The sequence below is a fragment of the Sulfitobacter dubius genome (assembly GCF_027214245.1).
Lineage (GTDB): Bacteria > Pseudomonadota > Alphaproteobacteria > Rhodobacterales > Rhodobacteraceae > Sulfitobacter > Sulfitobacter dubius_A.
Genome location: NZ_JAPWHM010000002.1, coordinates 396,236 through 451,270, shown reverse-complemented (window position 1 = coordinate 451,270; position 55,035 = coordinate 396,236). Strand labels below are relative to the sequence as shown.

The following is a 55,035-nucleotide window of genomic DNA, read 5'->3' as shown; positions in this document are numbered from 1 at the left end:
GTGCTGGGGGGCCTGAACATGACCACACGCGACTACGCCCGCTTCGGACAGATGTATGCCCAAGGCGGTGAATGGAACGGCAAGCAGGTCGTACCCGCAGACTGGGTGACAGCATCAACCAGCCCCACCGCCCCGACAGCGGCGGGCCAGATCGGATATGGCTACCAATGGTGGATCCCCGTAGGCGCCGCAGAAGGGGAATATATGGCGCGCGGCATCTATGGGCAGTACATCTATGTCGACACCGCCCGTGATGTGGTCATCGCCACCAATGCCGCCGACCGCAAATTCCGTGAGGCCGGAGTTTCGGACCAAAACATCAAGATTTTCCGCCAGATCGCGGCATCGGTCTCAGGCGGGACCTGAGGCAGAAAGGCAAGTTATGACACCCGACAGCAGCATCAACGTCCTGAACCAGCCCCTCGTGATCTGCGGGACCGACCCGGTGACGGGGTTCTTTCGCGACGGGCATTGCAACACCTGCGCGCAGGATCAGGGCAGCCATACGGTCTGCGCGGTGATGACGGCCGAGTTTCTGGCCTATTCGAAATATGTCGGTAATGATCTCAGCACCCCGCGCCCCGAATTCGGCTTTGCCGGGCTCAAGCCGGGCGATCCTTGGTGTCTTTGTGCCGCGCGTTTCCTGCAAGCCGCGGACGAGGGCTGCGCGCCGCGGGTCCACTTGGCCGCCACACATCTGCGCGCGCTCGATATTGTGCCGCTGGACGTGCTGCGCAACCATGCCATCGACGAAAGCGAGGGATAATCATGCGCCTGCGCCTCCTGCCCCTTTTGCTGCTGTTGCCTGTCTCAGCATGGGCGGAAACCACGCTCCGCCCCGCCGATAGCGCCCGACTGGACAATTTTGACGCTGCCTTTGGCGATGCCGTGATGCAGGGCTTAGCGGGGGGCGAAGCGGGGGACGTGGCCGCCCTGACACGCGCGCTCTCCGGGGAACCGCAGGTCGCCTTTTCCGCCGATTTGCAGGGCGATTGGTCCTGCCGCACGATAAAACTTGGCGGGATCAGCCCGCTGGTGGCCTATTCCCCATTCAAATGCCGCTTCACCGCAAGCGACCGCGGGTTCACCTTTGAAAAGCTTACCGGATCGCAACTGACGCGGGGGGAGATCACCCTGCGCGCGGGCCGCGCGATCTATGCTGGGGTGGGCTATGTCCGGGGCGAAACACCCCCCGATTATGCCGACCTGCCCGAAGATTTCACGTCCGGCGGCAAGGTGCAAAGCGACGTGGCGGTCTTTCAGCGGGTCAGCCCCACGCGGGCGCGGCTGTTGTTTCCATCACCGGCCATTGAGAGCGATTTCGATATTCTGGAACTGACGCGCTAAGGCGCCACGCCGCCCTTAGGCCGCGTGGCAAAGCTGCAGTTTCGACTTCGGACGCGGCATCAGCGCATCGTCCATCAGGTCTTCGATAAAGGTGCTTAGAAGCTGGGTCCGTCCGGTCACGCCAGCCTTGCGGTAAATCGCGTTGGTCTGCGCTTTCACGGTGCCTTCGGAAGTGCCGCGCATCTCAGCGATGTCGCGTGTGTTCAGCCCCTTAGTCAGGAAAATCGCCACGTCCCGCTCTGCCGGGGTGAGGTGCCATTCGCGAAAGTGTTCTTCGAGCACATCAGCGAATTCCACCGTGCAATGACGCAGCGCTGTCTCTGCCCGTTCGGCGCGCTGGAGGCTCATCCGCAGGGCCATCCAGCCCAGAACGACCCCAAGGATCAGACCCAAAACCTGGATCCCTTTGTTCGGCCCGATGTCAGCCAGAGGGGTGCCAAAAAGTGTTACGCCCCGACCCTCCAGTGCAAAAACGAGCACGAAATAGACAGTGGCGTTAAACTGTAGAGCGGCGATAACCCACAGTGCGATCTTTTTCTTATTATTCATGGTGAAGCCTTGCCTTGGTATCCGCCGTATTTAACCGCGGCACACCGAAGTGCAAGGGATGGCGGCCATGCGCCATGATCAACCCTTAGTGATTTGGCACCCGCCCTGAAGGGCGAGTGCATTGTCTTGAGGCCAGTTTGAGGGAGACTTCGCTGGCCGGAAGATTGTTTTAGCGCAATGCCTTAGCTGGCATCAGCCCGCATTTAGCGCGGGAAGCTGTTCACTTTTGCAGCGTCTTGCGCAGCGGGAAAGACGGTGACGGTGACGTCGGATGTGTCTTCGGCGCGGAAGGTGCCGCTGTTGAAGATGTCCAGTTTCACATTGTCGACCGCTTCATTGCGGCTGGAGTAGGAAACGCCTGCATCCGCTTTGTCGTTATAGCCGATTTGCTGGCCTTCCATGCCTTGGGCGAAAGCAGCGGAACCTGCTGTGGCAAGGATCAGGGCGGGTGTTGCGAGTGTCTTTTTCATGTCGTGTCCTTTCGGGGGGAAGTTGGGGTCGCGCCGTGATCAGCGCGGGAAACGGTTGACCGAAGCGTCGCTCTGCGCGGTCGGGAAAACGGTGATGGTCACGTCGGACAGGTCTTCGGCGCGCAGGATACCGTCTTTGAAGATTTCCAGTTTGGTCTCATCCACAGCTTCGCTGCGGCTGGAGTAGGAAACGCCATTGTCGGTCTTGTCGTTGTAGCCAATGCGCTGGCCTTCCATGCCTTGAGCAAAAGCAGCGGTGCTTGCTGTGGCGAGGATCAGGGCGGTTGTTGCGAGTGTCTTTTTCATAGTCTTAGCCTTTCGGGGAGGAAAGTTGGGGGGAGGAGCCGTCGTTCGCGATTAGCGGACGAAGCGGCCGTCTTTTTGTGCGTCTTGGGTTGTGACGAATACTGTTGCGGTAGCTTCGGCAGGTGTCTCGGCGCGCAGATCGTCAAAGCTCAGAGCGTCGGATGTGACGTTACGTGTGGAATAGGCGGCGTCTGCGTTATCTGCGGTATAACCGACCTGTTGGCCTTCCATGCCCTGTGCGAAGGCGGCTGTGCCTGCTGTGGCAAGGATCAGTGCGGCGGTTGCGAATGCGTTTTTCATATCGTGTTCCTTTTCAGTCCCGGGGTGGGTTGCGAGCCGATCATCAGTGACGCGGCGTCGTTGGGATGACAGGGAAAAGGGCATTCGAGGGGGGATTGGCTATCTGCCTCGGGTTTAAATCATCCGATCTAAACCCCTGTAAGAGCGTCATAAACTTTGGTTTACGGCGCCATGGCAGAGCGAGAAACGAGGGAAAGATGCCTTAGCGTCAAGCCTGCATGGGCGAAACAGAGTTTCGCTAGCAGGCGCGCGGGCCGTAGGCGAAGGCTAGCGGGTCTTTTCTCAATGTGAAAGTTTTTTCGCTCTTTTTCTGCAAAGAACTTCGCCCCCTGCGCAAAGTTTATGCGAAAATCGCGCGATTGGCTTCGGCCCACAAAAAACGGGCCCGCGTTTTCACGCAGACCCGTCAAATTCCACTCAGATTCGGAAGCGGATTTAGGCGAATTCGCCCATGTCGAAGTCCAATGCCCGGGCGACGGTGAAGATATCTTTGTCGCCGCGACCACACATGTTCATCACCAGCAGGTGGTCTTTCGGCAGTTCCGGCGCGATCTTCATCACATGGGCCAGCGCGTGGCTGGGCTCCAGCGCCGGGATGATGCCTTCGAGGGAACAGCACAGCTGGAACGCCTCCAGCGCCTCACGGTCGGTGATCGAGACATATTTGGCGCGGCCAATATCGTGCAGCCACGAATGCTCTGGCCCGATGCCCGGATAGTCCAGCCCCGCTGAGATCGAGAAGCCTTCGAGGATTTGCCCATCGTCGTCCTGCAACAGATAGGTGCGGTTGCCATGCAGCACGCCGGGGCGGCCCCCGGTGAGGGAGGCGCAATGCTCCATCTTTTCGTTCACGCCTTTGCCGCCTGCTTCGACGCCGATGATGTTCACCGACTTGTCGTCAAGGAAGGGGTAGAAGAGGCCCATAGCGTTCGACCCACCACCGATGGCGGCGATCAGCGTGTCGGGCAGACGGCCCTCGGCCTCTTCCATCTGAGTGCGGACTTCCTTGCCGATGATGCTCTGGAAATCACGCACCATCGCCGGATAGGGGTGCGGCCCGGCCACGGTGCCGATGCAGTAGAACGTGTCGCGCACATTGGTCACCCAGTCGCGCAGCGCGTCGTTCATCGCATCCTTCAGCGTGCCGCGACCAGAGGTCACCGGCACCACCTCGGCACCCAACAGGCGCATACGGAAGACATTGGGGGCCTGACGCTCCACATCATGCGCCCCCATGTAGACCACGCATTTCAGCCCGAACTTGGCACAGACCGTCGCGGTGGCGACCCCGTGCTGCCCTGCCCCGGTTTCCGCAATGATGCGCTTCTTTCCCATGCGCCGCGCCAGAATGATTTGGCCCAGCACATTATTGATCTTGTGCGCGCCGGTATGGTTCAACTCGTCGCGCTTCATATAGACTTTCGCACCGCCCAAATGCTCGGTCAGCCGTTCGGCGTGATAAAGCGGGCTGGGGCGACCGACGTAGTGGGTCCACAGATCATGCATCTCGGCCCAGAAACTGTCGTCGGTCTTGGCCTTCTCATATTGCTCTTCCAGTTCAAGAATGAGCGGCATCAGCGTTTCCGAGACAAAGCGCCCGCCGAAATCGCCGAAACGGCCCTGTTCGTCGGGGCCGGTCATGAAGCTGTTGAAAAGATCGTTGGCCATTGCGCCTCTCCTAGAATGTCGCGTCAGCCTTACCGCAGCCTGCCTCCATGCGCCACCATGAGTTTCGCCAAGCGGCTGCGGTCGGCGGCTAGTCGAAGAGTTTGAACAGCTCGCGTTTCAACGCATTCTCCAACTCATCCTTCACGATATCCTCGGTTGAGCGGCTGTCATCCGGTGCGATGTTCAACTCTTCCTGTATCTTTTCGCGCACTTTATCTTCGGCCTGCTGCTTTTCTTCGGCAAAGTTCAGATCAATCGCGGCACGCAGGTCGGGCTTGATCTGCGGATCGGCCCATGGCCCCGTGATCCGCACCGGCACCGCCAGCCCGCCGCGCGACGCATTGACGCGCAGTGCCTTGGGCGTGAACGTATAATCTAGCGTCCGTGCGCCCAGATTGACCTGCCCTGCCCCGGTCGCGTTAAAGTTTGGCAGCAGCATTAGCAGGTCATCATTGCGCAGAACCCCTTGGGCGATGTCGAATGTCGCTTCCATGGAATCGAAAACCGTGCTGCCGCCCTCAGCGTCTACCGACCCCAAGAGCGCATCCAGATCGATCCCGGCAATCGTGCCCCGCCCCATGCTCAGCGTCCCATTGCCACTGAGCGAGCGCATGATCGCGTCCAGCGATTGCCCGGAGCCGAGGAAAGACAGCGCCGCAGTCCCATCCCCGGTAAAGCGCGTCACCCCGGCGGTATCCTCCAGCAGGTCGCGCATCTGCACGCTTTGCGCCGTCAGCTTACCGCCCACCGACAGGCCGCTGCGGTTGTTCATCACGAACTCGCCCGCGACCTTGCCGCCATAGACGTTCATATCCTGCAGATCGAACACCATTCGTGCGCGGTCATTGCGCAGCACGGCGCGGGTGGCGCCGAGGTCAAGTTGCCCCAGATCGATGCTTTCCGCGCTCAGGGCGATGTTCCCGTCAAAGGCAGCGAGCCAATCCGCGTTGATTTCTTGTCGGGACCAGCCCTCCAACGCGTCACCCTGCGTTTGGCTGCTGGAGCCATTCGTTTCGGCCCCGCCCTCCGACAGTGCGGATAGGTCCAGCGCCCCGGTGCGCAAGTTTGCGGTGATGCGCGGCGTGCCGTTCAGCGCCAGATCGGCCTGCCCGGTCAGGCTGTTGCTGCCCAAGTCCACCGCGATATTGCGCAGCGCCAAACGCCGATCCGCCGTCAATGTCAGCCCACTGCGCAGATCGACCGACTGGCCCAACCCCCGTGGCAGCGTGACACCGCCCGTACCGAAAGACGCAAGAAACCGCGCCGTATCGGGGCTATCGACCCGCAGTTCCCCCGCCAGCGCACCATTGAGTGATCCGCGCCCATCGAAAGAGACTTCGCCCCCGCGCGTCGCAACATCCGCGCGCAGCGGCTGCACGCCGCCCTCCAGAAAATCCGCAAAGCCTTCGATCCGCGCGGCAAGCCGAACCACTTCCCCCGCCGGGGCCATGCTGGCGGTGATATCCGCCGCCCCGCCCCGCTCTGGCCAATCGAGCGCCAGATCGACACCTTCATAGCGCAGCAGATCTGCCCCTTCGGCGTCATAGATCAGCGTGGCATCGATCACCGTCAGCTTCTGAATGCTCAGGGGGCGGCGGCTGGCGGTCGGTTCGCTCTGCGTCTCAATCCGCGCGCCGCTGCTGCTGTCGGTGAACTGCCAACTCGCCCGTCCGTCGCGGCGCTGCTCCAACCGGATCACCGGGCTTTGCGCCGCGATATTGGTGATGCGTATCTCACCGCGCAAAAGCGCGCCCGCATCCACCCCAATCGCCGCATTCGCCGCCGTCAGCATCGCGCCCTTGTCGGTCCAGTCAGCATTGCCAACCTCAAGCCCGCCCGCTGTCACCCCCAGCACCGGCCAGAGCGTTACACCCACATCACCGGTGATCGACACCGCGCGCCCGGTCATCCGGCTGAGTTGGTCACTGGCGATCCGCGCGATCCGGTCACCCGGCAGCAAGAACAGTGACCCCAGCATGACCACAATGATCAGCAACAGCGCGCCGATGCCGCGTATAATCCATCTCATGGCTCTCTCCTCCTGCCCGGCGGCTCTTTCCCCGCTGACTTGCATGCCTTATAGCGCAATGCATGAGCACAAACCCACCCAATCTGCGCCCCGACCTCGCCCCACAGGCGAAGATCAGCAACCCCGCCCGCCCCGGCCAGCCGACAATCGGCATGGTCAGCCTTGGCTGCCCCAAGGCGCTGGTGGATTCTGAACGCATCCTGACGCGGCTGCGCGCCGAGGGCTATGGCGTATCGCCTGATTACGCGGGCGCGGATGCGGTGATCGTGAACACCTGCGGGTTTCTTGACAGCGCCAAGGCCGAAAGCCTCGAAGCCATTGGCGAGGCGCTGACCGAAAACGGCAAGGTGATCGTCACCGGCTGTCTCGGAGCCGAGCCCGACTACATCCGCGAACACCATCCCAAGATCCTCGCCGTGACCGGCCCGCATCAATACGAACAGGTGCTCGACGCGGTGCATGGCGCGGTGCCGCCCAGCCCGGATCCATTCATTGACCTGCTGCCTGCGCAGCAGGTCTCGCTCACCCCGCGCCACTACAGCTATCTCAAGATTTCTGAGGGCTGTAACCACAAGTGCAAGTTCTGCATCATCCCCGACATGCGTGGCCGTCTGCAATCGCGCCCCGCCCATGCGGTGATGCGCGAGGCCGAGCGGCTCGTCGACAATGGCGTCAAGGAACTGCTGGTCATCAGCCAAGACACCTCCGCCTACGGGGTCGACATCAAACACGCCGAAGACCGTGGCCACCGCGCGCATATCACCGATCTGGCGCGCGACCTCGGCAGCTTGGGCGCATGGGTGCGGCTACACTACGTCTACCCCTACCCCCATGTGCGCAAACTGATCCCGCTCATGGCCGAAGGGCTGGTGCTGCCCTACCTCGATATCCCGTTCCAGCACGCGCACCCGGACGTGCTGAAACGCATGGCCCGGCCCGCGGCGGCGTCCAAGACGCTGGATGAGATCGCCGCGTGGCGCGATACCTGCCCCGACATCACCCTGCGCTCGACCTTCATCGTCGGCTACCCGGGCGAGACTGAGGCTGAGTTCCAGACCCTGCTCGATTGGCTGGACGACGCGCAGCTCGACCGGGTCGGTTGCTTCCAATACGAAAACGTTGAAGGGGCGCGATCGAACACGCTGCCCGACCATGTCGCACCAGAGGTCAAACAAGACCGCTGGGACCGCTTCATGGAAAAGGCACAGGCCATTTCCGAGGCCAAGCTCGCCGCCAAGGTCGGCAAACGCCTCGACGTGATCGTCGATGAGATCGACGAAGACGCGGCCACCTGCCGCACCAAGGCCGACGCACCCGAGATCGACGGCAACCTTTTCATCGACGAGGATTTTCAGAACCTCAAGGTAGGTGACATTGTCACCGTCGAAGTCGAAGAGGCCGGCGAATACGACCTTTGGGGACGTCAGATCACCTGACGCCCCCGGTGGCCGATCAGGCGTAGGCACCTGCCGAATAGGTCAGCTCATAGCTGTGGCTGTAAAGCTCGAAGACGATGCCAAAGGGGTCTTCGACATAGACCATGCGGTAGGGTTTCTCGCCCGGGAAATACTCCCGCACCGGCATCCGCTGCTTGCCACCCGCCGCGACGATCCGCTCCAACAACCCTTCAACATCCGGGTCTTGGATAGCAAAATGGAACGTGCCGTGGCGCTTGTGCTCCAGCTTTTCCTCTGGGGCGTAATTGCCGGGGAATTCGAAGATTTCGATGCCGATACCATCCGCTGTCGCAAGATGTGCAATGCGCAGCGAACCCCAACCGGGGCCGAAGACATCGGTGCACATGACGCCGATGGCGGTGTCTTCTTCCACCGCTTCAGTGGGCTGCATCACGACGTAAAAGCCCAACACTTCGGAATAGAATTTCACCGCAGCGTCAAGGTCCGGCACGGATAGGCCGATGTGGGAAAAGGTACGGGGGGTGGTCATGGGGTTTCTCCTGTTTGCGTTGAGCTTGAGATAGACAGGCACGCCCCACATGTGAAATTATCAAACCTCATCCAAATCATAACGAAACGTTTGATATGCTGAATGCCACTTGGCTTGAGACCTTCACCACCCTTTGCGAAACGGGACATTTCACCCGCACGGCCGAGCGGCTCAACATGACGCAGCCCGGCGTGTCGCAGCATCTGCGCAAGCTGGAGGACCAGTTGGGCCAGCCGCTGATCGCGCGCGACGGGAAAAGTTTCACCCTGACCCCGGCGGGCGAAGCGCTGTTCGAAACCGGCCTTGCCCGCCGCCGCGAAGAGCAGCGACTGCGCGAACGGATCGCCACCGATCTGCCCGACCGCGGCGTGGTGCATATCGCCTGCTCCGGCAGTTTCGCCATATTGCTCCAACCCCTACTGCTGGAGTGGATGGCCAACGCGCCGGACCTCTCCCTGCACCTTGAAGCCGCACCCCAAGCCACGATCCGCGCCGGGTTGCTGGATGGGCGGTTCGATCTGGGTGTGCTGGCCGATGATCCCGCCCATGCCAGACTGGAGGCCCAGCATCTGGGGCGTGAGGAACTTTGCCTTGTTCTGCCGGTTAATGCATTGGAACAGATAGAAAGTTTCTCCGATCTTGAAACCCGCGGCTTCATCGCACATCCCGATGGCTTTGCCTATGCCGACGATCTGTTGCAGTTGAATTTTCCGGGCAGCTATCCGGGGGCCGACCGGATCCGCCTTCGGGGATATGTGAACCAAATCGGCCAGATTCCGGCGGCGGTGGCGCGGGGGGTGGGCTACACGCTTTTGCCCCGCAGCGGGGTCGAGACTTTTGCCGCGAAGGACCAGCTTCGGCTGCTGCCTCTGCCCAAACGACGCTGGCATGATCTTTGGCTCGCTTCGCGTCGCGGACGGCCCATGCCTGCGCGAATGCGCAGAGCGGCGGAACTTATCGCTGAGGCCGCAGCGTCCCTGCGCTAAGCCTACATTTCGCCGATATTGTGGAACCAAACCACCTCGCTACTAGATATACCCTTAAGGAAGGGCGAGAATACGGAGAGACTTGAACATGTTCCCTTTCTGTTCTATATGTAGAACGCAGTAGCAGAGGAATGACCACATGTCTTTTCAACCTCAGTTTCCCGGCATCTTCGATCCTGACCAACAGGGTCGCCCGCCGCGCGGCAGCGACAGTGCACAGCCCAAACAGGCCGACCGCCGCATGCCCGCGACCGAAAAACAGATGCAATACGCCCGGACCCTTGCCAAGAGAACGGGCAGTACGTTGCCCGAAGGGATCGAGGGTGACCGCACAGCGGTGTCCGAATGGATCGACGCCCATAAACCGCAGGCGTTAGAGGGGCCTTTCGCCGCCTACCCGTCTGCCAAGCAGGTCGCCTTTGCCGAACGCATCGCGCGCCTAAAACGCCGCGATGTGCCGCAGGAGTGTTTTCGCGACAAAACCCTGATGTCGCGCTGGATCGACGGCAACAAACCGCGCTGATCCGTCGGGTCGCCCGACTGACGCGGCGTCATCTATGGCATGGCAGAACGACGCTGCTACCTTTTCGGAATGGCTTATCCGACCTCCATTTCTGAAACCTTGGCTGATGGCACAGTGCATCTGCTCAGCCTCGGCTTCGCTATCCCGGCCAGTATCTTTTTGATGATGCATGCCGCAGGTCAGGAGGGCACGCTGACCGCCACGGTGATCTATGCGGCGTGTATCCTTGCCTCCTTCACCGCCTCTGCCGTCTACCACCTGCTGCCCTTCGACCGCAGCCGCGCTTTTCTCGGCCGTGTCGACCACGCGGCGATCTACTTCAAGATCGCGGGCACCTATACACCGCTGGTGATGGTGATCGGCTCAGGCTTTGCCTATGGCATTCTCGGCGTGGTCTGGGCGCTCGCGGTGATCGGCGCGGTGGCCAAGCTCTGGTTCTGGCGTACCGATGCGCGGGGGTCACTGGCGCTCTACCTCGGGATGGGCTGGCTTTCGGTCCTGTTGATCTACCCGATGTGGCACAATTTGCCCGGTGCCGCCTTGGCGCTGGTGGCCGCGGGCGGGCTAACCTATTCGGCGGGCACGTTGATCTATGCCCACCCTGGCATGCGCTATCAGAACGCCATCTGGCATGTCTTCGTGTTGATCGCCACGGCCTGTTTCTTTGCCGCGATTGCACTGAGCCTTTAGGCTGCGACCGTGTCCAGATATTCCCGCACGCAGGTCTGGACATGGCGAAACCGATCTCCGCCCAGATGTTTGCCGCCGTACCAACGGGTGACGACGATGAGGTGATCCTCCAGCCCTTCCCGTTCCAGCATGCGCAGGATCACCATCCCGGCACCGGATTCGCCATCATCCCCTTTCAGCGGGCCGGAGTCTGATAGCAGCACGGCCCATGTGTTATGCGTGGCCTTGGCATAGGCTTTCTCGCGCATAAGGTCTTTCAGCGCGGCGTCGACCTCGGCACGGTTGCGCGCGGGGCAGCCCGACACCGCATATTTCGACCCGCGGTCGTTCAGTACCTGCCCCAGTTTGCGCAAACCGTCACAGCCCCGCCATGGTGCGCCGCACAATATCAATGCGCGAACTGTTGGGCGGGTGCGTGCCAAGGAAACGATCACCCGGATCAGGGATGCGGGTAAAGAATTCCGCCCCGCGCAGCGGATTATAGCCCGCCCGCGCGGTGATGATCGTTCCAAGAGCATCGGCCTCAAGCTCGAAGTCCTTGGAGTACCGCCGCGCGCCGACCTCAGCACCCAGTTCCTGCGCCGTGCGCACAGCGGTCGCGTCGCCGCCGCTGAGCGTGGCGATCCCCGCAAAAATCACCGCGCCCGCCATGGCGTTTTGCTGCTGGCGGCCAATATGGCCCGCTATGTGATGCGCGGTCTCATGCCCCAGCACAAAGGCCAGCTCGTCTTCGTTGCGGGCATCGGCAATCAGCGCCAAGGTAAAGGCCACGATCGGGCGGCCGTTTTTATCTAGCGTTTGAAAGGCGTTGGCAGGCTGGCCGGGGCGATCATCGACAACGATGTTAAAGTCGCAATTCATCCCCGTGGTGCGGTTGCGGCACTCCCGCTCGGCCACAGGCTCAAGCGTGCGAACCACCTGCACAAAGCTCCGCGCGGCGGCGTTCGCGCTTAGCCGTGGGCCCGACTGCCCAGTGGTCTGCTGCCCGGTGGTTTGCTGCCCCGTGGTCTGCGGCCGGTCGACCGGGATCGGCCCTGTCTGAACCGGTGTTACCTCACAGGCCGAAAGCAGGGCGATGACGGCAAATGCGCCAAGGGCATCCAACAATTTCACGGCAAGTCCTCGCTCGGTTTTTCCTCGCCCACCTGTCTATCATGACGCCCCGGCGCTGCCACCCCCGTTCACAGAGCTTTGACGTCCCAACGGCGGTCTTGCGCTTGCCCGCACAAAGCCTAATGTGCCCTCATGTTTACCATCGAGCACGAATTCGACGCCACCGTCATCACCCTGATCGACGAATCCGACGCCCCCCTGCGCGAGGACGTGACCGTCTCTGCCTTTGCGGGGCAGATCACGATCGAGCAATGGGACGCGCGCACTGACCGTGTGGTCAAGATCACCCTGTCCCCCGCGCAGCTGAGCGATCTGACAGCGGCATTGAACCTGCCCGAGGGCATCTACCGAAGCAATTCCTAAGGATCGTCACATGGCCACCGGCACAGACATCAAGACCTATTTCAACGGCGCATGGCACGACGGCGATCTGCCCACCATCAAGGCCGCCGATCACGGCGCATGGCTCGGCACCACCGTTTTTGACGGGGCGCGGCTGTTTGACGGGCTGGCCCCCGATCTTGAGGCGCATTGCGCGCGGATCAACCGCTCGGCCCGTGCCCTGATGATCACACCAACGGTCGAGACCGAGGATATGATCGAAATGTGCCGCGAAGGGCTGAAGAGCTATTCGCACGATCAGGCGGTCTATATCCGCCCGATGTATTGGGCGTTGGCCGGCGATGAGCTGGGCATCGTGCCGCGCGAAGGCGCCACCGGTTTCGCCATCAGCTTGGAGGCCATCCCCATGGCCCCGCCAGAGGCCGCAACCACCCTCACCCGCACCCGCTTCCGCCGCCCGGTGTTGGAGGACAACGTGGTCAACGCCAAGGCGGGCTGCCTCTATCCCAACAATGCCCGGATGATGGTCGAGGCGCGTTCCAAAGGCTTCGGCAACGCACTGGTGGCCGATGCCATGGGAAATGTGGCCGAAAGCGCCAGTGCGAACGTCTTTATGGTCAAAGATGGCGAGGTCTTTACCCCCATCCCCAACGGCACCTTCCTTGCCGGGATCACCCGCGCGCGGCATATGTCGAACATGCGCGACGCGGGCATGAAGGTGCATGAGACCGTCCTCAGCTTTGACGATTTCCATGCCGCCGATGAAGTGTTCCTGTCGGGCAATATGATGAAGGTCACCCCCGTCCGCGCCTTTGACGACACGCAATATGGCACCGGGGACAACCAAAACCCGGTCACCCGCCGCGTGCGCGAAATGTATTGGGATTGGGCCGCAAGTCAGCGCGGCTGAAGGTCCGGGCGGCAGCGGCGCGCAAAAGCAATTGCCAGCGCCGCCCGCCCGCGCCATGATCGTACCGCACCGGGAGGAGGTGCGGAGAGAGGGTTTGATGCGGAAATTCCTAGTGGTGCTGGACGATAGCACCGAATGTCTGAATGCCATGCGCTTTGCCGCCCTGCGCGCGGCGCGCACCGGGGGCGGCGTGGCTGTCCTGTCGGTGATCCCGCCGGAAGAGTTCAACCATTGGATCGGTGTCGGTGACCTGATGCGCGAAGAGGCCCGCGAACGGATCGAAGTGCATTTCGAGGTTTTCGCCAAATGGATGCGCGACAAACAGGGCGTCGATCCTGAGTTGATCATCCGCGAAGGCGAGCCAACGGATGAGATCATCCAACAGCTTTCAGACGACCCAGACATCGGCGTGCTGGTGCTCGGCGCCAGCGGCGACCGCAAGAAAGGCCCGGGCCCGCTTGTTACGCAATTGTCGCGCTCTGCCGGGGCACTGCCTGTGCCGATCACCATCGTGCCCGGCGATCTCAGCAAGGAACGGCTCGAAGCGATCACTTGACCGCAGCCTGTGCCTGACCCAGCCCTGCATCCCGCCCCTCCGTGTGGGCCACACACAATTTAGAACGGTTCTAAACCTTGACTTGCCGCCCGCGCGGGCGCATATCAGAACCCACGCCGAAAGCGAGGTACACCCCATGTTCATCCAGACCGAATCCACTCCGAACCCCGCAACGCTCAAGTTCCTGCCGGGTCAGACCGTGCTGGAAATGGGCACCGCCGATTTCCCGACCCCCGACGCCGGTGCGACATCGCCGCTGGCCCAACGGCTTTTTGCTGTTGAGGGTGTGACGGGCGTGTTCTTCGGCACCGATTTCGTCACCGTGACCAAGCAAGACGCGGTGGAATGGGACCATGTGAAACCCGCCCTGCTGGGCGCAATCATGGAGCATTTTCAATCCGGTGAGCCGGTCATGGCCTCTGACCACCAGCCCACATCGGGCCACGCCGCCCATGATGGCGAAGACGGTGAAATCGTCGGTCAGATCAAAGAGTTGCTCGACAGCCGTGTGCGCCCCGCCGTGGCCCAAGATGGTGGCGACATCACCTTCCACGGCTTTGAGCGCGGCGTTGTCTATCTGCACATGCAAGGTGCCTGCGCGGGCTGCCCCTCGTCCACGTTGACACTGAAAATGGGCATCGAAAACCTGCTGCGCCACTACATCCCCGAGGTGACAGAGGTTCGTCCGGTTGCCTGAGCATAGCGCAAGCGGGCCGCTGATTCTGGCCTTCGACACATCGGCCGCGCATTGCGCGGCCGCTTTGCTGTCGGGCGACCGGGTGTTGGCGGCGCGTATCGAGCCGATGACCAAGGGCCAAGCTGAACGGCTGTTGGTGCTCTGCGAGGAACTGCTGAGTGACGCGGGGGTGGCCTACGCCGACCTCACGGCGCTCGGCGTCGGCATCGGTCCGGGCAATTTCACCGGCATCCGCATTGCCGTCTCCGCCGCGCGTGGGTTGGCACTCGGCCTTGGCATTCCGGCGGTTGGGGTCAATGCCTTTGACGCATTGCGCGAGGGTCACAATGGCCCCTCCGCCTGCGCCGTGGATGCACGCCGCGATCAGGTCTTCCTCCAAGGCTATGAGAACGCAGGCATTTCCACTCCCGCCCTTTACGACGCATCCGCTCTTCCGGCCTTCACCGGCCCCCTCATCGGCGCGGGCGGAGAGCCTCCCGCGATGCCCGTTGCCGAAGCCATCGCCCGCATCACGGCCCGCCGTTTCGCTAACAGTCCAGCCCGCCCCGCGCCACTTTACCTGCGCCCCGCCGATGCCGCCCCGGCGCGCGACGCGGCTCCGGTGCTGCTGCCGTGACACCGGGCGCGCTTGCGGCCCTCCATGCCGCCGCCTTTACCCAAGACAGGCCGTGGCAGGAGGCGGAGTTCGCAAGCCTGCTCGACAGCCCCTTCGTGCAGCTTTTTACCCGCCCCGGCGGCTTTGCCCTGACCCGCACCATCGCGGGCGAATCTGAGTTACTGACCCTCGCGGTCGATCCCAGCTGCCAACGCCAAGGCATTGGCCGCGCGTTGCTGCGCGATTGGCTGGCCGCCCTGCCTGCAGACTGCGCCAGCGCCTTTCTAGAGGTCGCAGCCGATAACCAACCTGCCCGCGCCCTCTATACCGGTGAAAACTTCGCCCACATCGCAACCCGCCGTGCCTATTACGCACGCATTGATGCCCCAGCCGTCGATGCCTGCATTCTGCGGCGCGACTTGACCCATGGTCACTGTGGCGATCCCGCAGCGTTGACCACAAAAAGCGGTTGACCCTACCCCCCGCCTGCGCCCTAAATTACACCTGATCGAATGATCCACCAACGCCGTGGCGGCAGCCTTTGCCAGACCGCCCGGCACCACAACCGGGAGACGATAAATGACCCTCATGACGAAATTCCTCGGCGCAGCCGCAGGCATGGCCCTGACATCGGGCGCCGCGCTGGCCGAACCCGCGCTGATCTTTGACCTTGGCGGCAAATTCGACAAAAGCTTTAACGAAGCGGCCTTCAATGGCGCGACCCGCTGGGCCGAAGAAACCGGCGGCAAATTCGCTGAGATCGAGATGCAGTCCGAAGCGCAACGTGAGCAGGCCCTGCGCCGCTTTGCCGAATCCGGCGCCAACCCGATCATCACCATGGGTTTCGCCATGGCCGATCCGCTCTCGACTGTCGCGCCTGACTACCCCGACACGAAATTCGCCGTGGTCGACGTGAACTGGCTCGACCTGCCCAACGTCCGTCAGGTCAGCTTTGCTGAGCATGAGGGCTCCTACCTCGTCGGCGTGATGGCCGCGATGGCCTCCAAGTCGAACACCGTCGGCTTTGTCGGTGGCATGGACGTGCCGCTGATCCGCCACTTTGGCTGCGGCTATGCCCAAGGCGTCATGGCGACCAACCCTGATGCCAAAGTCATCGCCAACATGACGGGCACCACCCCCGCCGCGTGGAACGACCCGGTAAAGGGTTCCGAAATCACCAAAGCCCAGATTAACCAAGGCGCTGACGTGGTTTACGCCGCAGCAGGCGGCACCGGCGTGGGCGTGCTGCAAACCGCCGCTGACGAAGGCATCCTGTCGATCGGCGTGGACAGCAACCAAAACCACCTGCACCCGGGCAAAGTCCTGACCTCGATGCTGAAACGTGTCGATGTCGCGGTCTATGACGCGATGATGGCGGGCGAAGACCTCGAAGTTGGCGAAGTCGTGACCCTTGGCCTTGCCGAAGAAGGTGTCGGCGTCGCCATGGACGAGCACAACGCCGATCTCGTGACCGAAGAGATGAAGGCCGCCGTAGACGAAGCGCGCCAGAAGATCATCGACGGTGAGATCAATGTGGTTTCCTACTACGAGAATGACAGCTGCCCGGCGCTGGACTTCTGAACTTAGATTAATCAAAATGACCACAAGGGCCGCGCCGTTCCACCGGCGCGGCCCTTTCCGAACATGACAGCGTGACACGGACAAAGATGGCTCATTTCCAGATCAAGGGCCGCCACGCCCGCAGGACCTTTTGATATGACCGATACCGCCCCCGCTACCGGCACTGCCCCCGCTACCGGCACTGCCCCCGCTACCGGCACCGCGCCAGCGATCGAACTCAAAGGCATCTCCAAAGCCTTTGGCCCTGTGCAGGCTAACAAAGACATCTCGATCCGCGTGATGCCGGGTACGATCCACGGGATTATCGGCGAAAACGGCGCGGGCAAGTCAACGCTGATGTCGATCCTCTATGGGTTTTACAAAGCCGACGCGGGTGAGATTTTCATCAGTGGCAAAAAGACCGACATTCCCGACAGCCAAGCCGCCATCGCGGCAGGCATCGGCATGGTTTTCCAGCATTTTAAGCTGGTTGAAAACTTCACCGTGCTGGAAAACATCATTCTGGGCGCCGAAGATGGCCGACTGCTGAAGCCCTCGCTCTCCAAAGCCCGCAAAACGCTGATCAGCCTGTCCGAGGACTACGGCCTCAACGTCGATCCCGACGCGCTGGTGCAGGACATCGGCGTCGGCATGCAGCAGCGCGTGGAAATCCTCAAGGCGCTCTACCGGCAGGCCGATATTCTGATTTTGGACGAGCCAACCGGCGTGCTGACCCCTGCCGAGGCCGACCAGCTATTCCGCATCCTCGGGCGTCTGCGTTCTGAGGGCAAAACCATCATCCTCATCACCCACAAACTGCGTGAGATCATGGAGATCACCGACACCGTGTCGGTCATGCGCCGGGGCAAGATGACTGCGACCGTGAAAACCGCCGAAACCTCGCCGCCGGAACTGGCCGAGCTGATGGTCGGGCGCAAGGTGCTGTTGCGTGTGAACAAGGAGCCCGCCACCCCGGGCGAGGTGATCCTCGACATCAAGGGCCTGCGCGTTGTCGACGACAAGGGCGTCGAACGCTTGCGCGGCATCGACCTGCAGATCCGCGCGGGCGAAGTGCTGGGTCTTGCGGGTGTTGCGGGCAACGGCCAATCCGAACTTCTCGAAGTGCTGGGCGGCTATGCCGATGGCACCGGGAGCGTTACGTTGAACGGCACGCCGCTGGACCTTTCGGGCAAGAAATCCGACGGCCAATCGCGCCGCGCCCGCGGCGTGGCCCATGTGCCCGAAGACCGCCAGCGCGAAGGTCTGATCATGGATTTTCAGGCGTGGGAAAACAACGTCTTCGGCTACCACCACGACGACCGCTTCAACAGCGGGTTGCTGATGGACCACGCCGCGATCCGCGCCGATGCCGAAGACAAGATGGAACGCTTTGACGTGCGCCCGCCTGACCCGACGCTGGCGGCCAAGAACTTCTCGGGCGGGAACCAGCAAAAGATCGTTCTGGCCCGGGAGATCGAGCGCAACCCTGACCTATTGCTCATCGGCCAGCCCACCCGCGGCGTCGACATTGGCGCGATTGAGTTCATCCACGAGCAGATCATCGCCCTGCGCGATCAAGGCAAGGCGATCCTGCTGGTCTCGGTCGAGCTTGAAGAAATCCTCGCCCTGTCGGACCGCATCGCGGTGATGTTCGACGGGCAGATCATGGGCGAACGCGCCGCCGACCAGACCGACGAGAAAGAACTGGGTCTTTTGATGGCTGGCATCACCGACACCGAAAACGAACACAGCGTGGCCGAGGTCGAAGCCAATCTCGCCCGCGCCGGCGGCGACGCCAGCAAGGAGGTCTGAGATGGACGTGATGCCAAAATGGGCCGAGGTGATCCTCGTGCCGCTGATCTCTCTGTTGCTGGCGGCCCTGCTCTCGGCGCTGGTGATCCTCGCCATCGGTGAAGACCCGATTGCCGCCGTGACATTGATGGTGAAAGGCGCGCTCGGTTCGACCTATGGCTGGGGCTACACGCTTTATTACGCGACCAACTTTATTTTCACCGGGCTAGCCGTTGCCGTGGCCTTCCACGCGCGCCTGTTCAACATCGGGGGCGAAGGTCAGGCGATGCTGGGCGGTTTGGGCGTCGCCATTGCCGCGCTCTATATCCCATGGCCGCATTGGACGCTGGCGCTGATCGGCTGCGGTGTGATGGCCGGGCTTTTGGGCGCGATCTGGGCCGCGATCCCCGGCTGGTTGCAAGCCAAACGCGGCAGCCACGTCGTGATCACCACGATCATGTTCAACTTCATCGCCGCGGCGCTGCTGAACTACGTTCTGGTCAACGTCATGCGCCCGCCGGGCAGCATGGACCCGGCCAGCGCCCGCTTTCCCGAGGCCGTGCATCTGCCCACGCTGCATGAATTGCTGGCCCCGCTTGGCATCGCCTTTTCCAAGTCCGCCCCCGCCAACGTCTCACTGCTCGTCGCCACGGCGGCCTGTATCGTGGTCTGGCTGCTGATCTGGCGCACGCGCCTTGGCTATGAAATCCGCGCCTATGGGCATTCGCAACCTGCCGCCAAATACGCGGGCATCTCGCCCGTGCGCATTACAATGGTCACGATGATCATCTCGGGCGCGCTGGCGGGGCTGATGGCGATCAACAACGTCATGGGCGAAAGCGAGCGTCTGGTGCTAAACGCGACCGAAGGCGCAGGCTTTATCGGCATCGCTGTGGCGCTGATGGGCCGCAGCCACCCGGTTGGCGTCTTCTTTGCCGCCCTGCTCTTCGGTTTCCTCTACCAAGGCGGCGCGGAACTGGCGCTCTGGACCTCAATCCCGCGCGAATTGATCGTCGTGATCCAAGCGCTGGTGATTCTCTTTACCGGCGCGCTCGATAATATGGTGCGGATGCCGCTGGAGCGTCTTTTCCTGATGTTCCGCCGCCCCGGCCCCCCTGCCAATTCCGCTGACAGCGAGCCCAAACCCGGCCCCCGCAGCGCCCAGTCGGAGGGCGCGGAATGACCCAGAACACCCCCCTGAGAAAGCGGGTCTGACCTATGGACTATATCACGCTCATCCAATTGCTCGACAGCACTGTGCGGCTGGCCACGCCGCTGCTTCTGGCCTGTCTTGCCGGTCTCTTCTCCGAACGCGCGGGCGTCTTTGATATCGGGCTTGAGGGCAAGATGCTGGCGGCGGCGTTCTTTTCCGCCGCGGTGGCATCGCTCACCGGGTCGGTCTGGCTTGGCCTTGCGGCGGGCATCGCCTCTTCGCTGGCACTCAGCGCTGTGCACGGCCTCGCCTCGATCACCTTCCGCGGCAACCAACTTATCTCTGGCGTGGCGATCAACTTCCTCGCTGCCGGCATGACCGTGCTGATCGCGCAGGACTGGTTTGCCCAGGGCGGCCGCACCCCCTCGCTCTTCGGCGGCGCGCGGTTCGAGCCGATCACCCTGCCCTTCGCCGAGGCGATGGAGAACGTGCCGATCATTGGCCCACTTTACGAAGAGCTGATCTCGGGCCATTCGATCCTCGTCTATGCCGCCTTCCTCGCCGTGCCGCTGACATGGTGGATCCTGTTCCGCACCCGCTTCGGCCTGCGCCTGCGCGCCGTGGGCGAGAACCCTGCCGCCGTCGACACCGCTGGCGTCTCGGTCGTGGGTCTGCGCTACGCCGCCGTGGCCATCGCCGGTCTGCTCTGCGGCGTGGCGGGAGCGTACCTCAGCACCGCGCTGCAGGCGGGCTTTGTCAAAGACATGTCGGCGGGCCGTGGTTTCATCGCGCTGGCCGCGCTGATCTTTGCCAAGTGGCGCCCTTGGTACGCACTCTGGGCCACGCTGCTCTTCGGCCTTTTCGGCGCGCTAGAGACGCGGCCTGATGTGATCCAGTCGGTCATCGGCATCAAGGTGCAGGGCCAGCTTCTGGGCGCGCTGCCCTATCTGATGACAGTGGTGATCCTCGCGGGCTTCGTCGGCAAGGCGATCCCGCCCCGCGCGGGCGGCGAACCCTATGTAAAAGAACGCTGACATCCCCCTCCGGCCCTTGCACCCAAGGGCCGGATCGGCGCAACCTATCTCAGTGGTCGCCTTATCGCGACAAGCTATGTTGAACTGCGCGGCCGTTAGAGGCTAGGAAACGTCATGCAAATCTACCTGCCCATCGCCGAGGTATCGGTTAACGCCTTCCTCCTTCTGGGACTGGGCGGAATTGTGGGCATCTTATCGGGCATGTTCGGCGTCGGCGGCGGGTTTCTAATCACGCCGCTGTTGTTCTTTGTCGGCATCCCCCCTGCCGTGGCCGTGGCGACTTCGACCAACCAGATCGTCGCGTCGTCGTTTTCGGCCCTGCTGGCGCACCTCAAACGGCGCACGGTGGATTTCCGAATGGGCTGGGTCCTGCTGGCCGGAGGTCTTGTCGGGTCGGGCATCGGCATGTTCATCTTTAACTACCTGAAATCGCTGGGTCAGGTCGATCTGCTGGTGACCCTTTGCTATGTGATCTTTCTGGGCATCATCGGCGGGCTGATGTTCTTTGAATCGCTCCGCGCGATCCGCCGCACCCGCAAGGGCGGGCGCGTGCAGCGCAAGAAACACTACTGGGTCCACGGCCTGCCAATCAAAATGCGGTTTCGGGTATCGGGGCTTTATATCTCGGTGATCCCCCCGGTGCTTGTTGGCGCGGCGGTTGGGATGCTGTCGGCCATCATGGGCGTCGGCGGCGGGTTCATCATGGTGCCCGCAATGATCTATCTGCTTGGCATGCCGACCAAAGTGGTGATCGGCACCTCGCTATTGCAGATCATTTTCGTGACCGGTTTCACCACCATGCTGCACGCCACCACCAACCAGACGGTCGACATCGTGCTGGCGGTGCTCTTGCTGGTCGGCGGGGTGCTGGGTGCACAGGTCGGTACGCGCATCGGCGTGCGGATGCAGGCCGAACAGCTGCGCATCTTGCTGGCGGTGCTGGTCCTCGCCGTCTGCGGCAAGTTGGCGCTTGATCTGCTGCTGGAGCCGTCCGAGCTTTACTCCCTCAGCCCGGTGGCGGCAGAATGATCCGCGCAGCCCTCGCATTCGCTGGCCTGATATTCACGGCCCTCACCGCCGCGGCGGAAGAGGAGATCGTGCTGGGCCTCAGCCAAGCCGAAGTCTCCATCACCACCAATTTCGACGGGTCCGAAATCCTCGTTTACGGCGCTGTCAAACGTGAAACGCCAATCCCCGAGGGCGCGCCGCTCGAAGTAGTCGTGACCGTCTCTGGCCCGTCGACCCCAATCATGGTGCGGCGCAAGGAACGGCGCTTTGGCATCTGGGTCAACACCGACGCGGTTGAGGTCGACCGCGCGCCCAGCTTCTATGCCGTGGTCACCTCTGGCCCGCTGTCCGAAGTGCTCAAACGTATTGAAGACCTGCGCCACCGCATCTCCATCCCTCGCGCCATCCGCTCTGTCGGTGCCCCGATGGAGATCGCAGACCCCACCCAATTCACCGATGCGCTGATCCGCGTGCGCAAGGATGCGAACCTCTACCAAGCCATCGAAGACGGCGTGAAGGTCGACGAACAGACCCTCTTCCGCGCCGCCGTCGCCCTGCCCGCCTCGCTCACTGAGGGTGCTTATGACACGCGGATTTTCCTGACCCGTGGCGGCGATGTGGTGGCGCAATATGAGACTGTGATCGACGTGCGCAAGGTCGGGATGGAGCGGTGGCTATTCAACCTCGCCCATGAGCAGGCGTTTATCTACGGGCTGCTGTCGCTCTTTATTGCCATTACCGCGGGCTGGGGCGCCTCTGCCGTCTTTGGGTTGCTGCGCCGCTAAGCCGCGCCATCCTCGGTCGCCTCAAGTGTCAGCGCCGCTGCAGGGGCGGCGCGCAGGTCATCCACGCGCAGCGGCCCAGATGGTTTGCTAAGCCGATTTCGCACCACCCAAATCAACCGCTCCTGCGCGCGGGTGATGGCGACATAGGCCAGCCGTTTCCACAGCGGTTGCCCGGCCTCAGAACGCCCCATCCGCGCGGCGGCGTATAGATCGGGCGCAAAGACCTGCACGTTCTCCCACTGGCTGCCTTGCGCCTTGTGGATCGTCACAGCGGCGCCGTGCAAGAACGTCGCCCCCATACGCGCGGCGAAGGGGATAAAAGGTTCTTCCTCATCCGGCTTTTCGATTTTAACGATCGACGCGGCACTTACCTGCGGGTCTTCGGCACCGATGACGTGCAACCGGCTGAACCCCGGCTTGCGCCCCTCGCCCAGATAGACCACCTGCGCGCCTTTGATCAGGCCGCGCGCTTCTAGGTCGAGGCGTTTCTTGCGGTGCTTCAGCGGCAGTTCGATCCCGTCGCAGATCAGCGGCTCGCCTGCCAGCAGCGCATCTTCGGGGGCGCCATGGACGGCGCGAAAGGCGTTGATCAGCCGAATGCGCGTGGCATTCCGCCAGACCAGCACGGGGCTGCGCGCCATCAGATCGACCTCAACCCGCTGGCCCCAGACCACGCGGTCATCCTTGCGCGCCGCGTCTTCGATCATCCGCTCAAAGTCATGAAACTCCAACTGCGGGTCGGCCAGCGCATGGGCCAGATCAAGGATCGGGTTGTCGGCCTCTTGCCGGTGAATGCGGTTGAGGTTCAACACCCGCTTTTCGGGCAGCTTTTCAAACACCATCGTGCCGGATTGCCCCACCGGGGCCAACTGCGCCGGATCGCCGAACAGCAGCAGCGTCGGAAAAATCTCTTTCAGGTCTTCGAACTGCTTGTCATCCAGCATCGAGCTTTCGTCGACAAAGCCGATGTCGAGCGGCTCTTCCCGGCGTTTCCAGCCGGTGATGAAATCACTGCCCCGCAGCCCCGCCGCCGCCAGCGCACCGGGGACCGATTTGTTGTTCGCGAAAAACGCCGCTGCCCGGTCCAGCGCGACCTCGCTCAGGCCTTCGATGTCGGGCTTTTCGCCATTTCCGGTCAGCCACTCTGCGATGCGCTCGTATTCGGGGTGGTAAACCGGCGTGTAGAGGATGCGGTGGATCGTCGTCGCGGGCACGCCGCGCAGACGCAAGACGCTCGCCGCTTTGTTGGTCGGCGCGAGGATTGCCAGCGTGCGTTTCTCACGTTTCTTGCGCGATTCGTAATCACCCGAGACGATGTCGACGCCCGCCGCTTCCAAGGCACGATAAAGCTCGGCCAGCAGCAGTGTTTTGCCCGATCCGGCCTTGCCGGTCACAGCCATCACCTGATCCGGCCCGCCCGCAGGCGGCATCAGCAATGAGTCGTCCAGATCAATGCCCGCAGAGCGTAGCATTTCGGCCACCTTATCATGGGCGGCGGCTTGGTCTTCGGAATAGGTGAGCGCGGTAGATGTCATTGGGCGACCCTAATTGAGCCCCGCGCCGGGGGCCAGATCGCTTTGCCCTGACCGCCCGCGATTCACGTGAATTATCCGGCTCAAACGACGATCAGCCCCCGGCTGAGCGCGCGTGCGACGGCATGGATCGTGTTCGATGCGCCCAGTTTGAACCGCGCGCTTTCCACATAGGCCCGCAGCGTGTGTTCAGAGATCGACAACCGGTCGGCCACCTGCGCGCGGCTATAGCCCACCGCCAGCAGCGTCATGGCATCCACCTCCCGCGGGGAGAGCGCCTGCACCGCCCCCGGTGCACGATCCGGGGCCAGCGCCAGCGCTTTTTCGTTGAAACAATGCGCCGCCCAGATCAGATCGCGCCGGTGCCGTGCGGTGAATGCGGCCCAGACCGCGTCGGTGCAGCTATGATTGGTGGTAAACAGCGCAAACTGCCCATGTGGCCCCCGAATAGGCACCGAAAACCCCTGATCGCCCACCCCATGATCCAGCGCGTCCCGCCGGAATTTCCGCGCCGCGCGGGAGGACCAATCGAGGTCTTTCCAGTCCACCGGCTCAAACCGGCGATAACAGCCCGCGACAACCGGATCGATGCGGAGGTAGTTGTGCGCCTGATAGCGTTCGGACCAGAGCGGCCCATAGGTGCCGCAGCCATATTGCACGCCCGCCGTGTCGACCCAGTGATAGACCACATGCAAGATGCCGTAGTGATCGCGCAGGTCTTCGCAGGCTTGGCCAAGTTCGGGCTCGCCGTCAGCCTGTGCCAGCCTTTCCCAAATGCGTTCCAGATGCGGCTCTATCCTCATGCGTCCGGCCTATGGCCCTTTCGCGTTGCAAGGACATCTCGGCCAGAGCGATCAACGCCGCGTCGTCCAACTGTTCCGCCGTGCGCGGCAGTTGGTTCGCCATGGCAAAAGCCCTGAGATCGGCCAATACGTCCAATATCCAATCATCTCGCATGAGAGTCGCCCAGCTTTGGTTAATGGCAGATTAATACAACCATAGCATGTGCGTGAATTCGTACCATCCGCGCTTTTCGCCCCCCCTTAAATGGTGGGGCAGGCTGCACTAAGTCACTGTTCCGGTTACAGCCAAACGAAAAACCCCCGCAGCCGAGGCCACGGGGGTTCTGGTTTTAATCTATCAGTCAGGTTCAGTCGCGCGCCATAACCGTATCTTCCAGCGTGCGCAGTCCGGTGCGCGGTGCCTGCACCAGCACCGACATATTGCCCGGCTTATGCTCGTTGCGCATCATCTTCATATGCGCCTCGGGCAGATCGGCCCAGCTAAAGACCTCGGACATGCATGGATCGAGACGGCGTTCCATCATCAACTTATTCGCCGCGCTCGCCTGTTTCAGATGGGCAAAGTGGCTGCCCTGCAAACGCTTCTGGTGCATCCACATATAGCGCACATCGAAGGTCAGGTTGAAGCCGCTCGTCCCGGCACAGATCACCACCATGCCGCCCTTTTTGACAACGAAGGTAGAGACCGGGAAGGTCGCCTCACCGGGGTGTTCGAACACCATATCGACGTTCACGCCCTTGCCGGTGATGTCCCAGATCGCCTTGCCGAACTTGCGGGCCTCTTTGAACCACTCGTTATATTCCGGCGTGTTCACTGTGGGCAGTTGGCCCCAGCAGTTGAAGTCCTTGCGGTTCAACACGCCCTTGGCGCCCAGATCCATCACGAACTGGCGCTTGCTCTCGTCCGAGATCACGCCGATCGCATTGGCGCCTGCGGTGTTAATAAGCTGGATCGCATAGGAGCCAAGGCCACCCGACGCACCCCAGACCAGCACGTTCTGGCCCGGCTTCAGGTCATGCGGCTCATGACCGAAGAGCATACGGTAGGCGGTGGCCAGCGTCAGCGTGTAGCAGGCACTCTCTTCCCATGTCAGGTGTTTGGGACGCGGCATAAGCTGCTGGCTCTGCACGCGGGTGAACTGCGCAAAGGAGCCGTCCGGCGTCTCATAGCCCCAGATCCGCTGGCTGGGGGAATACATCGGATCGCCGCCGTTGCATTCCTCGTCGTCGCCATCGTCTTGGTTGCAGTGGATCACCACCTCGTCGCCGACCTTCCAGCGCGTGACCTTATCGCCTACCGCCCAGACGATGCCCGAGGCATCAGAGCCCGCGATGTGATAAGGTTCGCCGTGGCCGTCAAAGGGGCTGATCGGCACGCCGCGCGCGGCCCAGACACCGTTGTAGTTGATGCCTGCCGCCATGACCAAGACCAGCACGTCTTGACTGTCGAGCTCTGGCACATCGACCACTTCTTGCAGCATTGCGCTGTCCGGATCGCCATGCCGTTCGCGACGGATGGCCCAAGCATACATCTGTTTCGGAACGTGACCCATCGGGGGCATCTCGCCCACTTCATAAAGGTCTTTTTGCGGGGCGTCATAGTCGGCGTGTTTCGTATCCAGTGCCATGTGGGCCTCCTGCCGGTGTTCGGTGTCTACAAGGTCTGTGCCGCACTGCAGAATCGCGGCGGCTCCCCTTTGGGATATGATCCACTGCGCAACATTGCAACCCCCACAAGTCTACTTTTGTAATTTTATGACCCAGCAGGCGCAGCAATTTCCGCCGCAGGTGCAGCATCCTCGCTGGGGAAATGCGCAATGGAATTCGCATAGAAGGCCAAAACAGGCTCCTGCCCCGCCGCGATTTGCAGCCCCTGCGCATCTTCGGAAATGACGCCACGTTTCTTAAGGCGGGCCGTCGCGCGGGCGACGCGGTCCGGCAGAATGTCGGGCTTGGGCACGCGGTTGCGCAGCGGCATCTGTTCAAGCGTGGCGGCCACTTTCGCCAGCAATTCCGCCTCGCTCAGCGGCCCTTTCGCCTGCAGCAGCACCCGCGCGATCAGCGGTACGGTCAACACAGGCATGGCCTGCGCGATCCGGTCCATCAGCATCTCCGACAGATCCGAGACCGGCACATCCGTCCCCGTGCGGCGCAGGGAAAGCGGGTCACCAAAGGTCACAGCCGCCGTGCCAAAGCGCGTGTCCCGCCCGCGCATCCGCCGCCAAATCTTGCGCAGCACAAAGCCCACCACCACCGTGATCCGCGCGCCAAAGCGCCGGTCGCCGCGCTCTCCGGCAGCGATCAACACCCGATCCTCCAAGATCCGGTCATAGTTAATCGCCACGGGCACAAAGATGATGTCACGCTCTCCTTCGGGGTCGAACCCCTCCACCACATAAGACAGCAAGCCCACCTTTGGCGGCTGCAAAGCCCCGGTGAGGCTCAGCCCCCCCTCGGGATAGAACGCCTGCGTCACCCCGCCCGTCGTGGCCATCTGCACGTAACGCGCCAAGACCTTGCGATAGAGCGCCCCGCGCGAACGGCGCCGGATAAAGTAGGCGCCCATGGAGCGGATCAGCGTGCTCAGCGGCCAAACCCGCGCCCATTCGCCCACCGCATAGCTCAGCGCCGAAGACCGCGCCGCAAGGTAGGTCACCAGCATGTAATCCATGTTCGACCGGTGGTTCATGATGAAAACCACCGTCGCATCACGCGGCAGCGCGGCGAATGTCGACTCGTTGCTCGAGGCCGTCTCTACCCGGTAGACCGTGTTGGTCAACAACCGCGCCAGACGGATGCCAAAGCTGAAATAGGCAAAGGCGGAAAACCGCGGCACGATCTCGCGCGCATATTCGCGGGCCTTTTGAAAGGCGACGTTCTCTGGCACGCCATTGCTGCGGGCGTAGTTCACGATCTCTTGGCTGACCTCCGGATCATAGATGAGGCGCTGAATCATGTCGTGCCGCCGGGCCAGTTTGAAGGGCTCGATGGGCCGGGTCAGCCGCTTGTTCAGCCGCTCCACCGCCCGTTCCAGCCGTCGGCGAAAGAACCAACGCACCGAAGGCAGCAGAAAATGGCTCAGCGCCGTGACGGCTGCGAAAACCACGATGAGGATGAACAGCCAAAGGGGCAATTGCACAGTCTGCGTCATGGCTTAACCCTTACAGCGCGGGGCTGAGAGGACAATAATTATCTGTTTTCCGCCCACCGGCCGGGCGGGCGTAATGCCGCAACGCAGCGAATTGACAGAGGCATATTATTTCCCCTATCAACGTCATGACGCAACTTTATTGCCATTCAGATTCAAGAGGCCAAGATGACCCAACCGCAGAAAGACCGCCCCTGGCTCATTCGCACCTATGCGGGCCATTCCACCGCCGCCGCGTCCAACGCACTCTACCGGTCGAACTTGGAGCGCGGGCAAACCGGGCTTTCCGTGGCTTTCGACCTGCCCACCCAGACCGGCTATGACAGCGACCATGTGCTCAGCCGTGGCGAGGTTGGCAAGGTCGGCGTGCCGGTGAATCACCTCGGTGACATGCGCGCGCTTTTCGATGGCATCCCGCTTGAACAGATGAACACCTCTATGACGATCAACGCGACGGCCCCTTGGCTGCTGTCGCTCTATATCGCCGTGGCCGAAGAACAGGGCGCGGATATTTCCGCCCTGCAAGGCACGGTGCAAAACGATCTGATCAAGGAATACCTCAGCCGCGGCACCTATATCTGCCCGCCTGCGCCCTCGCTTAAGATGATCGCGGATGTGGCCGAATACTGCTATACCAACGCGCCGAAATGGAACCCGATGAACGTCTGTTCCTACCACTTGCAAGAAGCAGGTGCGACGCCGGAACAGGAATTGGCCTTTGCACTTGCCACTGCCACCGCCGTGCTCGACGCGCTGAAACCGCGCGTCCCGGCAGAGGATTTTCCGAAATTGGTGGGTCGCATTTCCTTCTTCGTGAACGCGGGCATCCGTTTCGTCACCGAGATGTGCAAAATGCGCGCCTTTGTAGACCTTTGGGATGAGATTTGCCGCGACCGTTATGGGGTCGAAGACCCCAAATTCCGTCGTTTCCGCTATGGGGTTCAGGTCAATTCATTGGGTCTGACCGAACAACAGCCCGAGAATAACGTCTACCGTATCCTCATCGAAATGCTGGCGGTAACCCTGTCGAAAAAGGCCCGCGCCCGCGCCGTGCAATTGCCCGCGTGGAACGAAGCCCTCGGCCTGCCCCGCCCGTGGGACCAACAATGGTCGATGCGGATGCAGCAGATCATGGCCCATGAAACCGACCTTCTGGAATTCGACGATCTTTTCGACGGCAATCCGGCGGTGGATGCCAAGGTCGAATTACTCAAAGAAGGCGCGCGCGCTGAATTGGCAAATCTCGATGGTATGGGCGGCGCGATTTCCGCGATCGATTACATGAAGGGCCGCTTGGTCGAAAGCAACGCCGACCGGCTGCGCCGCATCGAAAGCGGCGAAACAGTCGTCGTCGGTGTGAACAAATGGCAACAAGGCGCGCCCTCGCCGCTGATGACCGGCGCGGGCGATATCATGCAATCAGACCCCGGTGCCGAAGCCGACCAACTCACCCGGCTCGACGCATGGCGCAGCGCGCGCGACGACGCCGCCGTCAAACAAGCATTGGCCGACCTACGTGCCGCCGCCAGCGCGGGCGACAATATCATGCCCGCCTCCATCGCTGCCGCCAAGGCGGGCGTCACAACCGGCGAATGGGCCGCGCAGATGCGTGCCGTTCACGGGGAATATCGTGGCCCGACAGGGGTTTCCGCGGGCCAGTCCAACAAGACCGAAGGCTTGGACGATCTGCGCGACGCGGTGGATGCGGTCAGCGATAAACTGGGCCGCAGGCTGAAATTCCTCGTCGGCAAACCGGGGCTCGACGGCCACTCGAACGGGGCTGAGCAGATCGCCGTCCGCGCCCGCGATTGCGGCATGGACATCAGCTATGAAGGCATCCGCCTGACGCCCGCGGAAATCGTCGAAGCTGCGCAAACGGAAGCCGCCCATGTGGTCGGCTTGTCGATCCTCTCGGGCTCGCATGTGCCATTGGTCGAAGACCTGATGCAGCGCATGGCCGAGGCAGGGTTGACCCATATCCCGGTCATTGTCGGCGGTATCATTCCCGAGGCTGACGCAACCCGTTTGCGCGCTGCCGGAGTGGCGCGGGTCTATACCCCGAAAGATTTCGAATTGAACGTGATCATGGAAGATATCATTGCGCTTGCCGACCCCAAAGCGGTGGCCGCAGAATAGGCTGACACAAAATACAACGTGCAATTAATCAATTGGCTCTATAATTCCCCGTACCAGCACAATCTGGAAAGGAAATATCAGATATGGAAAAAGACCTGAAATCCATGAGCCGCAAGGAATTGGAGAAACTTCTGTCGGATGTCAAAAAGGCATTGCAGGCCGCGCAGGCCCGCGAACGCCGGGCGGCACGTAAGGCGGCCGAGAAGGCAGCGGCGGAATATGGCTTTTCCCTGAATGAGTTAGCTGATGAACAACCCGCGCCCAAAAAGGCAAAGAAACCGCGCAAAGCGGCTGCGGGCCCGAAATCGAAACCGCAGTTTTCCAACCCCGAAGACCCGTCCCAGACTTGGACCGGAAAAGGCCGTCAGCCGAATTGGTTTCGCGCCCAAGTAGAGAATGGTGCCGATCCGGAAACGATGCGGATTTAACCATTTCCCGAATTACGGGAATTTGGCGCCGCGTGAATGGAAATTCACCGGCGCCTTTTTTATTTCTGACGAAAATGTGAATTAGGCAACCGTCCCAATTGCAGCGCCCCTGTCCGCTTTACGTCACGCCCCCTTCCCCATCGCGGCCCTTGTGAAGCCCGCTTCGGGCAGGCAAAATGCGGCAAACATCAGGAGACAGAAATGACCGTCCATATTGGCGCGAAACCCGGCGATATCGCCGAAACCGTATTGATGCCCGGCGACCCATACCGCGCGAAATGGGCGGCGGAGACTTTCTTGGAAGGGGCCGAACTGGTTAACGAGGTACGCGGCATGTTGGGCTTTACCGGCACATGGCGCGGCAACCGCGTCACAATCCAAGGCTCCGGCATGGGCATGCCCTCGCTGTCGATCTACGCCAATGAGTTGATGACGGAATACGGTGCGCAGACTCTGATCCGCATCGGCTCTTGTGGGGGGATGCAGAGCCATGTCGGCATTCGCGATGTTATCATCGCGATGACCGCCAGCACCATCACCTCGCCCTCCTCCGGTATTTTCCGCGAATTGAACTATGCCCCCTGCGCCGATTGGGGCCTGCTGCGTGCCGCCGTGCAAGCGGCCGAGAAGCTGGAGGCGAAAACCCATGTCGGCGGGATCTATTCTTCGGACGTTTTTTATGCCGAACGCCCCGATCTGGACGAGCAGATGGTGCGCCACGGTATTTTGGGTGTCGAGATGGAAGCGGCGGAGCTTTACACGCTGGCCGCGCGGCACAAGCGCCGGGCACTGGCGGTCTTGACCGTGAGTGACCATTTGCAGACCGGTGAGGCGCTGCCGTCGGAAGACCGGGAGAAAAGCTTTGGTGATATGGTTGAGATTGCGCTGGAAGCGGCTTTTGCCTGACCGTCGCGTCCGCTGAGAGTGCGGACGGTATTTGAAAAAGGATGAAGAGGCGCGGCGGGGGGTCGCGCCTTTTGCTTTTGTGGGGGCTGGTATCAGGCGTTTTGACCGGCGAGGCGCCCGGAGTAGAGGCAGCCGCCCAGAAAGGTGCCTTCGAGGGCGTTGTAGCCATGGTAGCCGCCACCGCCAAAGCCGCAGACCTCCCCGGCGGCGTAGAGGCCGGGGAGGACCGTGCCTTCGGGGGTGAGCACGCGACCTTGGAGGTCACTGTGCAGCCCGCCGAGAGATTTCCGGGTGAGGATGTTGAGGCGCACGGCGATCAGCGGGCCGTTGGCGGGGTCGAGGATAGCGTGTGGTTTGGCGGTGCGGATCAGCCGGTCGCCGCGGTAGGCACGGGCCCCGCGGATTGCGGTGATCTGGGCATCTTTTCCAAAGGGGTTGTCCAGTTGACCGTCGCGGGCTTCGATCTGGGCGCGGATGTGGTCAGGGCGGACGGGCGCCTCGGGGGTGAGCGCGTTCATTCGGGTGACAAGGGTGTCGAGGTCGTCAGCGACGGTGAAGTCTGCGCCCTTGTCCTTGAACGCCTCTACTGCGGCGGTGGCGCCTTTGCCGAGGCGGGCTTTGAGCACCTCGCGCCAGCTGCCAGAGGTGAGGTCGGGGTTCTGTTCAGAGCCCGAGAGGGCAATTTCTTTTTCGATGATCTTTTGTGTGAGGATAAACCAGCTGTGCTCGCCCGCTTGCAGGATGCGGCGCAGGGTTGAGAGCGTGTCGAAACCGGGCAGGCAGGGGGCCTCCATCCGGTTGCCCGCGGCGTCGAACCACATCGACGAGGGGCCGGGCAGGATGCGGATGCCGTGGTTTGGCCAGATCGGGTCCCAGTTCTGGACGCCTTCGCAATAGTGCCACATGCGGTCTTCGTTGATCAGCCCTGCTCCGGCTTTTGCGGCGATGGCGTGCATCTTGCCGTCGACGTAGTCGGGCACGCCGCTGACCATCTGGCGCGGGGCGGGGCCGAGGCGGTCGGTTGGCCAATGTTTTCGCACCAAATCATGGTTCGCGCCGATGCCGCCGGTGGTGAGGATCACCGCTTCGGCGCTGTGTTCGAAATCGGCCTTAATGGAGCGCGAGGTGCTGTGGCCGCGTGGGGCGCTGCTGTCGTCGAGGACATCCCCCGCGACGCCCGTCACGGCGCCGTCGATGGTGATCAGACGGGTCACCCGGTGGCGGAAGCCCAAGCGTAGTTGGCCTGTGGCGACATGTTCTTTCATCGCCTGCGCAAAGGGGGCGACGACGCCGGTACCGGTGCCCCATGTGATGTGGAAGCGCGGGACGGAGTTGCCGTGGCCCTCGGCCCCTGCCCCGCCGCGTTCGGCCCAGCCGACGACCGGGAACCAGCGCATGCCGAAACCTTGAAGCCAGTCGCGCATGTCGCCCGCGGCCCATTCGAGGAAACCCGCTGCCAGCGCACGGGGATTGGCGTCTTCGGGTCGGTCGAATTGCGCGGACCCCATCCAGTCGCGATAGGCCAGTTCCGCGCTGTCGCGGATGCCCATGCGGCGCTGCTCGGGCGTGTCGACCATGAAGAGCCCACCAAGCGACCAGAACGCCTGTCCGCCAAGGCTTTGCGGCCCTTCCTGATCCAGCAGCAGAACCCGGCGCCCGCGCAGCACCGCTTCGTGAGCGGCCACCATGCCAGCCAAGCCCGCACCGACCACGATCACATCTGCTTTGAAAGTCTCACTGCCCATCGCACCTCTCCCCTTTTGAAAGAAGTGTGCGGCGAGTTCACGGCAAAGGCAATGTCACAGGCGCGGCGTGTCGAGCCCTTTGAGGCAGCGATCCGGCGGGCCTTCGCTGCGGTAGGCTTCGGCCCCGCAGGCCACGCAGTGGTATTTGCGCAGGGCGCCCTTGTCCCCCGCCCGGTCTTCGCGCCAGCGGCAGTCGCGTGTGGGCGCATTGCGGCGGGCAAAGATCAGCACGATCACAAAGACGATAACGATGATGAAGGGCAGGATCATAAGATAACCAAAGGCCCGGCGCTTGGCCGGGCCCTGTTGTCTTTAGACGGTCCGTTCGACCATCAGTTTCTTGATATTGGCAATCGCCGCTGCCGGGTTCAGCCCCTTGGGGCAGGTCTTGGCGCAGTTCATGATCGTGTGGCAGCGGTAGAGCTTGAACGGGTCTTCGAGGTCGTCCAGACGCTCGCCCGTGGCCTCATCCCGGCTGTCGATGATCCAGCGGTAGGCGTGCAGCAAGGCGGCTGGCCCAAGGTAGCGGTCGCCGTTCCACCAGTAGCTGGGGCAGGAGGTCGAGCAGCAGGCGCACATGATGCACTCATAAAGACCGTCGAGCTTGGCGCGGTCGTCGATCGACTGTTTCCACTCTTTGCGCGGCTCAGGCGTCTCGGTTTCCAGCCAAGGCTGGATCGAGGCGTGCTGCGCGTAGAAGTGGGTCAGATCGGGGATCAGGTCTTTGACCACCGGCATATGCGGCAGCGGGTAGATTTTGACCACGCCGTTGATCTCTTCCATGCCGTAGGTGCAGGCCAGCGTGTTGATCCCGTCGATATTCATCGCGCAGGAGCCACAGATGCCCTCGCGGCAGGAGCGGCGGAAGGTCAGCGTGGGGTCAATTTCGTTTTTGATCTTGATCAGCGCATCAAGGATCATCGGCCCGCAATCGTCCATGTCGACGAAATAGGTGTCGAGCGCCGGGTTTTTCCCGTCGTCGGGGTTCCACCGATAGATGTGGAACTCGCGCAGGTTGGTCGCGCCTTGCGGCTTGGGCCATGTCTTACCGCTGGTCATGCGGGAGTTTTTGGGAAGCGTCAGTTGAACCATTGTGCGTCTCCTAAAGCGTCATGCCAGCTGCGGGCGCGGCGGCCAGCAGGCAGGTACGGGTCTCGGGGCGCGACAGGATCGTGCGCACGGTGCCCGCTGTTGTGTCATCCACGCCGACCACGGCGGCGCGGGCCAATTCGCGCAGCTCAAGCGCGTCGGCATTGTCGATGATGCAATCGGTGAAGGGGGTGATTAGCTCTTTCGGCACCTGCGGGAAACGGGTGGCCAGAACTTCGGTCACCACCCCTTTGGAGCCTTGGCGGGCGGTGTCATCCACCGCCTGCTGTACTTCGACACATCCCGAGAGAGCTGCAAACGTGGCCGCGATGAGTGCTGTGCGAACCATCAATACACCCGTGCCTTGGGGGCGATCTTCTTCATGTCGATGCCGCCCTCGTCTTCTTTCGTCAGCGGATCGAGGTGCACGGCGCGGTAGGTGAGTTTCGCGTCATTGCCATCGAACCACGCCAGCGAGTGCTTGCGCCACTCGTCGTCGTTCCGATCCGGGTAGTCCTCATGGGCGTGTGCACCACGGCTCTCTTTGCGGGCAGCGGCGGCGGTGATCGTGGCGGTGGCGTTGGGCATGAGGTTGGTCAGCTCCAGCGTCTCCATCAGGTCCGAGTTCCACACGAGGCTGCGGTCGGTGACATGCAGGTCGTTCAGCTTGTCAGCGACTTCGATCATCTTCTCGCGGCCCTCTTCCAGCGTCTTATCGGTGCGGAAAACGGCGGCGTCGGCCTGCATGGTCTTCTGCATCTCAAGGCGCAGTTCCGCCGTGGGCGTGCCGCCCTTGGCATTGCGCAGACCGTCGAAGCGATCGAATGCCTTTTCCACCGATTTGAGGTTCGGCGCGGGCACCGGGCTGTCGGCGTCGACGATCTTGGCCGCACGGATTGCAGCGGCGCGGCCAAAGACCACGAGGTCGATGAGCGAGTTGGAGCCAAGGCGGTTCGCACCGTGGACCGAAGCACAGCCCGCCTCGCCCACGGCCATCAGGCCGGGTGCGATGGCGTCGGGGTTGTCGGCGGTCGGGTTCAGCACTTCGCCCCAGTAGTTAGTGGGGATGCCGCCCATGTTGTAGTGCACCGTCGGCAGCACCGGGATCGGCTCTTTGGTCAGGTCCACACCGGCAAAGATGCGCGCGGATTCCGAGATGCCCGGCAGGCGCAGGTCCAGCGTTTCTGGCGGCAGGTGGTTCAGGTGCAGGTGGATGTGGTCTTTGTTTTCGCCCACACCGCGGCCTTCGCGGATTTCCATCGTCATGCAGCGCGAAACCACGTCACGCGAGGCGAGGTCTTTGTAGGTCGGCGCATAGCGCTCCATGAAGCGCTCGCCCTCGGAGTTGGTCAGATAACCGCCTTCGCCGCGTGCGCCTTCGGTGATTAGGCAGCCCGCGCCGTAGATGCCGGTCGGGTGGAACTGGACGAACTCCATGTCTTGCAACGGCAAACCCGCGCGGGCCGCCATGCCGCCACCGTCGCCGGTGCAGGTATGCGCCGAGGTGGCCGAGAAATAGGCCCGGCCATAGCCGCCCGTCGCCAGCACGACCATCTTGGCGCTGAACAGGTGCATGGTGCCGTCGTCGAGTTTCCAGCAGAGCACACCTTGGCAAACGCCGTCGTCCGACATGATCAGATCGATGGCGAAATATTCGATGAAGAATTCTGCGTTTTGCTTCAGCGATTGGCCGTAAAGCGTGTGCAGGATCGCGTGGCCGGTCCGGTCGGCGGCGGCACAGGTGCGCTGCACGGGGGGGCCTTCGCCAAATTCGGTCGTGTGGCCGCCGAAAGGACGCTGATAAATCTTGCCCTCTTCGGTGCGCGAGAAGGGCACGCCGTAATGCTCAAGCTCGTAAACCGCCTTGGGCGCTTCGCGGGCGAGGTATTCCATCGCGTCGGTGTCACCCAGCCAGTCAGAGCCTTTGACCGTGTCATACATATGCCACTGCCAGTTGTCCGGGCCCATGTTGCTCAAGGACGCGGCGATGCCGCCCTGCGCCGCTACGGTATGCGAACGGGTTGGAAAAACCTTGGAAATACAGGCCGTGCGCAGCCCCTGCTCCGCCATGCCCAAAGTCGCGCGCAGTCCAGCACCGCCTGCCCCCACCACGACAACGTCATATTCGTGGGTTTCATATTCATATGCTGCCATTTAATCGGTCTCCCGTTTGGGCGTATTTATTACAGGGCGAGCTTGGCGATGGCGAAAACGCCGACCGCTGCTGCGCCGTAGCTGATGATGGTCATCACGATGAGGGCGACCTTGTTGGCCAGTCCGTGGACATAGTCCTCGATCAGAACCTGCACGCCGTCATTGAAGTGTTTAAAGCCCACGATCAGCGTCAGGGCCGCCACGATGGCCGGGAATGGCCGCGCGTAATAGGCGAGGATCTCTTCGTACGTACCGCCGAGCGCGCTGCCGAAAGTAAAGACGAACAGCGGGATCAACACCAAAAGCGCCAGCGACGACACTTTCATCGCCCAAAAATGTGCGGTGCCGGTTTTCGCCGAGCCAAGGCCGCGGGCGCGTTTGCGATCTGTCATGTATGCCATGGTGTCGCTCCTCAAACGATGATGATGGTCAGGATGGTCAGCACGACCGACCCGATCAGTGCCGCGATGCCCAGCTTTTCAGCAGTCGGCACGTCGAGCATGCGGCCCGTGTCCCAGATCAGGTGCCGCACGCCAGCCAGCGTGTGGTACCACAGCCCCAAGAGCGACAGGGTGAACACCAGATCACCGAACCAGCTGGTCATGATCCCGTTCACGGTGTCGAAATACTCAACCGAGGTCGCGGCGGCGAGGAACCACCACACGATTAATAGCGCGGTGATCAACATCGCGTTGCCGGTGATCCGGGTGAGAATCGACGTCATAGAGGTCAATTGTGGGCGGTAGATCGTCAAATGCGGGGAAAGCGGGCGGTTACCCCGGTTCACATCGGCCATGGCGCGGTCCTTTGTCCTGTGCTTTGTCCTGTGCTTTGCATCTTGATAGCGGTTTTTACAGGACTGTCACGGGGAACTGCGGGGAATCTGCGGTGTTTGGCCGGTGTTTCGGTGGAAAAATGATAGAGTGATGTGGTCCTGCCCGCTTTTGTGATCACAGCAGATTATGGTGTGATCACAAATTGGCATCCCCTTGAACGAAAAAGCGCGCCCCCGTGAGGGGCGCGCTTTCCAATTGGTATGCTCTGGCGCTTACGCGAGGCTCTCGTCGATGCCTTTGCAGGCTTCGACCAGACCTTTGACCGCGTTGACGGAGTTGTCGAACATTGCCTGCTCGTCTTTGTTCATGGAAATCTCGACGACGCGCTCGACACCGCCAGCACCGATCACGGTGGGCACGCCGACATAGAAGCCATTCAAGCCGTAAGCACCATCGACATGCGCCGCTGCGGGCAGCACGCGCTTTTGGTCTTTCAGATAAGCTTCGGCCATCTCAATGGCGGAAGTGGCAGGCGCATAGAAGGCCGAACCGGTCTTCAGCAGGCCCACGATCTCGGCGCCACCATCACGGGTGCGCTGCACAATCGCGTCAAGTTTGTCCTGCGTAGTCCAGCCCATCTTGACCAGATCGGGCAGCGGGATGCCTGCAACGGTGGAGTAGCGCACCAGCGGCACCATTGTGTCGCCATGGCCGCCCAGAACGAAGGCAGTGACGTCTTTCATCGACACGTTGAACTCAGTCGCAAGGAAGTGGCGGAAACGCGCGCTATCAAGCACGCCTGCCATGCCGCAAACCTTGTTGTGCGGCAGACCGGAGAATTCACGCAGCGCCCAGACCATCGCATCAAGCGGGTTGGTGATGCAGATCACGAAAGCGTCGGGGGCGTGTTTGGCAATGCCCTCGCCCACGGATTTCATAACCTTGAGGTTGATGCCCAGCAGGTCATCGCGGCTCATGCCCGGCTTGCGTGCAACACCGGCGGTGACGATGCAAACATCCGCGCCTGCGATGTCGGCGTAATCTTGGGTGCCCGACATGGTGGCGTCGAACTTGCCCGATGGGCCCGACGACGCGATATCGAGAGCTTTGCCCTCAGGGGTGCCCTCGGCAATGTCAAAAAGGACGACATCGCCCAATTCCTTCAACGCTGCGAGATGGGCGAGAGTGCCGCCGATTTGCCCCGCGCCAATAAGCGCGATCTTGGGTCTGGCCATGGTCATGTCTCCGACAGAGGTTTCATTTGCGCCGGAGATACCGAAATGCACGGTCCCGTGCAAGTTGCAGCATTGAACAGCGGCTAACCCCCGCCCTTGCCACGAAAAAGGCCGCCCCATGGGGCGGCCAATTGCTGAAACTTAAGGCGAAAGATTAGTCGCCTTGGTACTCAGGCTGCGATTCCAGACGCTCTTCGGTGCTGTCGATGTAGATACGTACATCATCACCTTCTACGTTTTTCAGAACCTGCAGTTCGTCAAAGGTCACGGCCACTGGCTTTTCGCCCAGACCAAGGAAACCGCCGACGTTGATGACAACACGGTCGATCTGGCCGTTGTCGCCGATCAGCAGAGTGTCGATCTCACCCACGGTTTCGTCGTTGGCACCATAGACATAGGAACCTTCGAGGTCGTCAGCGCTCATCTGTTGGATCATGTCCGCTTCGGCAGCGGCATAGCCTTCACGCTCAACTTCGGGGCGCGGCAGCAGTTCACGCTCAACAGTTTCGTCGCCTGTGATCACGGTGGTGTTGGCTTCCGCTTCGTTGACAGCTTCTTCTGTCTCAGCTTCGGCGTTCTCCATCATGGTTTCGGCTTCTTGCTCCATTTCCTCGGATTCGGCCTCTACTTCGTTGGCCATTTCTTCGGTTTCGGCTTCAAGGTTCTCGGCCGCGTTCTCGGTTTCTTGAACCATTTCCTCGGTCTCGGCCTCTACTTCGTTGGCCATTTCCTCGGTTTCGGTTTCGGCATTCTCGGTCACGACGGTGACGTTGTCGTCAGTCTCGGTCATCGCCTCGCCTTCCATCGCTTCGCCGTCCATCATGGGGCGTTCGAATTCAGGCGCTTGCTCCAGCATCTCCTTCGAGGTGTTCACGACGAGGAAACGGTCGCCGTCTTCGTCGTTCAGGATGCGAATCTTGTCCATGGAGATGGAAACGTCACGTTCGCCCAGCCCAAGGAAACCGCCGATACCGAGGATAACGGCAGTCACTTCGCCGTCTTTCGACACGATGATGTCGTTGATCTCGCCGATGTCATCCCATTCCTGCTCTGCGCCATTGGCAACGGGGGTGGCCGCGTCGACTTCGGCTTCAGAGTTGTAAATGCGCATGCCGATCAGGTCGGACGCAAGGAAGTCTGTTTGTTCAACAGCAACGTTGCCAAAGCCTTCGGAATGCGCTTCCGCGAAGGCTGCGCCGGTCATGGTCAGTACGATGGCCGTGGTGCTCAGAAAACGTTTCATTGTAGTACTCCTTCCAAAATTGAGCGTTAATTGCTCTTCTGGAACCACAACCCGGATGGCCCTATCCAGTTCCACCGCCACGCAAATAAATAGATCGCGCCACCTTGGCCCAGACACAGGAAAGGCGGCCAATGGCCGCCCGCGCATTCAGTCAACTTCGCCCTTTTCAGACGTCTTCGCCCTTGGCAGGCAATGCTTCGGCCAATGCCTCAAACCCCTGCCCCGAGGCGACCAGACAGGTGATCCCATTGACCCCGGTCACCGTGATCGTCCAGCTGCCCGTTTGATCTGACGCGAAAACCTCCATCACCGCGTTATCGACGCCCAGCCCCATCGACTGGCGCGTCTCCCCATACCCATCGGCCAGCCGCAGCACCACATGATCGCGCGGCGCGCAATTGCGGGGGGTCTGCGCCTCTGTCGTCGTGGCCAGTACGATCGCAGAGGCGGCGGTGAGCGCCGCGAGGTGGATAAATTTAACAAAACCTGACATAGCATCTGCCTTTGCATTAAAAGGCGTGACCCTTGGGGATGACAATGCGCGTCTTTCGCACCGGCCCTTAGGCAGCCTTGGTTGAAATGACTGCATCCGCTTTGCAAAAGGGTGCCGCAGATGCGATGCGCAAGAGACTGCGCCTCAAGCCTGAAGGACTGGTTAATCTGCCGCCCGCAAAACAGCGCAACGGGTTCGCTGCATTGCGGCATATTTTACCTTGAAGTTTTCGCACAAAAATGCCCCTCTGTGCGCAACAATGTTAGGCGGCCAATGCGCCGCCCTGCCCGAGGAGCCTTACATGACCGCCACAACCCGCCCGCTGCGTTCCGTTCTCTACATCCCCGGCTCCAAGCCTCGCGCGCTCGACAAAGCACGCGGACTGGCCTGCGACGCGGTGATCTTCGACCTCGAAGACGCCGTCTCCCCCGAGGAGAAAGTCGCCGCACGTGAAACATTGGCTGAGGCGTTGGCTACAGGTGGCTACGGCGCGCGGATGCGGGTGGTGCGGATCAACGGGCTCGACACCGAATGGGGCGCCGACGACGCCCGCGCTGCCGCCGCGATGAAGCCCGACGCGATTCTCTTGCCCAAGGTCGGATCGCCCGCCGATCTCGAAGCGCTGACCGAGATTGTGGGCGATGTGCCACTCTGGGCAATGATGGAAACCCCCGGCGCGATGCTCAACGCCGCCGCCATCGCCGGACACCGCCAGTTGCAGGCCATGGTCATGGGCACCAATGATCTGGCGAAAGACCTGCAAACCCGCTTCCGCCCCGACCGCCTGCCGCTGATCACTGGGCTTGGCCTTTGCCTGCTGGCCGCTAAGGCGCATGGCGTGGCAATCATCGATGGGGTGTATAACGCCTTTAAGGATGACGACGGGCTGCAAGCCGAATGCCAACAGGGCCGCGACATGGGCTTTGACGGCAAAACGCTGATCCACCCCGCCCAGCTCGACATCGCCAACGCGGCCTTCACCCCGTCGGAAGACGAAGCCGCCCTCGCCCGCCGTCAGATCGACGCCTATGAAGAGGCACAGGCCGCTGGTCAGGGCGTAGCGGTCGTCGACGGAAAGATCGTGGAAAATCTCCATGTTGCCACCGCCCGCGAAACACTGGCAAAACTGGCGGCAATTGCAGCCATGAGCCCGGAGCCCTCGCCATGATAATCCTTATCCTCGGTCTGATCCTCTGGGTCGGTGCCCATCTTTTCAAACGCCTGATGCCCGCCCAACGGGCGCAGATGGGGACCGCGGGCCGAGGCGCGGTGGCCGCCGCACTGGTCGTGGCGCTTGCTCTCATCATCTGGGGCTATCGCGCGGCGGAGTTCATTCCGGTCTGGAACCCGCCCAGCTTCCTGACGCACCTTAACAACCTTCTGATGCTGCTGGCCTTCTGGGTCTTCGGCTCTAGCGCCGCCAAGGGCGCCAAAGCCTGGCCCGCCTATAAAACCCGCCACCCGCAACTGCTGGCGGTGAAAATCTGGGCCACTGCGCACCTACTGGTGAACGGTGATCTTGCCTCCATCCTGCTCTTTGGCACCATGCTGGGCTGGGCGGTGAGCGAGGTGATCCTCATCAACCGGGCCGAGCCGGGCTGGACACCCCCGCCCCACGCAGGCCGCGCCACCTATATCCGCCTCATCGTGATCTCCACGATCCTCTTTGTCCTCGTCGCCGGCATTCACACATGGCTCGGCGTCATCCCCTTCCCCCATTGATCCCGGAGCCTTCCATGAAAGTTTACCGCTTCCTCTCCGAAGAAGACACATCCGCCTTTTGCCACAAGGTCACCGACGCGCTGAACAAAGGCTGGGAGCTTTACGGCACCCCGACCCAGACATGGGACCACAAGGCCGGTGTCATGCGCTGTGGCCAAGCGGTGGTGAAAGACGCCCCCGGCACCTATTCGCCCGACACCAAACTGGGCGAGCAGTGATGAGCAAGACCAACCGCGGCCGCTTTTTTGAGGATTACCGACTGGGCGAGGTGCTGCATCACGCGGCGCCCCGCACGGTCGGCGCGGGCGAACGCGCGCTCTATCACGCGCTCTACCCCGCCCGGCACGCGCTCTATTCCGCCGATAGTTTCGCCCAGTCCTGCGGGCTGAAGGCCAGCCCGCTCGACGATATGATCGCCTTTCACATCGTTTTTGGGAAAACCGTGCCCGCTGTCTCGCTCAATGCCGTGGCCAATCTGGGCTATGCGCAGGGCCGCTGGCTGTTGCCCGTTTGGCCCGGAGACACGCTGCGCGCCGAAAGCGAGGTCATCGGCCTCAAGCAGAACTCCAACGGCAAGACCGGCGTCGTCTGGGTCCGCACCACCGGGCTGAACCAGCATGACGAAAAGGTGCTCGACTATGTCCGCTGGGTGATGGTCCGCAAAGGCGATATCGACGCCCCCGCGCCCGAGTCCACCGTGCCCGACCTGCCCGATGCTCTGTCCGTGGATCAATTGCACATCCCGCAGGGCCTCGACTTTACCAATTACGACTTCGCCCAAGCCGGGGAACCGCACCGCTGGGGCGACTACGAGGTCGGCGAAAAGATCGACCACGTCGACGGCGTGACTATTGAGGAAGCCGAGCACATGATGGCCACGCGCCTGTGGCAGAACACGGCCAAAGTGCATTTCGACACCTCTGCCCGGCCCGACGGCTCGCGGCTGATCTATGGCGGTCACGTGATCTCAATGGCGCGGGCGATATCTTTCAACGGGCTGGCCAATGCGCAGATGGTCGTGGGCCTCAACGGCGGGGCACATGCCAACCCCTGTCTGGCCGGTGATACCGTCCGCGCGTGGTCCGAAGTGCTCGACAAGGCCGAGACCTTTGCCCCCGGTATCGGGGCCATACGCTTGCGGCTAGTCGCCACCAAAGGCGGCGCACCGTTTGAACTGCGCGATGACGCGGGCAAATACCGCCCCGAGGTTCTGCTTGACCTCGATTACTGGGCGCTCATGCCGCACTAAAGCGCTGGTCCGCCCCTTTGGTCGGGCCAGCTATCCCCCGCAATACAAGCAAAAATCAGCCGATTCGGAGCCGTTAAGCGTATTTGTGATCACACGTATTTATGGTGTGATCACAAAACGCATTTTTAGCTGGTCAATCCCGGCTTTCTCCGAAAAAACCCTTACAGGAACGAAAGTCATCCCCATACTACGGGGCAACTGGAACAGAAACGGGACCGTTTTCATGAACATCCACGAATATCAGGCAAAAGCCCTCCTGCGCAGCTATGGCGCCCCTGTCTCCGACGGCCGCGTTGTGCTGAAGGCAGAAGACGCCAAGAACGCAGCCGGCGAAATGGACGGACCGCTTTGGGTTGTCAAAGCGCAAATCCACGCAGGCGGTCGCGGCAAAGGCAGCTTCAAAGAAGCAGCGGCTGGCGAAAAGGGCGGTGTGCGTCTTGCCAAATCCGTGGAAGAAGCCGCTGAAGAAGCCAAAAAGATGCTGGGCAAAACGCTGGTCACGCACCAGACCGGCCCCGCAGGCAAGCAGGTCAACCGCATCTACATCGAAGACGGCTCCGACATTGAGCGCGAATTGTACCTCGCCCTGCTGGTCGACCGCCAGACCAGCCGCATTTCCTTTGTCTGCTCCACCGAAGGCGGCATGGACATCGAAGAGGTCGCCGACGCGACACCTGAGAAAATCCTCAGCTTCTCCGTCGATCCGGCCACCGGCTACCAGCCCTACCACGGCCGCCGCGTTGCTTTTTCGCTGGGTCTTGAAGGCACAGCCGTCAAACAGTGCGTCAAACTGATGGGTCAGCTTTACCAAGCCTTCGTTGACAAAGACATGGAGATGCTTGAGATCAACCCGCTGATCGTCATGCCCGGCAACGACCTGAAAGTGCTCGACGCGAAAGTTGGCTTTGACGGCAACGCCATGTACCGCCAGCCCGACATTGCCAACCTGCGCGACGAGACCGAGGAAGACTCCAAGGAACTCGAAGCCTCCAAGTATGACCTGAACTACATCGCGCTCGACGGTGAGATCGGCTGCATGGTGAACGGTGCGGGTCTTGCGATGGCGACCATGGACATCATCAAACTCTACGGTGCCGAGCCTGCCAACTTCCTCGACGTGGGCGGTGGTGCGACCAAAGAGAAAGTCACCGAAGCTTTCAAGATCATCACCTCCGACGAGAACGTCAAAGGCATCTTGGTTAACATCTTTGGCGGCATCATGCGTTGTGACGTCATCGCCGAGGGCGTTGTCGCTGCGGTGAAAGAAGTCGGTCTGAAAGTGCCGCTGGTTGTCCGCCTCGAAGGCACCAACGTCGAAGAAGGCAAAGCGATCATCAACAACTCCGGTCTTGATGTGATTGCCGCCGACGACCTGAAAGATGGCGCCCAGAAGATCGTGAAAGCGGTCAAAGGCTAAGCCCTTCCCCAGCCACCCCCGCACGGCTTTCGCGCCGATCGGGGGTGGCCGATATCACCGTTCTTGCCGCCCCCATGCGGCAGGGGCAAATGCGACGACGCCGCGCCGCGCCCACCCAATGATGCCCCGATGAGCAATGAGGTCAGTATGGATCAATCTCCCAAATCCTCCCCCGTCTTGACGGGCATTGCGCTATTGGGGGCCGGCATTCTGATCCGGCAATGGCAACCCAACGCCCTGCGTCTGCCTGAGCCTGCCAACCATCACCGCCGCGACCGCGGTCTGCGGCGCGCCGCGCGCAAGTCGCGCAACGGGTTGGCGATGATCCTGCCGTCGAACCTCACCGGCTCCATTGGGCGCAGCCTGATGATCATGGGCGCGGGTCTGCTGACCCTGCGGCTGCTGGATCTGCTGGCCGATCAAGATGAGCAGCTTTACTGATGCCGGTCCTGTCGTCCGCTCCCCTTACCCCCCAAGCGGCCAAGCGCGACCGCGCCCCGCTAAAGGTGGTCCTATGACGCGGGCGCTTTCCTCCTTTCGCGCCGGCTGGTGGCTGATCCTCGCCCTTATCGTGGCTTTTGCCGTGCAGATGGTGGTCGTGAACGCCCTCCCGGTCGCCACGCAAACCACCCTGCTGGCCGAAGGCGGTTTTTACGAAAACCTTTCGGTCGTGGGCTACCTGCTCTGCATTGTGGCGCTGGTTTGGACGTTGCGCGGCGCGGTGCTGCGGGTCTGGTATCTGTCGCTGGTGCTGGCGGTCATGGCCGCGCGCGAATTGGACCTCGACAAAAGCCTCTTCACCCGCGGGCTCTTCAAAGCCCGGCAATATACTGGTGAGGGCGTCCCGCTGACCGAACGGCTGATCGCCGCCCTGATCCTTGCGTCGATCGTCACCGCGATTTTCCTCATGCTCTGGCGTCACGCCCGTCCCTATCTCACGGCCCTGTTTCGCGGCCGCGCTTGGGCGGGGGCCGTCCTGCTGGGGATTGGTTTCACCGTCTCTTACAAACTGCTCGACGGCATCGCGCGCAAACTCGCCCCCTTGGGGATCGAGATTTCCGCCGATGCCGAACGCACCGCTTTCGTCGTCGAGGAGATCGGGGAGCTTGGCATCCCGGTCATGTTCCTCGCCGCCATCCTGCTGTGGCCCGGCCCTTCGCCTGCCACGGCGCATCCCACCAACCGGGCGCACCGCGTCTGACGCCCCCGGGGCCCGTCCCCGGGATTAAATATCACCGACCAAGGAAGAAATCATGGCCGTACTAGTCAACGAAAACACCAAAGTCATCTGTCAGGGTCTGACCGGCTCGCAGGGGACGTTCCACACCGAACAGGCCATCGCCTATGGCACCAAGATGGTTGGCGGCGTCACACCCGGCAAAGGCGGTCAGACGCATCTCGACCTGCCCGTGTTTAACTCCGTGCACGAAGCCAAGCATGTGACCGAGGCGAACGCCTCCGTGATCTACGTGCCGCCCCCCTTCGCCGCCGACTCGATCCTTGAGGCGATCGACGCCGAGATGGAGCTGATCGTCTGCATCACCGAAGGCATCCCGGTTCTGGACATGGCCCGCGTCGCTCGCGCGCTTGAAGGTTCCAAGTCGCGCCTCATCGGCCCGAACTGCCCCGGCGTTATCACGCCCGACGCCTGCAAAATCGGCATCATGCCGGGCCACATCCACCGCCGCGGCTCGGTTGGCGTTGTATCGCGCTCGGGCACGCTGACCTATGAGGCGGTCAAGCAGACCACCGACATGGGCCTCGGCCAGTCCTCCGCCGTCGGCATCGGCGGCGACCCGATCAAAGGGACCGAGCATATCGACGTGCTGGAGATGTTCCTTGCCGACCCCGAAACACAGTCGATCATCATGATCGGTGAAATCGGCGGCTCCGCCGAAGAGGAAGCGGCACAGTTCCTCGCCGATGAGAAGAAGAAAGGCCGCTGGAAGCCCACCGCTGGCTTCATCGCAGGCCGCACGGCCCCTCCCGGCCGCCGCATGGGCCACGCAGGCGCGATTGTCGCCGGTGGCAAAGGCGACGCGGAGAGCAAGATCGAAGCGATGAAAGAAGCCGGTATCGTTGTGGCCGACAGCCCAGCGACACTGGGCGAAGCGGTCAAAGAAGCGATCGACAAGGGCTGATGCCCGCCGGGCGGGCCTTGGCCCGCCCATTGACCCACTCTGCAAAGCACTACGTTTTGCGGGGTCTTGAAAAGAACCACCCGGCGCCGCCCGCTTGCGAAGGAGGGTAAGATGCACATTCAGACCGCGCTCACTCCCTCCCGCCCCCGCGTGGCGCTGGCCCTTGGGCAAACGCCCGAACCGGCGGCCTTGGCTGACCTTGTGACCCCGCCTTCAATACCTATGGCCCCCCGCCCCGGGCCTGACTATAGACCGACCCTGATTCTGACCCCGTCCCGTCTGCCCCGCCGAACAAAGGTGACCCAATGACCGACCAACCCGCCAACGAACAGTTCCACGCCTCTTCCTTCATGGAAGGCGAAAACGCGGAATATCTTGAGGCGATGTACGCCCGCTATGCCAGCGACCCCAACACGGTCGACGAGGCATGGCAGACGTTTTTTGCGGCGATGGGCGATGACGCCGAAACCGCACAGGCCGAGGCCGCTGGCCCCTCTTGGGCGCGGCCCGATTGGCCCCCCGCCCCCCAAAGCGAGGTGATGGGCGCGCTGACCGGCGTCTGGCCCGAACCGACCGAGGCGAAAGCCGCCGGCGACAAGATCAAGAAGAAGGCCGAGGAAAAGGGCGTTGCCGTCTCGGATGACCAAATCCGCGCCGCCGTGCTCGACAGCATCCGCGCGCTCATGCTGATCCGCGCGTACCGCATCCGCGGGCACCTCGCCGCGCAACTCGACCCCTTGGGCATGCGCGACATGGGCAACCAGCCCGAGCTTGACCCGAAATCCTACGGTTTCACCGATGCCGACATGGACCGCCCGATCTTTATCGATAATGTGCTGGGCCTCGAAGTCGCGACGATGAAACAGATCGTCGGCATCGTTCGCTCGACTTACTGTGGCACCTTTGCGCTGCAATACATGCATATCTCTGACCCCGAGCAGGCCGGTTGGTTGAAAGAGCGGATCGAAGGCTACGGCAAGGAAATCGCCTTTACCAAGGAAGGCCGCAAGGCGATCCTGAGCAAACTGGTCGAAGCCGAAGGCTTTGAGAAGTTCCTTCACGTCAAATACATGGGCACCAAACGCTTCGGTCTTGATGGCGGCGAAAGCCTTGTTCCCGCGATGGAGCAGATCATCAAACGCGGGGGCCAGTTGGGCGTCAAGGACATCGTTATCGGCATGCCGCACCGGGGCCGCCTCTCGGTGCTGGCCAATGTGATGCAAAAGCCCTACCGGGCGATCTTCAACGAATTCCAAGGCGGCAGCTTTAAGCCTGACGATGTGGATGGCTCGGGCGATGTGAAATACCACCTCGGCGCCTCGTCAGACCGTGAGTTTGACGGCAATTCGGTTCACCTGTCGCTGACCGCGAACCCCTCCCACCTCGAAGCGGTGAACCCTGTGGTTTTGGGTAAGGTCCGCGCCAAGCAGGACCAGCTGAACGACGAGGACCGCACCGCCGTCATGCCGATCCTGCTACACGGTGATGCGGCCTTTGCGGGTCAAGGCGTTGTGGCGGAATGTTTCGCGCTTTCGGGCCTCAAGGGCCACAAGACCGGCGGCACCATGCATATCGTGGTGAACAACCAGATCGGTTTCACCACCGCGCCGCATTTCTCGCGCTCCTCGCCCTATCCCACCGACAACGCACTGGTGGTCGAAGCACCCATCTTCCACGTCAATGGCGACGATCCCGAAGCGGTCGTCCACGCCGCCCGTGTGGCCACCGAATTCCGCCAGAAGTTCCACAAGGACGTGGTCATCGACATCTTCTGCTACCGCCGCTTCGGTCACAACGAAGGCGACGAGCCGATGTTCACCAACCCGGTGATGTACAAGAGCGTCAAAAAACAGAAAACCACGCTGAGCCTCTATACCCAGCGTCTGGTGGCGGACGGTCTGATCCCCGAGGGTGAGATCGAGGACATGAAGACCGCCTTCCAGAACCAGCTTAACGATGAGTTCGAGGCCGGTAAGGACTACCGCCCGAACAAGGCCGACTGGCTGGACGGCAAGTGGTCCGGCATGGACAAAAAGAAGAAGTCCTACCAGCGTGGCAAGACGGCCATCGCGCCCGAAACCCTGCAAGACGTCGGCAAGGCGATCACCACCGCGCCGGACAAATTCCCGCTGCACAAGACCATTGGTCGTCTGCTCGAAGCGAAAAAGCAGATGTTCGAGACGGGTGAGGGCTTTGACTGGGCGACGGCTGAGGCGATGGCCTTTGGTTCCTTGCTGACCGAAGGCTACAAAGTGCGCCTCTCGGGTCAGGACAGCACGCGCGGCACCTTCAGCCAGCGTCACTCCGCCTTCGTGAACCAAGACAACGAAGACCGCTACTACCCGCTGAACCACATCCGCGAGGGTCAGGCCGAGTATGAAGTCATCGACTCCATGCTCAGCGAATACGCGGTGCTGGGCTTTGAATATGGCTACTCGCTGGCCGAGCCGAATGCGCTGACGCTCTGGGAAGCGCAGTTTGGTGACTTCGCCAACGGCGCGCAGATCATGTTCGACCAGTTCATCTCAAGCGGTGAAAGCAAATGGCTGCGCATGTCCGGCCTCGTCTGCCTGATGCCGCATGGCTATGAGGGTCAGGGGCCAGAGCACTCCTCTGCCCGTCTGGAGCGTTTCCTGACCATGTGCGGCGGCGACAACTGGATCGTGGCGAACTGCACGACGCCCGCCAACTACTTCCATATCCTGCGCCGTCAGTTGCACCGCAGCTACCGCAAGCCGCTGATGTTGATGACACCCAAGTCGCTCCTCCGCCACAAGCTCGCGGTCAGCAAGGCCGATGAATTCACCACCGGGTCGAGCTTCCACCGGGTGCTCTGGGATGACGCGCAAAAAGGTAACTCCGACACCAAATTGGTCGCGGATGACAAAATCAAGCGCGTGGTCATGTGCTCGGGCAAGGTCTATTACGACCTATTGGAAGAGCGTGACGCCCGTGGCATCGACGATGTCTACATCCTGCGGTTCGAACAGTTCTACCCCTTCCCCGCGCAATCCGCGGTCAGAGAGTTGGAGCGTTTCAAAGGGGCCGAGATGATCTGGTGTCAGGAAGAGCCCAAGAACCAAGGTGCATGGTCCTTCATCGAGCCCAACATCGAATGGGTTCTGGGCCGCATCGACGCGAAACACGGCCGCGCCTCCTATGTGGGCCGCGCCACCTCGGCCTCGCCCGCCACGGGTCTGGCCAGCCAGCACAAAGCACAACAAGCCGCCCTCGTCGACGAGGCGCTGACCATCAAAGGAAACTAAACCATGACAAGCGAAGTACGCGTCCCAACGTTGGGCGAATCCGTCACCGAAGCCACCGTTGCCACATGGTTCAAGAAACCCGGCGATACCGTCGCGGTGGATGAAATGCTCTGCGAGTTGGAAACCGATAAGGTCACCGTCGAAGTGCCCAGCCCCGTTGCAGGCACCCTTAGCGAAATCGTGGCCCAAGAAGGCGACACCGTGGGCGTCGATGCCCTCCTGGCGAACGTCAGCGAAGGCGACAGCGGCTCTGCCGCCGCGCCCAAAGCCAAAGAAGCCGCAGAAGACCCCGATGCCGCCTCCCAGTCCGACCGAGGCGGCGATGCGCCCAAAGCCATCGACGCAGGCGCCGCCGAAGTCGCCGCCCGCGAAGGCGAAAGCATCGACGTGCAGGTGCCTACTTTGGGCGAGTCCGTGACCGAAGCGACCGTAAGCACTTGGTTCAAAAAGGTCGGCGACAAGGTCGAAGCCGATGAGATGCTCTGCGAGTTGGAGACCGACAAAGTCAGCGTCGAAGTCCCTGCACCCGCCGCTGGTGTCTTGGCCGAAATCTTTGCCGAAGAAGGCAGCACGGTTGAAGCCTCAGCCACGCTGGCCGTTCTGACCACTGGCGCGGGCGCTGCGGCCCCCAAGGGCGAAGACGCGAAATCCGGTGCCGGTGCCGCGCCTGAGACCAAAACCGCCGATGGGAAAGACGTCGAAGACGCGCCTTCCGCCAAAAAGGCGATGGCCGAAGCGGGCATCAGCCGCGATCAGGTCACAGGCTCGGGCCGCGATGGCCGCGTGATGAAGGAAGACGTGGCCAAAGCCGTGGCCGCTGGCACCTCTGCCGCGCCCAAGGCCGAGGCCAAACCCGCCGCACCGCGCCCCGCTTCCGCCCCTGACGATGCGTCGCGCGAAGAGCGCGTCAAGATGACGCGCCTCAAGCAGACCATGGCGCGCCGTTTGAAAGAGGCCCAGAACACCGCCGCGATCCTGACCACCTTCAACGAGGTCGACATGACCGAGGTCATGGCGCTGCGAAACACCTACAAGGCTGATTTCGAAAAGAAACACGGCGTCCGCATGGGCTTCATGTCGTTCTTCACCAAGGCCTGCTGCCACGCGCTGAAGGAAATCCCCGAGGTCAACGCCGAGATCGACGGCACCGACATCATCTACAAGAACTACGTCCACATGGGTGTCGCCGCAGGCACGCCCACGGGCCTTGTGGTGCCGGTGATCAAAGACGCCGACGCAATGTCCTTTGCCGAGATCGAAAAGGCCGTGAACGCCATGGGCAAAAAGGCCCGTGACGGCAAGCTGACCATGGGTGACATGACCGGCGGCACTTTCACCATCTCCAACGGTGGCGTCTACGGCTCGCTGATGACCGCACCTATCCTGAACCCGCCACAGTCCGGCATCCTCGGCATGGCGAAGATCCAAGACCGCCCAATGGCGATCAACGGCGAAGTGGTCATCCGTCCGATGATGTATATCTCGCTCAGCTACGACCACCGGATCATCGATGGCAAGGGCGCGGTGACCTTCCTCGTCCGCGTCAAAGAGATGCTCGAAGATCCGCGCCGTCTGTTGATGGATCTGTGATATGATGGGCGGGGGGCAACCCCCGCCCTATCTACCTGTGGACCCGTGGATTTTCCCACAAAGTGAAAGGACACAGACCATGACCGAAACAACCCTCCTCGCCGCCTATGGCCTTCTGGTCATGCTGACGATCCTGCTGCAAGTGCTGGGCGCCACCCGGCAGTTGTCGATGGGCTACCTGATGTCCTCACGCGATGAGACGCGGACCACCACCGGCATGACCGCCCGTCTGGGCCGCGCGGTCGATAACTCCGTTGTGGCCATGGCGCTTTTTGCGCCTGCCGTGCTGCTGATCGAGATCATGGGCCGCAACAACAGCGCCACGCTGCTGGCCGCGCAGGTCTTCCTGCTCGCACGCATCATCTACGTCATCGTCTACGGCCTTGGCGTGCCGACGATCCGCACGCTGGCATGGCTCGCAGGCTACGCCGCCACCGCCGTTCTCTATTTCCACGCGCTTTGAAAGGCATTCCCATGCAGATGATCTGCCACTTCGACGTTACCGACTTCGCCGCTTGGAAAGACGCCTTTGACGCCGATGCCGAAGCACGGCGCAATGCGGGGCTTTCGGTGCTGCAAATTTGGAAACACGCCGACAGCAACAGCAAGGCTTCCGTCTTGCTTGATGTGAACGACCGTAAGAAGGCCGACGACTGGCTCGCCCGCTCCAACGCGCTGAGCAGCGACGACAAGGGCACCGTGACCGGCTCCACCGCCTATTTCGTGAAATCCGCATGAGCGTTGAGCTGACCGTCCTGACCCTTGCGGCCCTGCTGCAAGGGCTGCAATTCGTGCTCTACGCCGTGCCCGCCAACCGCGAGATCGGCCCCGGCTACACCATGTCGGCCCGCGACCGCGAGCCGAGCCGCAAGCTGTCGGACCGCACTGCCCGTCTGGGCCGCGCGCTGGACAACCACTTCGAGGGGCTGATCCTGTTCGGCATCGCCGTGGGCGTGGTGCAGATGTCGGCGCAGAACACCGCCTTCACTGCCGCCTGCGCTTGGGTCTATCTGATCGCGCGTATCCTCTATGTTCCCGCCTATGCACTCGGCCTGCGCCCGCACCGCTCACTCATTTGGGTCGTGGGCTTTGCCGCAACCATGTTGATGCTGCTGGCGGCCCTTATTTAACCCTTTCCCCAACACCCGCAGGCAGCGGCGCTTGCACCTGAAAACCGCGCCTCCTACCTTGCCTGTAACACCCGACTGCTAAGGAGACCCCCCATGTCGAGCTATGATGTCATCGTGATCGGCTCCGGCCCCGGCGGCTATGTCGCCGCCATCCGTTGCGCGCAACTGGGCCTAAAAACTGCCTGTGTAGAGGGCCGCGAAACGCTCGGCGGCACCTGCCTCAACGTCGGCTGCATCCCCTCCAAGGCGCTGCTGCACGCCACGCATATGCTGCATGAGGCCGAGCATAATTTTGACGAGATGGGCCTCAAAGGCAAAGCACCTTCCGTCGATTGGAAGCAGATGCTGACCTACAAGGACAAGACCATCGAGACCAACACCAAGGGCATCGAATTCCTGTTCAAAAAGAACAAGATCGACTGGCTCAAAGGTTGGGGTTCGATCCCCGAGGCGGGCAAGGTCAAGGTCGGTGATGAGGTCCATGAGGCCAAGAACATCATCATCGCTTCCGGCTCCGAAGCGGCCTCCCTGCCGGGCGTCGAAGTCGACGAGAAAACCGTCGTCACCTCCACCGGTGCGCTGGAGCTGGGCAAGATCCCCAAAAAGATGGTCGTGATCGGCGCGGGCGTCATCGGGCTGGAACTGGGCAGCGTTTACGCGCGTCTGGGGACCGAGATCACCGTCGTTGAATTCCTTGATGCGATCACTCCGGGCATGGACCCCGAGGTGCAGAAAACCTTCCAGCGCATGCTGAAAAAACAAGGCATCAACTTCGTCATGGGCGCCGCCGTGCAGAAGACCGAAGTCGCCAAGGGCAAGGCCAAGGTCAGCTACAAGCTGCGCAAGGACGACAGCGAACATGAGATCGAGGCCGACACCGTGCTCGTCGCCACAGGCCGCAAACCCGTTGTCAAAGGCATGGGACTGGACGATCTTGGCATCAAGATGACCGAGCGCGGCCAGATCGCCGTGAACGAGCATTGGGAAACCTCCGTCAAAGGCGTCTACGCCATCGGTGACGTGATCGAAGGCCCGATGCTGGCGCACAAAGCCGAGGACGAGGGCATGGCCGCAGCCGAGGTGATCGCTGGTAAACATGGCCATGTGAACTACGGCGTGATCCCGGGCGTGATCTACACCCATCCGGAAATCGCCAGCGTCGGCGAGACCGAAGCGACGCTCAAGGAAGCGGGCCGCGAGTACAAAGTCGGAAAGTTCTCCTTCATGGGCAACGCGCGGGCCAAGGCGGTCTTTGCCGGTGACGGTTTCGTCAAGCTGATCGCGGACAAGGAAACCGACCGCATCCTCGGCTGCCACATCATCGGCCCCGGCGCGGGCGATCTGATCCACGAGGTCTGCGTGGCGATGGAGTTCGGCGCCTCGGCGCAGGATCTGGCCATGACCTGCCACGCGCACCCGACCTACTCAGAAGCCGTGCGCGAAGCCGCACTGGCCTGCGGTGACGGGCCGATCCACATGTAAGCGACTGGGGCGGGCCAAAGGTCCGCCCTTTTTCGTTGCGCGTAGGACGCACGCTCAGACAACCCGGTCTTTACGCCCCTGCCCTACAACCCTCTACGTCGCGACATTCACGGAAGACGAGGCCCCTCGGGGTCATGTCGATGCGTAGAGACATGCAGAGTGACGCCTGCTCTTTCCACCTCCCAACGGCGGCGCCGCCACTTTAACGGCTTCCTAGAGAGACAATCTTCGCATCCCGCGTAGCACTGCTACGGCGGCCTACTCGGCGTGCCGAACAAACGCGAAGGGTAGCGCCGGCTCGCGGGGTGGTGCTGAAAGCGTCGTCCCAGGGGGGCGGGTCATGCCGGAGGCGTGCCTTTGGCATGACGCTGCCCAGCGTACCACCGGGCGGGACCTTTTGAAAGGAGATCGCTTAACCGGGCCTACGCCCCTTCAGCCGGCCGCCACCCCGCCTCGCGCAGCAGCGCATCCGAGTGGCTCTCTACTTCCTGCTCCAACCGCGCCATAAAGGCGCGTTTGTCCAACCCCGGCTCAATTGGCGCGAGGAACTCCACCACAGCCAAGCCCGGACGGCGGTACAACCCCCGACGCGGCCAGAAGTGGCCCGCGTTGGTCGCCACCGGCACGCAGACCTGCCCCAGTTGATCGTAAAGCACTGCCGTGCCAACCTTGTAAGGCGCGCTCAGACCCGGTGCGACCCGGGTGCCTTGGGAGTAGATCACGATCTGCCCTGGCTCCACTCGACCGGCGTTCACGTCGGCCATCATCTGCGTAATCGCCTGCCCGCGCTTGCCACGGTTCACGGCGATCATCTGCATCCGCTTGGTGTATTGCCCGATCACCGGGGTCCAGAGCACCTCGCGTTTCATGATAAATTTCGCGCGCGGCAGTGCGTGGAAGATCATGATGATATCAAGGAACGACTGGTGCTTTGCCGCCACCAGAACCTCACCCTCCGGCACCGTGCCACGCACCTCGCAGCGCAGACCGA

General features: G+C 61.9%; 61 protein-coding genes (2 of these 61 only partly in view). 36 read left to right on the top strand and 25 right to left on the bottom strand.

Features of this window, described 5'->3' with window-relative positions; genetic code table 11:
- The 3 genes in view from O4H31_RS06105 to O4H31_RS06095 are tightly spaced (at most 16 nt apart) and all read left to right on the top strand, a layout consistent with a single transcriptional unit that may run on beyond the window.
- Positions 1–366: the 3' end of a serine hydrolase domain-containing protein gene (locus O4H31_RS06105; RefSeq protein ID WP_269343789.1), read on the top strand. Its footprint begins 810 nt before the window's first position; only the last 366 of its 1,176 coding nucleotides appear in the window; its start codon lies off the left edge, out of view; it ends in the stop codon at positions 364–366.
- Between the two features lie 16 nt (positions 367–382).
- Positions 383–766 (top strand): DUF2237 family protein, encoded by a 384-nt coding sequence (locus tag O4H31_RS06100; protein WP_269343787.1) that lies wholly within the window; start codon positions 383–385, stop codon positions 764–766.
- A 2-nt stretch (positions 767–768) separates the two neighbouring features.
- Positions 769–1,347 (top strand): DUF4893 domain-containing protein, encoded by a 579-nt coding sequence (locus tag O4H31_RS06095; RefSeq protein WP_269343785.1) that lies wholly within the window; start codon positions 769–771, stop codon positions 1,345–1,347.
- Between the two features lie 15 nt (positions 1,348–1,362).
- On the opposite strand, the gene O4H31_RS06090 is transcribed toward O4H31_RS06095, so the two are convergent.
- From O4H31_RS06090 to O4H31_RS06065, 6 genes are all read right to left on the bottom strand, one after another.
- Positions 1,363–1,896, bottom strand: coding sequence for a helix-turn-helix transcriptional regulator (locus tag O4H31_RS06090; RefSeq protein WP_067625949.1), 534 nt, complete (start codon positions 1,894–1,896; stop codon positions 1,363–1,365).
- A gap of 203 nt (positions 1,897–2,099) precedes the next feature.
- Entirely contained in the window at positions 2,100–2,366 is a 267-nt protein-coding gene (locus O4H31_RS06085) for a tryptophan synthase subunit beta (RefSeq protein ID WP_269343781.1), read from the bottom strand.
- 39 nt (positions 2,367–2,405) lie between these two features.
- Entirely contained in the window at positions 2,406–2,672 is a 267-nt protein-coding gene (locus O4H31_RS06080) for a hypothetical protein (protein ID WP_067625955.1), read from the bottom strand.
- Positions 2,673–2,723: 51 nt separating this feature from the next.
- A complete protein-coding gene (locus tag O4H31_RS06075; protein ID WP_067625958.1) occupies positions 2,724–2,972 on the bottom strand; it encodes a hypothetical protein in 249 nt (82 codons plus the stop codon).
- 435 nt (positions 2,973–3,407) lie between these two features.
- The gene (trpB, locus tag O4H31_RS06070; RefSeq protein ID WP_269343778.1) at positions 3,408–4,640 is read right to left on the bottom strand and encodes a tryptophan synthase subunit beta; all 1,233 of its coding nucleotides are present in this window, start codon (positions 4,638–4,640) and stop codon (positions 3,408–3,410) included.
- Between the two features lie 88 nt (positions 4,641–4,728).
- Positions 4,729–6,669, bottom strand: a complete 1,941-nt coding sequence (locus O4H31_RS06065; RefSeq protein ID WP_269343776.1) for an AsmA family protein — start codon at positions 6,667–6,669, stop codon at positions 4,729–4,731.
- A gap of 62 nt (positions 6,670–6,731) precedes the next feature.
- Here O4H31_RS06065 and rimO point away from each other — a divergent pair, with 62 nt between their 5' ends.
- Positions 6,732–8,105 (top strand): 30S ribosomal protein S12 methylthiotransferase RimO, encoded by a 1,374-nt coding sequence (gene rimO, locus O4H31_RS06060; protein ID WP_269343774.1) that lies wholly within the window; start codon positions 6,732–6,734, stop codon positions 8,103–8,105.
- A 16-nt stretch (positions 8,106–8,121) separates the two neighbouring features.
- Here rimO and O4H31_RS06055 read toward each other — a convergent pair whose 3' ends face one another.
- A complete protein-coding gene (locus O4H31_RS06055; protein WP_067625967.1) occupies positions 8,122–8,616 on the bottom strand; it encodes a lactoylglutathione lyase family protein in 495 nt (164 codons plus the stop codon).
- Between the two features lie 95 nt (positions 8,617–8,711).
- Here O4H31_RS06055 and O4H31_RS06050 point away from each other — a divergent pair, with 95 nt between their 5' ends.
- The 3 genes from O4H31_RS06050 to trhA all read left to right on the top strand — a co-directional run bounded on the left by O4H31_RS06050 (position 8,712) and on the right by trhA (position 10,815).
- Positions 8,712–9,602, top strand: coding sequence for a LysR family transcriptional regulator (locus O4H31_RS06050; RefSeq protein WP_269343772.1), 891 nt, complete (start codon positions 8,712–8,714; stop codon positions 9,600–9,602).
- A gap of 139 nt (positions 9,603–9,741) precedes the next feature.
- A complete protein-coding gene (locus O4H31_RS06045) occupies positions 9,742–10,125 on the top strand; it encodes a hypothetical protein (RefSeq protein WP_082849545.1) in 384 nt (127 codons plus the stop codon).
- Positions 10,126–10,194: 69 nt separating this feature from the next.
- Positions 10,195–10,815 (top strand): PAQR family membrane homeostasis protein TrhA, encoded by a 621-nt coding sequence (gene trhA, locus O4H31_RS06040; protein WP_120352155.1) that lies wholly within the window; start codon positions 10,195–10,197, stop codon positions 10,813–10,815.
- Here trhA and O4H31_RS06035 read toward each other — a convergent pair.
- Positions 10,812–11,168, bottom strand: a complete 357-nt coding sequence (locus tag O4H31_RS06035) for a YigZ family protein (RefSeq protein ID WP_269343770.1) — start codon at positions 11,166–11,168, stop codon at positions 10,812–10,814. The two genes, trhA and O4H31_RS06035, sit on opposite strands and share 4 nt — an antisense overlap.
- Before the next feature lie 4 nt (positions 11,169–11,172).
- Positions 11,173–11,922, bottom strand: coding sequence for a M48 family metallopeptidase (locus tag O4H31_RS06030; RefSeq protein ID WP_419723587.1), 750 nt, complete (start codon positions 11,920–11,922; stop codon positions 11,173–11,175).
- A 138-nt stretch (positions 11,923–12,060) separates the two neighbouring features.
- On the opposite strand from O4H31_RS06030, the gene O4H31_RS06025 reads away from it, so the two are divergent.
- From O4H31_RS06025 to O4H31_RS05970, 12 genes are all read left to right on the top strand, one after another.
- On the top strand, positions 12,061–12,291 hold the full coding sequence (locus O4H31_RS06025; RefSeq protein WP_067625976.1) for a hypothetical protein: 231 nt from the start codon (positions 12,061–12,063) through the stop codon (positions 12,289–12,291).
- Positions 12,292–12,301: 10 nt separating this feature from the next.
- Positions 12,302–13,180: a branched-chain amino acid aminotransferase gene (locus O4H31_RS06020; protein WP_269343765.1), complete on the top strand. Its 879-nt coding sequence runs from the start codon at positions 12,302–12,304 to the stop codon at positions 13,178–13,180.
- Positions 13,181–13,277: 97 nt separating this feature from the next.
- Positions 13,278–13,736, top strand: a complete 459-nt coding sequence (locus O4H31_RS06015; RefSeq protein ID WP_040700546.1) for a universal stress protein — start codon at positions 13,278–13,280, stop codon at positions 13,734–13,736.
- 136 nt (positions 13,737–13,872) lie between these two features.
- Positions 13,873–14,433, top strand: coding sequence for a NifU family protein (locus O4H31_RS06010; protein WP_093928438.1), 561 nt, complete (start codon positions 13,873–13,875; stop codon positions 14,431–14,433).
- Positions 14,426–15,049: a tRNA (adenosine(37)-N6)-threonylcarbamoyltransferase complex dimerization subunit type 1 TsaB gene (gene tsaB / locus O4H31_RS06005; protein ID WP_269343760.1), complete on the top strand. Its 624-nt coding sequence runs from the start codon at positions 14,426–14,428 to the stop codon at positions 15,047–15,049. Before O4H31_RS06010 ends, tsaB begins: the two co-directional genes overlap by 8 nt.
- Positions 15,046–15,501 carry a GNAT family N-acetyltransferase gene (locus tag O4H31_RS06000; RefSeq protein ID WP_269343758.1) on the top strand — a complete coding sequence of 152 codons (456 nt, stop codon included), beginning with the start codon at positions 15,046–15,048 and terminating at the stop codon, positions 15,499–15,501. The genes tsaB and O4H31_RS06000 overlap by 4 nt, the downstream gene beginning before the upstream one ends.
- 106 nt (positions 15,502–15,607) lie before the next feature.
- Entirely contained in the window at positions 15,608–16,609 is a 1,002-nt protein-coding gene (locus O4H31_RS05995) for a BMP family lipoprotein (protein ID WP_269343756.1), read from the top strand.
- Positions 16,610–16,744: 135 nt separating this feature from the next.
- Positions 16,745–18,400 carry an ABC transporter ATP-binding protein gene (locus O4H31_RS05990; RefSeq protein ID WP_269343755.1) on the top strand — a complete coding sequence of 552 codons (1,656 nt, stop codon included), beginning with the start codon at positions 16,745–16,747 and terminating at the stop codon, positions 18,398–18,400.
- 1 nt (position 18,401) lies between these two features.
- Positions 18,402–19,562 (top strand): ABC transporter permease, encoded by a 1,161-nt coding sequence (locus tag O4H31_RS05985; RefSeq protein WP_269343754.1) that lies wholly within the window; start codon positions 18,402–18,404, stop codon positions 19,560–19,562.
- Positions 19,563–19,597: 35 nt separating this feature from the next.
- Positions 19,598–20,566 (top strand): ABC transporter permease, encoded by a 969-nt coding sequence (locus O4H31_RS05980; protein WP_269343753.1) that lies wholly within the window; start codon positions 19,598–19,600, stop codon positions 20,564–20,566.
- A gap of 114 nt (positions 20,567–20,680) precedes the next feature.
- Positions 20,681–21,595: a sulfite exporter TauE/SafE family protein gene (locus tag O4H31_RS05975; RefSeq protein WP_120350492.1), complete on the top strand. Its 915-nt coding sequence runs from the start codon at positions 20,681–20,683 to the stop codon at positions 21,593–21,595.
- Positions 21,592–22,359 carry a TIGR02186 family protein gene (locus O4H31_RS05970; RefSeq protein ID WP_269343751.1) on the top strand — a complete coding sequence of 256 codons (768 nt, stop codon included), beginning with the start codon at positions 21,592–21,594 and terminating at the stop codon, positions 22,357–22,359. Before O4H31_RS05975 ends, O4H31_RS05970 begins: the two co-directional genes overlap by 4 nt.
- On the opposite strand, the gene O4H31_RS05965 is transcribed toward O4H31_RS05970, so the two are convergent.
- The 5 genes from O4H31_RS05965 to O4H31_RS05945 all read right to left on the bottom strand — a co-directional run bounded on the left by O4H31_RS05965 (position 22,356) and on the right by O4H31_RS05945 (position 27,845).
- Positions 22,356–23,894 (bottom strand): ATP-dependent DNA helicase, encoded by a 1,539-nt coding sequence (locus O4H31_RS05965; RefSeq protein WP_093928430.1) that lies wholly within the window; start codon positions 23,892–23,894, stop codon positions 22,356–22,358. The genes O4H31_RS05970 and O4H31_RS05965 overlap by 4 nt on opposite strands.
- An 80-nt stretch (positions 23,895–23,974) precedes the next feature.
- On the bottom strand, positions 23,975–24,694 hold the full coding sequence (locus tag O4H31_RS05960; RefSeq protein ID WP_269343747.1) for a helix-turn-helix transcriptional regulator: 720 nt from the start codon (positions 24,692–24,694) through the stop codon (positions 23,975–23,977).
- The gene (locus O4H31_RS05955) at positions 24,642–24,848 is read right to left on the bottom strand and encodes a hypothetical protein (protein WP_082849544.1); all 207 of its coding nucleotides are present in this window, start codon (positions 24,846–24,848) and stop codon (positions 24,642–24,644) included. Before O4H31_RS05955 ends, O4H31_RS05960 begins: the two co-directional genes overlap by 53 nt.
- 193 nt (positions 24,849–25,041) lie before the next feature.
- Positions 25,042–26,322, bottom strand: a complete 1,281-nt coding sequence (gene ccrA / locus O4H31_RS05950) for a crotonyl-CoA carboxylase/reductase (RefSeq protein ID WP_093928428.1) — start codon at positions 26,320–26,322, stop codon at positions 25,042–25,044.
- A gap of 125 nt (positions 26,323–26,447) precedes the next feature.
- On the bottom strand, positions 26,448–27,845 hold the full coding sequence (locus O4H31_RS05945) for a 1-acyl-sn-glycerol-3-phosphate acyltransferase (protein WP_269343743.1): 1,398 nt from the start codon (positions 27,843–27,845) through the stop codon (positions 26,448–26,450).
- A gap of 165 nt (positions 27,846–28,010) precedes the next feature.
- Between O4H31_RS05945 and O4H31_RS05940 the strand changes: the two genes are divergently transcribed.
- From O4H31_RS05940 to deoD, 3 genes are all read left to right on the top strand, one after another.
- Positions 28,011–29,978 (top strand): protein meaA, encoded by a 1,968-nt coding sequence (locus O4H31_RS05940; RefSeq protein ID WP_269343741.1) that lies wholly within the window; start codon positions 28,011–28,013, stop codon positions 29,976–29,978.
- An 83-nt stretch (positions 29,979–30,061) separates the two neighbouring features.
- The gene (locus tag O4H31_RS05935) at positions 30,062–30,406 is read left to right on the top strand and encodes an H-NS family nucleoid-associated regulatory protein (protein WP_067630441.1); all 345 of its coding nucleotides are present in this window, start codon (positions 30,062–30,064) and stop codon (positions 30,404–30,406) included.
- 201 nt (positions 30,407–30,607) lie between these two features.
- A complete protein-coding gene (deoD, locus tag O4H31_RS05930; protein WP_067630444.1) occupies positions 30,608–31,312 on the top strand; it encodes a purine-nucleoside phosphorylase in 705 nt (234 codons plus the stop codon).
- A gap of 92 nt (positions 31,313–31,404) precedes the next feature.
- Here the strand turns inward: deoD and O4H31_RS05925 are convergent, their stop codons facing one another.
- From O4H31_RS05925 to O4H31_RS05880, 10 genes are all read right to left on the bottom strand, one after another.
- Positions 31,405–33,057 (bottom strand): FAD-binding dehydrogenase, encoded by a 1,653-nt coding sequence (locus O4H31_RS05925; protein ID WP_269343737.1) that lies wholly within the window; start codon positions 33,055–33,057, stop codon positions 31,405–31,407.
- A 54-nt stretch (positions 33,058–33,111) separates the two neighbouring features.
- A complete protein-coding gene (locus O4H31_RS05920) occupies positions 33,112–33,327 on the bottom strand; it encodes a hypothetical protein (protein WP_269343735.1) in 216 nt (71 codons plus the stop codon).
- A gap of 42 nt (positions 33,328–33,369) precedes the next feature.
- Positions 33,370–34,149 carry a succinate dehydrogenase iron-sulfur subunit gene (locus O4H31_RS05915; protein ID WP_132446576.1) on the bottom strand — a complete coding sequence of 260 codons (780 nt, stop codon included), beginning with the start codon at positions 34,147–34,149 and terminating at the stop codon, positions 33,370–33,372.
- Positions 34,150–34,159: 10 nt separating this feature from the next.
- On the bottom strand, positions 34,160–34,495 hold the full coding sequence (locus O4H31_RS05910) for a hypothetical protein (protein WP_243261177.1): 336 nt from the start codon (positions 34,493–34,495) through the stop codon (positions 34,160–34,162).
- Complete coding sequence (gene sdhA, locus O4H31_RS05905) at positions 34,495–36,300, bottom strand: succinate dehydrogenase flavoprotein subunit (protein ID WP_067630456.1); 1,806 nt, start codon at positions 36,298–36,300, stop codon at positions 34,495–34,497. Before sdhA ends, O4H31_RS05910 begins: the two co-directional genes overlap by 1 nt.
- Positions 36,301–36,329: 29 nt before the next feature.
- Complete coding sequence (gene sdhD / locus O4H31_RS05900) at positions 36,330–36,701, bottom strand: succinate dehydrogenase, hydrophobic membrane anchor protein (protein ID WP_132446572.1); 372 nt, start codon at positions 36,699–36,701, stop codon at positions 36,330–36,332.
- An 11-nt stretch (positions 36,702–36,712) separates the two neighbouring features.
- Positions 36,713–37,096, bottom strand: a complete 384-nt coding sequence (gene sdhC / locus O4H31_RS05895; RefSeq protein ID WP_093928421.1) for a succinate dehydrogenase, cytochrome b556 subunit — start codon at positions 37,094–37,096, stop codon at positions 36,713–36,715.
- A gap of 252 nt (positions 37,097–37,348) precedes the next feature.
- Positions 37,349–38,311, bottom strand: coding sequence for a malate dehydrogenase (gene mdh, locus O4H31_RS05890; RefSeq protein ID WP_067261933.1), 963 nt, complete (start codon positions 38,309–38,311; stop codon positions 37,349–37,351).
- A 154-nt stretch (positions 38,312–38,465) separates the two neighbouring features.
- On the bottom strand, positions 38,466–39,554 hold the full coding sequence (locus O4H31_RS05885; RefSeq protein WP_269343731.1) for a PRC-barrel domain-containing protein: 1,089 nt from the start codon (positions 39,552–39,554) through the stop codon (positions 38,466–38,468).
- A gap of 166 nt (positions 39,555–39,720) precedes the next feature.
- Positions 39,721–40,047: a hypothetical protein gene (locus O4H31_RS05880; RefSeq protein ID WP_269343730.1), complete on the bottom strand. Its 327-nt coding sequence runs from the start codon at positions 40,045–40,047 to the stop codon at positions 39,721–39,723.
- A 301-nt stretch (positions 40,048–40,348) separates the two neighbouring features.
- Between O4H31_RS05880 and O4H31_RS05875 the strand changes: the two genes are divergently transcribed.
- The 14 genes from O4H31_RS05875 to lpdA all read left to right on the top strand — a co-directional run bounded on the left by O4H31_RS05875 (position 40,349) and on the right by lpdA (position 54,044).
- Positions 40,349–41,215 carry an HpcH/HpaI aldolase/citrate lyase family protein gene (locus O4H31_RS05875; RefSeq protein WP_269343729.1) on the top strand — a complete coding sequence of 289 codons (867 nt, stop codon included), beginning with the start codon at positions 40,349–40,351 and terminating at the stop codon, positions 41,213–41,215.
- Positions 41,212–41,769, top strand: coding sequence for an NnrU family protein (locus O4H31_RS05870; protein WP_269343728.1), 558 nt, complete (start codon positions 41,212–41,214; stop codon positions 41,767–41,769). The genes O4H31_RS05875 and O4H31_RS05870 overlap by 4 nt, the downstream gene beginning before the upstream one ends.
- A 14-nt stretch (positions 41,770–41,783) precedes the next feature.
- Positions 41,784–41,987: a DUF1737 domain-containing protein gene (locus O4H31_RS05865; protein ID WP_067630476.1), complete on the top strand. Its 204-nt coding sequence runs from the start codon at positions 41,784–41,786 to the stop codon at positions 41,985–41,987.
- Positions 41,987–43,018 carry a MaoC family dehydratase gene (locus O4H31_RS05860; RefSeq protein WP_269343725.1) on the top strand — a complete coding sequence of 344 codons (1,032 nt, stop codon included), beginning with the start codon at positions 41,987–41,989 and terminating at the stop codon, positions 43,016–43,018. The genes O4H31_RS05865 and O4H31_RS05860 overlap by 1 nt, the downstream gene beginning before the upstream one ends.
- A gap of 223 nt (positions 43,019–43,241) precedes the next feature.
- Positions 43,242–44,435, top strand: coding sequence for an ADP-forming succinate--CoA ligase subunit beta (sucC, locus tag O4H31_RS05855; RefSeq protein WP_120350477.1), 1,194 nt, complete (start codon positions 43,242–43,244; stop codon positions 44,433–44,435).
- A gap of 147 nt (positions 44,436–44,582) precedes the next feature.
- Positions 44,583–44,876: a hypothetical protein gene (locus tag O4H31_RS05850; protein WP_269343722.1), complete on the top strand. Its 294-nt coding sequence runs from the start codon at positions 44,583–44,585 to the stop codon at positions 44,874–44,876.
- 73 nt (positions 44,877–44,949) lie between these two features.
- Complete coding sequence (locus O4H31_RS05845; RefSeq protein WP_269343720.1) at positions 44,950–45,636, top strand: hypothetical protein; 687 nt, start codon at positions 44,950–44,952, stop codon at positions 45,634–45,636.
- A gap of 52 nt (positions 45,637–45,688) precedes the next feature.
- Positions 45,689–46,576, top strand: a complete 888-nt coding sequence (gene sucD / locus O4H31_RS05840; RefSeq protein WP_067630488.1) for a succinate--CoA ligase subunit alpha — start codon at positions 45,689–45,691, stop codon at positions 46,574–46,576.
- Between the two features lie 305 nt (positions 46,577–46,881).
- A complete protein-coding gene (locus tag O4H31_RS05835) occupies positions 46,882–49,842 on the top strand; it encodes a 2-oxoglutarate dehydrogenase E1 component (protein ID WP_269343714.1) in 2,961 nt (986 codons plus the stop codon).
- 3 nt (positions 49,843–49,845) lie between these two features.
- On the top strand, positions 49,846–51,432 hold the full coding sequence (odhB, locus tag O4H31_RS05830; RefSeq protein ID WP_269343712.1) for a 2-oxoglutarate dehydrogenase complex dihydrolipoyllysine-residue succinyltransferase: 1,587 nt from the start codon (positions 49,846–49,848) through the stop codon (positions 51,430–51,432).
- Between the two features lie 79 nt (positions 51,433–51,511).
- Positions 51,512–51,895 carry an MAPEG family protein gene (locus O4H31_RS05825; protein ID WP_269343710.1) on the top strand — a complete coding sequence of 128 codons (384 nt, stop codon included), beginning with the start codon at positions 51,512–51,514 and terminating at the stop codon, positions 51,893–51,895.
- Between the two features lie 11 nt (positions 51,896–51,906).
- On the top strand, positions 51,907–52,170 hold the full coding sequence (locus O4H31_RS05820) for a hypothetical protein (protein ID WP_269343708.1): 264 nt from the start codon (positions 51,907–51,909) through the stop codon (positions 52,168–52,170).
- On the top strand, positions 52,167–52,562 hold the full coding sequence (locus tag O4H31_RS05815; RefSeq protein ID WP_269343706.1) for an MAPEG family protein: 396 nt from the start codon (positions 52,167–52,169) through the stop codon (positions 52,560–52,562). Before O4H31_RS05820 ends, O4H31_RS05815 begins: the two co-directional genes overlap by 4 nt.
- 93 nt (positions 52,563–52,655) lie before the next feature.
- Entirely contained in the window at positions 52,656–54,044 is a 1,389-nt protein-coding gene (lpdA, locus tag O4H31_RS05810) for a dihydrolipoyl dehydrogenase (protein ID WP_269343704.1), read from the top strand.
- A 422-nt stretch (positions 54,045–54,466) separates the two neighbouring features.
- Here the strand turns inward: lpdA and O4H31_RS05805 are convergent, their stop codons facing one another.
- On the bottom strand, positions 54,467–55,035 hold the 3' portion of the coding sequence (locus O4H31_RS05805; protein WP_269343702.1) for a lysophospholipid acyltransferase family protein. Its footprint extends 169 nt past the window's final position; only the last 569 of its 738 coding nucleotides appear in the window; the start codon falls outside the window, past its right edge — the gene reads right to left on this strand; the stop codon is at positions 54,467–54,469.

Bases quoted from the DNA above. Each gene is read 5' to 3' on its own strand.
- O4H31_RS06100 (WP_269343787.1), top strand. From the start codon at position 383: ATGACACCCGACAGCAGCATCAACGTCCTGAACCAGCCCCTCGTGATC.
- O4H31_RS06095 (WP_269343785.1), top strand. From the start codon at position 769: ATGCGCCTGCGCCTCCTGCCCCTTTTGCTGCTGTTGCCTGTCTCAGCA.
- O4H31_RS06090 (WP_067625949.1), bottom strand. From the start codon at position 1,896: ATGAATAATAAGAAAAAGATCGCACTGTGGGTTATCGCCGCTCTACAG.
- O4H31_RS06085 (WP_269343781.1), bottom strand. From the start codon at position 2,366: ATGAAAAAGACACTCGCAACACCCGCCCTGATCCTTGCCACAGCAGGT.
- O4H31_RS06080 (WP_067625955.1), bottom strand. From the start codon at position 2,672: ATGAAAAAGACACTCGCAACAACCGCCCTGATCCTCGCCACAGCAAGC.
- O4H31_RS06075 (WP_067625958.1), bottom strand. From the start codon at position 2,972: ATGAAAAACGCATTCGCAACCGCCGCACTGATCCTTGCCACAGCAGGC.
- trpB (WP_269343778.1), bottom strand. From the start codon at position 4,640: ATGGCCAACGATCTTTTCAACAGCTTCATGACCGGCCCCGACGAACAG.
- O4H31_RS06065 (WP_269343776.1), bottom strand. From the start codon at position 6,669: ATGAGATGGATTATACGCGGCATCGGCGCGCTGTTGCTGATCATTGTG.
- rimO (WP_269343774.1), top strand. From the start codon at position 6,732: ATGAGCACAAACCCACCCAATCTGCGCCCCGACCTCGCCCCACAGGCG.
- O4H31_RS06055 (WP_067625967.1), bottom strand. From the start codon at position 8,616: ATGACCACCCCCCGTACCTTTTCCCACATCGGCCTATCCGTGCCGGAC.
- O4H31_RS06050 (WP_269343772.1), top strand. From the start codon at position 8,712: ATGCTGAATGCCACTTGGCTTGAGACCTTCACCACCCTTTGCGAAACG.
- O4H31_RS06045 (WP_082849545.1), top strand. From the start codon at position 9,742: ATGTCTTTTCAACCTCAGTTTCCCGGCATCTTCGATCCTGACCAACAG.
- trhA (WP_120352155.1), top strand. From the start codon at position 10,195: ATGGCTTATCCGACCTCCATTTCTGAAACCTTGGCTGATGGCACAGTG.
- O4H31_RS06025 (WP_067625976.1), top strand. From the start codon at position 12,061: ATGTTTACCATCGAGCACGAATTCGACGCCACCGTCATCACCCTGATC.
- O4H31_RS06020 (WP_269343765.1), top strand. From the start codon at position 12,302: ATGGCCACCGGCACAGACATCAAGACCTATTTCAACGGCGCATGGCAC.
- O4H31_RS06015 (WP_040700546.1), top strand. From the start codon at position 13,278: ATGCGGAAATTCCTAGTGGTGCTGGACGATAGCACCGAATGTCTGAAT.
- O4H31_RS06010 (WP_093928438.1), top strand. From the start codon at position 13,873: ATGTTCATCCAGACCGAATCCACTCCGAACCCCGCAACGCTCAAGTTC.
- O4H31_RS05995 (WP_269343756.1), top strand. From the start codon at position 15,608: ATGACCCTCATGACGAAATTCCTCGGCGCAGCCGCAGGCATGGCCCTG.
- O4H31_RS05990 (WP_269343755.1), top strand. From the start codon at position 16,745: ATGACCGATACCGCCCCCGCTACCGGCACTGCCCCCGCTACCGGCACT.
- O4H31_RS05985 (WP_269343754.1), top strand. From the start codon at position 18,402: ATGGACGTGATGCCAAAATGGGCCGAGGTGATCCTCGTGCCGCTGATC.
- O4H31_RS05980 (WP_269343753.1), top strand. From the start codon at position 19,598: ATGGACTATATCACGCTCATCCAATTGCTCGACAGCACTGTGCGGCTG.
- O4H31_RS05975 (WP_120350492.1), top strand. From the start codon at position 20,681: ATGCAAATCTACCTGCCCATCGCCGAGGTATCGGTTAACGCCTTCCTC.
- O4H31_RS05970 (WP_269343751.1), top strand. From the start codon at position 21,592: ATGATCCGCGCAGCCCTCGCATTCGCTGGCCTGATATTCACGGCCCTC.
- O4H31_RS05965 (WP_093928430.1), bottom strand. From the start codon at position 23,894: ATGACATCTACCGCGCTCACCTATTCCGAAGACCAAGCCGCCGCCCAT.
- O4H31_RS05960 (WP_269343747.1), bottom strand. From the start codon at position 24,694: ATGAGGATAGAGCCGCATCTGGAACGCATTTGGGAAAGGCTGGCACAG.
- O4H31_RS05955 (WP_082849544.1), bottom strand. From the start codon at position 24,848: ATGCGAGATGATTGGATATTGGACGTATTGGCCGATCTCAGGGCTTTT.
- ccrA (WP_093928428.1), bottom strand. From the start codon at position 26,322: ATGGCACTGGATACGAAACACGCCGACTATGACGCCCCGCAAAAAGAC.
- O4H31_RS05945 (WP_269343743.1), bottom strand. From the start codon at position 27,845: ATGACGCAGACTGTGCAATTGCCCCTTTGGCTGTTCATCCTCATCGTG.
- O4H31_RS05940 (WP_269343741.1), top strand. From the start codon at position 28,011: ATGACCCAACCGCAGAAAGACCGCCCCTGGCTCATTCGCACCTATGCG.
- O4H31_RS05935 (WP_067630441.1), top strand. From the start codon at position 30,062: ATGGAAAAAGACCTGAAATCCATGAGCCGCAAGGAATTGGAGAAACTT.
- deoD (WP_067630444.1), top strand. From the start codon at position 30,608: ATGACCGTCCATATTGGCGCGAAACCCGGCGATATCGCCGAAACCGTA.
- O4H31_RS05925 (WP_269343737.1), bottom strand. From the start codon at position 33,057: ATGGGCAGTGAGACTTTCAAAGCAGATGTGATCGTGGTCGGTGCGGGC.
- O4H31_RS05920 (WP_269343735.1), bottom strand. From the start codon at position 33,327: ATGATCCTGCCCTTCATCATCGTTATCGTCTTTGTGATCGTGCTGATC.
- O4H31_RS05915 (WP_132446576.1), bottom strand. From the start codon at position 34,149: ATGGTTCAACTGACGCTTCCCAAAAACTCCCGCATGACCAGCGGTAAG.
- O4H31_RS05910 (WP_243261177.1), bottom strand. From the start codon at position 34,495: ATGGTTCGCACAGCACTCATCGCGGCCACGTTTGCAGCTCTCTCGGGA.
- sdhA (WP_067630456.1), bottom strand. From the start codon at position 36,300: ATGGCAGCATATGAATATGAAACCCACGAATATGACGTTGTCGTGGTG.
- sdhD (WP_132446572.1), bottom strand. From the start codon at position 36,701: ATGGCATACATGACAGATCGCAAACGCGCCCGCGGCCTTGGCTCGGCG.
- sdhC (WP_093928421.1), bottom strand. From the start codon at position 37,096: ATGGCCGATGTGAACCGGGGTAACCGCCCGCTTTCCCCGCATTTGACG.
- mdh (WP_067261933.1), bottom strand. From the start codon at position 38,311: ATGGCCAGACCCAAGATCGCGCTTATTGGCGCGGGGCAAATCGGCGGC.
- O4H31_RS05885 (WP_269343731.1), bottom strand. From the start codon at position 39,554: ATGAAACGTTTTCTGAGCACCACGGCCATCGTACTGACCATGACCGGC.
- O4H31_RS05880 (WP_269343730.1), bottom strand. From the start codon at position 40,047: ATGTCAGGTTTTGTTAAATTTATCCACCTCGCGGCGCTCACCGCCGCC.
- O4H31_RS05875 (WP_269343729.1), top strand. From the start codon at position 40,349: ATGACCGCCACAACCCGCCCGCTGCGTTCCGTTCTCTACATCCCCGGC.
- O4H31_RS05870 (WP_269343728.1), top strand. From the start codon at position 41,212: ATGATAATCCTTATCCTCGGTCTGATCCTCTGGGTCGGTGCCCATCTT.
- O4H31_RS05865 (WP_067630476.1), top strand. From the start codon at position 41,784: ATGAAAGTTTACCGCTTCCTCTCCGAAGAAGACACATCCGCCTTTTGC.
- O4H31_RS05860 (WP_269343725.1), top strand. From the start codon at position 41,987: ATGAGCAAGACCAACCGCGGCCGCTTTTTTGAGGATTACCGACTGGGC.
- sucC (WP_120350477.1), top strand. From the start codon at position 43,242: ATGAACATCCACGAATATCAGGCAAAAGCCCTCCTGCGCAGCTATGGC.
- O4H31_RS05850 (WP_269343722.1), top strand. From the start codon at position 44,583: ATGGATCAATCTCCCAAATCCTCCCCCGTCTTGACGGGCATTGCGCTA.
- O4H31_RS05845 (WP_269343720.1), top strand. From the start codon at position 44,950: ATGACGCGGGCGCTTTCCTCCTTTCGCGCCGGCTGGTGGCTGATCCTC.
- sucD (WP_067630488.1), top strand. From the start codon at position 45,689: ATGGCCGTACTAGTCAACGAAAACACCAAAGTCATCTGTCAGGGTCTG.
- O4H31_RS05835 (WP_269343714.1), top strand. From the start codon at position 46,882: ATGACCGACCAACCCGCCAACGAACAGTTCCACGCCTCTTCCTTCATG.
- odhB (WP_269343712.1), top strand. From the start codon at position 49,846: ATGACAAGCGAAGTACGCGTCCCAACGTTGGGCGAATCCGTCACCGAA.
- O4H31_RS05825 (WP_269343710.1), top strand. From the start codon at position 51,512: ATGACCGAAACAACCCTCCTCGCCGCCTATGGCCTTCTGGTCATGCTG.
- O4H31_RS05820 (WP_269343708.1), top strand. From the start codon at position 51,907: ATGCAGATGATCTGCCACTTCGACGTTACCGACTTCGCCGCTTGGAAA.
- O4H31_RS05815 (WP_269343706.1), top strand. From the start codon at position 52,167: ATGAGCGTTGAGCTGACCGTCCTGACCCTTGCGGCCCTGCTGCAAGGG.
- lpdA (WP_269343704.1), top strand. From the start codon at position 52,656: ATGTCGAGCTATGATGTCATCGTGATCGGCTCCGGCCCCGGCGGCTAT.